Source organism: Psychrobacter sp. CMS30 (assembly GCF_904846565.1).
GTDB classification, from domain to species: domain Bacteria; phylum Pseudomonadota; class Gammaproteobacteria; order Pseudomonadales; family Moraxellaceae; genus Psychrobacter; species Psychrobacter maritimus.
Genome location: NZ_CAJHBF010000001.1, coordinates 57672 through 115342, shown reverse-complemented (window position 1 = coordinate 115342; position 57671 = coordinate 57672). Strand labels below are relative to the sequence as shown.

Below are 57671 nucleotides of genomic sequence, written 5' to 3'. Positions count from 1 at the left end.
CGCCCCACGTGCGGCTGAGATTGACAGCAGCGATGAGTTCCCAATGGATTTGTGGCAAAAGATGGGTGATTTAGGTCTACATGGCATCACGGTTCCTGAAGAGTACGGCGGCTCTAACATGGGCTATGTTGCCCATATGGTCGCGATGGAAGAGATTAGCCGTGCTTCTGCCTCTGTAGCGCTGAGCTATGGTGCGCACTCAAACCTATGTATCAACCAAATCAAACGTAATGGCTCAGAGGAACAAAAGCAAAAATATCTGCCGAAACTCATCAGTGGTGAATTCATTGGTGCGCTGGCGATGAGTGAAACTGGCGCTGGCTCAGATGTGGTCAGTATGAAGCTAAAAGCCGAAGAAAAAGACGGTCATTATGTATTGAATGGTAGCAAAATGTGGATTACCAATGGTCCTGATGCGGACGTGATGATAGTTTATGCTAAGACCAATCCAGAGATGGGTGCGAAAGGCATGACGGCATTTATCGTGGAAAAAGGCATGGAAGGTTTTGGTACGGCACAAAAGCTCGATAAGCTCGGCATGCGCGGTAGTCATACTGGTGAGATGACCTTTAATAATGTTGAAGTCCCTAAAGAGAATATCTTAGGCGGTCTAAACGAAGGCGTCAAAGTACTGATGAGCGGTCTTGATTATGAGCGCGCGGTATTAGCAGCTGGTCCTATCGGCATTATGCAAGCGGTGATGGATAACGTTGTTCCGTACATCCATGATCGTAAGCAATTTGGTCAAGCGATTGGTGAGTTCCAGCTTATCCAAGGTAAAGTCGCGGACATGTATACCATCCTGCAAGCGGGACGTAGCTTCTTATACACCGTTGGTAAAAATCTCGACATGTTAGATCAACGCGGTGCTGGTCATAGTCGAGAAGTACGTAAAGATTGTGCCAGTGTGATTTTATGGTGTGCCGAAAAAGCCACTTGGATGGCAGGTGAAGGCATTCAAATCTTTGGCGGTAATGGCTATACCAATGAGTATCCGCTAGGTCGTTTCTGGCGTGATGCCAAGCTCTATGAAATCGGCGCGGGTACCAGTGAGATTCGCCGTATGTTAGTTGGTCGTGAATTGTTTAACGAGACCAAGTAAAAATTATTGAGGATTCGTTAGATAGTAAATTCGAAATAAAATGGATATAGTCAGTTCAAAATAAAAGCGATACGTTATAGCTATGTGCGACTGGTATAAATTTTCCTTGCTTGCTGTTATCACAGAGGCTACGAAAAATTCATCCCAGTCGCACTGTTTCGATTTTAAAGTAATTCTACTATACATTAATATCCTCGTGCTAATGGGCAAAATTTTTCTTGCGTGCTGTTCGCAGGCGTGACAGAGGCGACGAAAAACTAATCCCTTTAGCACTCTGTATTGGTCTCAAATCTAATAGACATAAAAAAGCAGTACGCTTAAAACGTACTGCTTTTTTTTATTTCTATTTTCTATCTTATAAAATCTTTCAAATTACTATGTCTGTTTACTATGGTCAAAATAGCGTGCCAGACCATTTAATAATAAATCATCGCGCAGGCGTACAGGGCGATTGACATGTTGCGCGATAATGGCTGCATCACCACCCGTCATAATGACTTCAAAGTTTGGATGACGGTTACTGATCTCATTGATCGCACCAACGATGGACAATAATATCCCGCGATGGACAGCATCTTGCGTGGTGGTGCCCTGACTGACACTATCAAAAGTACCGTTAGAGATGGTGATTTGCTTGGTACCAGAGAATAGGGATTCACGTTGCAGATAGATGCTTGGGAAAATATAACCCCCTAAATGCTCAGCGTGATCAATCAAATCAATCGTCACCGCTGTACCGCAGCCAATCACACATTGACGCTTTTTCTTATCAACTGCGCCCAGCATTTGTAGCCAACGATCGCAGCCGAGCTGCTCATCATTGTAGGCGCTACGCATCAATGGGTGTTCAGCATCAACATGGACAAACTCAAACGGAATATCTAGGCGACTTAACGTTTCTGATACTTTTACGTTCAACTCGTCACCCAGTACCGACGAGATACCGATAAAGTCGGGCGCATAACGCTCAAAGCGATCGGTCAGACCCATGAGTAATTCGGCCGGCGCTTGCAAATGCTGCTTGGCATCGTGCGCGACTATTTGCCCGATATCATCGGTGAGCCAGTATTTAAGACGGGTGTTTCCAAGATCTAACCAGAGCATAAAAATCCCTTTATATGGTGCTCGTTAAGTATGTGGTTTAAGCCTCACAAATCACATCAATACGCCCGGTAAAAAGCGCAGAAATCTTACCGTTATCTTCACGCAATTGCAAACAGCCGTTTGTATCAATACTGCAGGCGTCACCAGTGATGACATGCGCTTTATCATCATGGTCTTGGCTGACACGTAATCGCAGACCCGCCAATGCATCCATCGTTGCAAACTCTTGCAAAAAGCTGTCCAGATAATAGGTATGCCCAGTGGGTCTTTCTATATCAAAGTGCTCAAAGCGCGTCATAGCCGCCAGTAATGCTTTACTAATTTGCTGATAAAGCGTTTGTAAGGTTGGTAAATTGTACGCGTTATCTGATTCAAGCATGCCGTAAACATCTTGCAAGCTAATGGCTTGATAGCTCATGCCTTCACAAGTTTGCGCGGTTAGCTTTGGCGTGGCTTGTACATTCAATCCAACGCCCATGACCACGCCGACCAATTTTCCTGCCTTCCATACGGGTTCAATTAAAATACCAGCAAGCTTATTAAATTGGATGATTTGCGTGTCTGGTTCAGCTTTATCTGCTTCAGATGAATTTCTATAAAAGCCCAAATCATTGGCCCATTTTACGCCAATAGGAGTTAAACCTTGCGCGCGTAATTGTTCATTTAACCTTTGGATAATAGGCATTTTTGCCAACTCGACGCCGATAATTAACGATAATAAACCGCTAATGGGCATGTGTACTGGATGATATAACGACAGATAGACATTGCCGCGCGGTGATTGCCATGAACGACCGCGCTGCCCGCGTCCTGCGCTTTGGGTCTCAGCCGTTAATAGATGCAACTCAGTAGCGTCCAGCGTAGCATCTTGCACAGCGTCTATCAGCTCACTATTGGTAGAGGCGCTGCTGGTCACATGACGATGGGTAAGTTCAGGTAAATGGACGGAATAATTGGCTGGTGACGGCATAGATATAGATAACGGCATAAATTTAGTCGCTGTAGTTCATATAAGGTTTAATCGAGTCTTTAAGATAGCATTTGATATACTAAGGCAATTTTAAAAATGACAGCCATCGGCAGAATTGTCACGACTTGAATACTAATGACGCGCAGGCGCTGGTTATTATCATCTAAAAATAACCATTATAAAAGGTAGTACTATGATGTTGTATGTGTGGTTTGTCATTGCAGGGGCGTTTGCTGGCGTCAGCGCAGGTTTGTTTGGCGTCGGCGGCGGCATGATTATTGTCCCAGCATTGGTATGGATTTTTACCGCTTATGATTTTTCACCTGAAGTGGTGACTCATTTGGCGATTGGCACTTCCTTGGCGACCATCGTTGTGACTTCTATTAGCTCATTGACTGCGCATAATAAGCGCGGCGGTGTACGCTGGGAAGTATGGCGAAAAATGGCATTGGGCTTGGTTATCGGTAGTCTGGTTGGGGCAGGCATTGCCGATATGATTGACGGTAAGGTATTGCAAGCGATTATCGGTGTCGGCGCGTTATTGGTCGCTTTAAAGATGCTGTTCTTTTCTAACAAAGAGCAGTTAGGTAAGCCGTTACCGCCTGCTAGTGTACAGTTTGGCGCAGGAGCAGGTATTGGTATGGCATCGTCTATTTTTGGGATTGGTGGTGGCAGTTTGACGGTACCGTTTTTAAACTGGGCAGGGCTACCGATGAAACAATCGGTCGGCACTTCAGCGGCTTGCGGGCTACCGATTGCATTGGCTGGCGCGGCAGGCTTTGCATGGTTTGGTCAAGATGTGGCCAATCTGCCTGAAGGTACAATAGGCTTTGTCCATATCACAGGATTTTTATGCATTTCCGTCGTTAGTTTCGCGATGGCAAAAGTTGGTGCCAAGCTTGCTCATGTATTACCTGCGCTCACGCTTAAGCGTGCTTTTGGCATATTGTTATTATTTGCTGGCGGGCAGTTATTGTTAAGTGGAATTGGGGTAATTTAGGGCGATTTTTATTTCTTATCAATCGCATCAAGCCCTAAACGCATCCACTGTCGTGCCAGCTCGTCACGATCAGTGAGCATATTCCATAGCGCATCTTCGCTAAAGATTGAGTGCTCTTTACCTGAGTGATCAATGGGCAGATCCGCTTCACGATCCGCCATCCATTGCGGATTAAGATAGTAATCTTTCAGCTCGTTTAGCAAGGTTTCAGCTTGCAAAAACTGCTGCTGCGCCTCAAGCTGTTTACGATGTAGCTCACACCATTCTTCATATTTTTGTTGTAGTTCTTGCGGATTATAGTTAGTCATTTTAATTCTCTTAATTCTTAGTGTTTAGATTAATGATATTGATTTTAAGCCATATTATAGCATCTGTCACAAACCCTAAAAATTTAGCACAATTTGAGGTAGAATAGCCGCCTGTTTTTGCTAAGTTTATTGATCCTTCATGCGTCTAAAATCTCTAAAGCTGGCAGGCTTTAAATCCTTTGCCAATCCAACGACTTTTACCTTCCGTCATGGCATCACCGCCATCGTCGGGCCAAATGGCTGCGGCAAATCCAACGTCATCGATGCCATTCGCTGGGTGCTGGGCGAAACCTCTGCCAAGCAGCTACGCGGCGGGGCGATGAGTGATGTTATCTTTGCCGGTACGCAAGATAAAGCGGCCAAAAGTGTCGCCAGCGTCGAGCTGACCTTTGAGCATACGCAAGACGAGCAGACTGGTATTCGCCATGAGTTTAATCTCTATCAAGAGCTGTCCGTCCGCCGTCAGGTGAATTTGGAGGGGCGCTCGGATTATTTTATCAATGGTACGCGCTGTCGTCGCCGTGATGTGGTCGACGTATTCTTGGGAACTGGGCTTGGCGCGCGCAGTTATGCAGTCATCGAGCAGGGTATGATTGGGCGTATTGTTGAGTCTAGCCCCATGCAGCTGCGTGAGTTTATCGAAGAGGCAGCTGGGGTTTCTCGTTATCAAGCGCGCCGCGAAGAGACGCAAAAGAAGCTTGAGAAGACGCAGGATAATTTAGCACGTCTGCACGATATGCAAAGCGAGCTGGTCAGCCAACAAAAACGCTTATCTAAGCAAGCGGCCAGTGCTGAGCGTTATGAAGAGTTAGCGTTAACACTTGCTGATATTAAACAACAACTTGCCATTCAGCAACTGTATCAAGCAAAGCATAATCAGCAGCAGCAAAAAATCGCCCATGAACGTAGCGCTAATGAAGTCGCCACACTACAAGCCAGCTATGAGACTCTAAAAGCTAAGCAAGATAAGCTTGCTGACCATATCAATCAAGAGCAGTGGCTAAAAGACGATGCGCAAATTAGCCATTATCAGCAGCAGCTAAGCTATCAACAAGCTGAGCATGAGCTTAGCGATGCCAAATCACAATTAAACGTTATCGCACAGCAACTTACCAGCTTGGAGCAGCAGCGTGAGCAAGCAGTGGGTGAGATTGAGCGCTTAAAAGCTGAGCAAGTTGAGCAGCAAAACGTGCTAGAAGAATTGCGTCCGCAGCTAATTGAACTGACAAATAAACGTGAAGCGTATAAACGCAATGAGCAACCATTACAGCGCGCCTACCATGATGCGCAAAATAAGCTGTCACGCCTGCAAGATAATGCGCGTACGCTTGAGCAGCAGCAAGCCATTAATAACCAAGCGCAAAAACGTCATCAGCAAAACCATGATAAATGGCAGCGCCGCCAGCAAAACTGGCAGAATCTATGGCAGCAACTACAACAGTCACTAGCACCAGCTGCCAATACTGACAAGGCTGATGGTGATGGGCAAGAGCAGGCTGATGCGAATAATTTACAGCGCACATTAGAGACGCAAGTGACTGAGCTAAATAAACAGTTGCAGCAGATTGAGCGTCAACAAGATAGCGTTGATGAGCGCCTGTCTGAACTACAACCGCAAGTCCATGATTTACAACAACGCTTGAACATGCAGCAACGCGAGTTGAGCGAGGATGAAAAACGTCATGCGGTCTTGGCAGGGGAATACGATACTCTGCATCAAATATTGCATCCTAAACCACTACCAAAATCGCAACAGTCTGCTAATGTAAAAACTAGCAATGTAGTAAAAACTGACTTAGAAAATCAAGTATTAAATAACTATGACCAATTAGCTATCACCACCTTACGTGAGCAGATTGAGTTAAGCGCGAAAGGTCAGCAGCACGCAGAGTTACTCGATAGCGTATTGGCGTTATGGCTCGATAGTCATGTGCTGGTATCTAAACAATTAAGTAATGAAAAAGTTAACGGCGACGTTGAAAAAGAGAATAGCTTATGGCAAGCGCTTGAGCATGACTTAACGAGTTTGTTCACTTATCAGGCTGCAAAAAACGAACAGATTAATAAAAAGGACAATTCTTCAATAGAAACTGGTCATAGCTTGTGGCTATCTGCTAAGCAAAGCGAGATTAAAGACCATTTATTTATTAGCGAATTACCAGATACTTTAATTGATAAAATACTGCCTTTATCACAGCTGATTACCGCACCTAACTTAACGCTTTGGCAGCAATGTTATTTATATATCGCGCAATCTGAAATTAATAATCAGCAGACTCTTGATACGCTTGCCGATATTTTAAAAGCACTGCCATCATCAGCCATTTTACTAACCTCGGACGGTTGGCTTATCAGTCGTCAGGGTACGATTAATCTCAGCAAGTTTGCTGGGGCGCAAAATGGTCAAAACGATAGCAATAGCCAATTCTTAAGCCAGCGTTTACAGCAGCGCAGCCGTTTACAAGCGTTAGAAGATCTGCTTGATGAGTTTGAAACCAAAATACAAGATCAGCAAAAGGCTATTGCCAATGACCAGCGCAACTATGATGCGTTAACAGTTAGCGTAGAGGAAACGCGCGCGCAAGCTGAGCAATTAACCCGCGATAAGCATCAATACCAGCAGCAGCTTACCACTAAGCGCGCCAATGCTGAACGAATACAAGCAGACAGCCAGCGTCTAAATGCTGATAAAGTTGCTCTTGAGCAAGAACAACAAGAATTAGAGCAAGAGCAGCAGACTCTAAATCATGAGCAGCAGCAGATCCAAAGCGAGATAGCAGCGCTGACGCCGCAAATAGCCGACGCTCGTGCATTAAGTCAGCAATTGCAGTCCGAGCGCAGTGAGCTAAATCGTGCGCGCCAAACGGATGATGACGCTTGGCAAGCATTGCAACTTCGTATTCAACAAAGTGAGATGCGACTAGAACATAGCGTTAGTAGTCTTGAACGGGCAACTGCGCAGCATGAAAAATCGCTACAAAGCGAACAAAGTCTAAAAGCGCGTCATGAGCAGCAGCAAAACAAACTGCCAGCCTTGCAAGAAGCGTTACAAATTGCACAGACAGCGCGCGATGACCAGCAAGTAGTATTAACGACACGCGAGGCAGCATTAACGGCGCTTAAAGAGGAATATAGTCAGCAACAGGTCGAGCTAGATACACTGCAAAACGCCTTGCAAACGCAGCAAAGTGAGCTTGCCCGCCTCGCCACCGAGCTCGCCTTAAGCGCGGCGAGGTTAGAGGATGCTAGCAGCCATACGCAAGAAGCGCTAGATGCTTACTATAAAGTCAGCCATAAATATAAAGCGCAATCGGATATAGCGCAGCAGCCCCAGCATCAGCAACAAGTGATGAGTGTCTCAAACTTATTAGCAGATTTTATCGCTCATGATCGCCGTGTGCGTCCAGAAAAAATCGCAGAATTAAATTCTGAGCGCGCAAAGCTTGAGCAGCAGCTCAGTAAAATTGGCGCGGTCAATCTCGCTGCAGTAGCAGAATTGGCAGAAGTTAATGAGCGCTTAGAGCCACTCGCGCAGCAGACAGCAGACATTGCTGCTAGTATGGAGACGTTAACGGAGGCGATTGCCTCGATTGATGAAACCACCAAAATGCTATTTATGCAGACGCTTGAGGCGGTCAATAGCGAGCTTGCCAATTTATTTGCCAAAGTCTTTGGTGGCGGGCAAGCAAGCTTAACCCTCAATACTGACGATATGCCTGCTAATGCGCCAAAGTCAGAGCAGTGGCGGGCAGGGCTGACTTTAATGGCGCAACCAAAGGGCAAACGCAATAGTCGCCTTGCCGTACTTTCCGGTGGTGAGAAAACCTTGACCGCGCTAAGCTTAATTTTTGCGATATTTAAGCAGCATCCGGCCCCGTTTTGTGTGCTTGATGAAGTCGATGCGCCACTTGATGATGCCAACGTTGCTCGCTTTACTAGCCTCATTCATGAGTTAGCAGACGACTTGCAGTTTATTTTTATCAGCCATAATAAGCTGACGATGCAGATTGCCGATGAGCTAAAAGGTGTTACCATGCCAAGCGCAGGCATTTCTACCTTGGTTAGCGTCTCGCTCGATGAAGCCGCGCGTTACCTTTCTGATTAAGAGCAGCCCAGTAATAAAATAATTGATAACTGGCAGCCATTGCTAGTGGTATAGTTAGGGCTAGAATATAAAGTCACGCAAATATTTCGGGCTAATGATAAACGATGACTATATGGTGACGATATTAATCAGCCATGCTAGACTATTGCCATTTATTCACTCTTATATCTTCCCTTTTGTCATATATTAGGATGTATTTCTCATGACCGCTATCCAGTTTATATTAATCGCCATTGCCGCATTTATCGTGCTTGCAGGGCTATTTATGGTCATTCGCAGCTTTAAGCGTCGCAAAACTGCTGAGGCTGCCGCGGTCAATTATGATAAAAACGGTATCCCAATCATACCGCGCCACGAGCGCAATATCGTTGATCAACCAGACTTAGACGATACGGTCGCGGGCGAAACCAGCATCGGCCCTGATCGCAGTTATTTGGATGCGGTCGTTGAAGAAGAACCTTTGACCCAGTCGCATACCCATGTCGATGCACAGCTAACGGCTGGTCGTGGCGAGATAAATGACACTAATAATGACGTTATAGATGACGCCGACTATGCGCGCTGGCAAAATGAGCAGCAGCATGCTGATGATAGCGAGTTTGTATCTACTGCTGAGCAGATGAATATCGAACAAGAGCCAGATGCGTTTTCAAGCTTGGTCTCTGCAACCGACAGCCTGATGCCAGTGATTGATACCGCAGACGAGCCAAGCTTTGATAATAATAGCCCGATACTCGATCAGCATCTCTCAGAGCCGGTTGATGAAGCGCAAAACGGTCCGTTAATCAATGCCAAAGACAACATCAACATTACTATCTTGCCGCACCAATACCGTGACCGCCCCGCTGCGATTATCCGTGGTCGCGATTTACTAGCGTTAATTGATAAATACGGTCTACGCTATGGCGCGATGAATATGTTCCATCGCTATGAGCAAAAAGACGGCACTGGCATGCTGTGGTTTAGTATGATGGGCATTACTGATAGTGGTATCGCGCCTTTTGACCCGCATAGCGTGGCGACCAATACTTATAACGGCGTGGTGGTATTTTTATCCTTGCCGCACCCACAAGCGCTGCGTAGTTTCGATAGTATGATGAGCATCGCCTATATGATGGCCAGTGATTTGGACGCCGTTATGCTCGATGAAGAGAACGAACCAATTACTCCGGAATACAAGCAGCAGTTGCGTAACCAAGTTCGCGATTATGAAGGTTAAAGTCTAAATAGATAAACAGTTAAAATTACTTCTAAAGGCAAATAGCGCTTGATGTTATTTGCCTTTTTTAATTTTCAACTTTTAATTGAAGAGCGTATCATTCGCCCGATTTTCTATCAACTTGGTTTTCTACAGAATCGATTTTCTACAGAATTAGTTTTCTACAAAATCATATCCGAGCATCCTGCAAACTTGTTATCATATCGGCATCTTGAATCGCAAAAAAAAGACGCCGACTATGACTGATCCTATCGCACCGCTTACCTCTAAAGACATGAATAAAGAGATGAATAAAGACAGTAATACTGCACAATCTGCAAGCAATGATGCTGCTATCGCCACCCAAATGCGCACGCTTATTGATAATTTAAAGACGCATAATTATGCTTATTATGTGCTCGACAATCCGATTTTAGAAGACAGCGAATACGATCAGTTGCGTCGCTCTTTACTTGAGCTCGAAGAACAATATCCAGATTTGGTACAGCCTGACAGTCCGATCAATCAGGTTGGCGATATGCCACTGTCAGCCTTTACCCAAGTTACCCATGATATTCCGATGTTGTCACTGGGTAATGTTTTTGATTATGACGAGTTGCATACCTTTATGCGCCGCGTTAATGATCGACTCAATGATGCGCAGAAAAATCCTGAATATGAGATGGAGCTAAAGCTTGATGGCTTGGCGGTGTCACTCAAATACGCTTATGGCAAATTTATCCAAGCAGTGACACGCGGTGATGGGCAAACGGGCGAGGATATCACCCAAAATGCCAAAACCATTCGCAATTTGCCGCTTTGGCTTACTGCTGCAAGCGATATTCCATTACTGGAAGTGCGTGGTGAAGTGCTGATGCCAAAAGCCGGCTTTGAGCGTCTGAATCGCTTAGCGGAAGAAAAAGGCGATAAAACCTTTGCCAATCCACGTAATGCCGCCGCTGGTAGCTTACGTCAGCTTGACCCCGCTATTGCTGCCAGCCGTCCGCTGGCATTTTACTGCTATTCAGTCAATCAAGGTCTACCTGAGACTATCAAAACCCAATCAGCCGCCTTGGCTTGGCTTGGTGACATTGGTTTTAGCGTCAGCGCGGTGAGAGTGGTAAAAAACCCACGCGAAGCCCAATCCTATTATGAGTCGATGATTGAAACGCGTAGTAAACTGCCGTTTGAAATTGATGGCATGGTCATCAAGGTTAATAACTTGGCATTGCAGCAGCAGCTTGGCTTTTTATCGCGTGAGCCGCGCTGGGCAACCGCCTATAAATTCCCTGCCGAAACGGTCATGACGCGTCTAAACGATATCGAATGGCAAGTCGGACGCACCGGACAAATCACCCCAGTTGGTAAGTTAGAGCCAGTCAAAGTCGGCGGCGTTACCGTCAGCAATGTTACCTTGCATAACTTTGGTGAAATTCAGCGCTTGGATGTGCGCGCAGGCGATATGGTCAGCGTCCACCGTGCAGGCGATGTCATCCCCAAAGTCACCCGCGTTTGGACAGATCAGCGTCCAGCAGATTCAGAACCTGTTAAATTGCCATCGACTTGCCCTGTATGCGACTCCCCTGTGGTATTGCCTGAAGGTGAAGCGTTGGCACGTTGTACCGGTGGTTTATTTTGTCCGGCGCAGCAGCAAGAAGCGCTTATTCATTTTGTCTCGCGTCGGGCGATGGATATCGATGGCTTAGGCGCAAGTTGGCTGATTAGCTTTTTTGAGCACGGTTTGGTCAAGACCGTCGCCGATATCTATCAGTTGCATAAACATCAAGACGAGCTGATTACGCTTGAAAAACTAGGGGAAAAATCAGTACAAAATATCCTCAGCGCCATTGAAACCAGTAAACAGACGACACTCGCACGCTTTATCTATGCGCTTGGTATTCGCGGCGTCGGTGAGACCACGGCGCAGAATTTGGCACAGCAATTTGGCGACCTTGATAGCCTGATGGCAGCAGATATCGACAAGCTCCTACAAACGCCTGACGTTGGCGCAATCACCGCTGAGCTTGCTTATAAATTTTTCCGTGCGCCGCACAATATCGAAGTCATCACCGCACTGCGCGAAGCGGGCGTGCATTGGGATAAGGTTGAGCAAGTGGTGGCAGAGGGATTGCCGCTCGATGGGCAAACATGGGTCATCACTGGCGCACTTGATAGCATGGCGCGCGATGAAGCCAAAGCCAAACTGCAAGCGCTTGGTGCCAAAGTATCAGGGAGTATTTCGGCAAAAACCACTGCACTATTGGCAGGTGATAAAGCTGGCTCCAAACTGACCAAAGCAGAAAAATTGGGTGTGAAAGTGGTGGATGAAGAAGAGTTCTTGGTGTTGGTTAGGGAGTAGGGCAAGTCCTTGCCATTAAAAGAGGAAAAAGACAGAAACGGAAAAGCATGGCCTCAGCATCGCTTGCTTTAATAGTGGGCAAATATGCGGGTCATGAGCCGTCTTTCTTTAATGGTTCACTCGGCGCTCGTCCCTCGCGCACAGTTTTCCTGTTGTGTTCGAGCCTCGTATTGACATTTTGTTATTCACTCGCGTAAGATAAAACTTTGGATATAAAAGTGTAGGGTGCGCCCCGCGCACCTTTAAGAAACGGATTTTAAATTTATGTGTATTATTTGAGAAATAGATTAGGCGTAAAATAATCCCGTTAAAGTAGTATGTTCAATTTATTGTTTTTTATGAATTTGTTAGTGCGCTGGGCGCACCCTACCATCACTAAACCAATCTATCCGAGACCATCTGATACGTGGGTAGGCCTATGGGAACCAAATGCTAAATAAAAAAAGTCTAGATGATATTAGGTACATATTAGATGATCCAACCGTAGATATTCTTACAAAAAATAGGGTAGCTTTGTCTGCATCAAAAACTAGAGATAATAGGATTCTAGAAAGTTTGCATAGACTAATTGTTATGGAAAATAATGTTAACTGTAGAGGTACATTTGTTTATTGTCTTTTAGAGTTTCCTGGAGCTCTTTCATTTGACTTAGCCGTTGATTTACTGATTAGCGGTAACTTTGAAGTTGCCCACCATGCTTTTGAAATTATTGATAGTATTGACGAACCTTTAAGTGGCGGAAGAGTTGTAAAAGCTTATAAAAAATTGACAAATTTTATAGCTCATAATCAAGATATTGTAGATTGGAGAAAGTCTCTAATTAATGATGCTGTAGATATGTTTACTTGAGATATTTGAAGCAGAGGTAGGGTGCGCCCAGCTCACCAGATAAAGCAAACTACTCCAATCTATCTGAAAAATTCTCCGTAAAATCCATCGAATTGTTACCCCAATCTTCCATATAAAGACTTTGCTTCACATAACGATGAAAGCTTGAATATGGCCACTCCGACACTTTACCAACCAATCCATGTTTAACAGGATTGAAATGTAGATAATCCATATGTCTTATAAAATCAACTTCATCCTTTATCTGATGCTCATAAAATCGCCGTTGCCAAATACCTCTTTCGTTTCTTTTAACTTTTGAACGGCTTAAATCATCTATTGGTAAATGATATTGCGGACAAGCTTGGGTGGTTAAGCGTTTGATCTGCGACCAACGCATACTATAATTGGCCTCGTCAGTAGGCATTCTCCAAATACAGTGTAGATGATCGGGTAGTTGCACCCATGCAATAATTTCAAAAGGATATTGTTGTTGCACCTGTTTGATACTTTTCTTAAATGCTTGTAAGAAGTCATCTTCGCACAGTATGTTTCTTCGATTGTATGACACCAAAGTAAAAAAGTAAGTAGCGCCTTTCGTGTGTGAGCGGATGTATTGTGACATTTGTATTTGCCGTATGAATTTTGATATTTTATCGGTGCGCAGGGCGCACCCTACAAATTAAACTATTCTTGCACCTCTCCATGCCCCTTCACATCACTTTTCTTACCATCTGGCTTAATTTCAATCGGCAATACTAGCCCTTTCGCAAAGTCATCTGACAGTACATAATCATAGCGACTGGCAGCGACATCAGGCGTGGTATGGATGACAAGCTTCATCTCTTTACTATCAATGATTTCATGTGAGGTATAGCTATCGCTAAGCTGATCGAGCAGCTTTGATAGCGCTTCATTGCTTGCCATACTTATCGTCAGATTGTGCTGCGCGGTGGCATTATCCACATCGAAATATTCCGCATAATCGCGCACATTTTGGCTATCGAGCGCAAACGGATATTTATAATTGGCAGGGTCAACAGCTTTTTCGCCGCTTGCGACCAATGACCAATCAATAGTATTAACTTTTGCCGCCTCAGGTGTTGCTGCGGTTACAGAAGTTTTATCAGAACTATCAACGCTATCAGTGCCATTAGAATTGTCAGCGCTATTATCGCAGCCCGTTAGCGCCAACATACTCGCAATAGCCATTATCATCATACTTAATAAGCGCTTTACCATTGAGTTATCCTCTTTATTTATGAGTCATAAGCTATTTTTATAGATGGGCTATTTTGACAGCTTTCAGCGTGCTTCTCTAGCTAAATGCTGCAAAAGGCTATTTCTTATTATTATCAAACGAGAGACAACTGGGATAAAAAATAACGTATTGGCAAGGATGTTTTTAAGCTTACAGCCATAAAAAAACAGCCACCGTTTGATGACTGTTTAATAATTATTATGCTTTAGTTTTAATATCTATATCAGCTGCTTAAATTTGGCAGTTTACTTGGTATTCTTTACCGTCAGCCCATTTCATCGCAAAGATACCTTTATCGCCTTTCATATGCCATGCATAGACGACTTCAGAGTTTGATTCGTTGACATAGCTTGCGGTATCACCTTGGACGCCACCATTTAGGATAATTGGCTGATTTGCCCAGTTCACTTTAGGTAACGTCGCGTCTAGCATGACTTGTTTTTTATTGATTGACTGTTTTGCCAAGATTTTGCTGCCATCAGTACAAGTATAAGGTGCTGGCGCCATACGGTCATAAGCGACATCGGTCACGCTTTCTGAAGCAGGGGTTTTATTTGGGGTAGTAGGCGCGGTAGTCGCACATGCGCTTAGTAGAGCAAGAGTAGGTAGGGCAACAGCAAATTTAGTTAGGGTGTTCATGGTTGTCTCCAAAATTATATCATTTATAATATATTTATTTTTAACTAGGCGTTTTACCTATACTTTTTTAAACTATGCTTTTTGAACAATGTATTTTTTCACTATGCGTTAAGCATATAGCGCATATGTTATCGAAAAGGCTTTCCGCATAATGTTAGAAATTGTTTGTTACGTGTTCACTAAGTTACTAAAACACTGACTAATGTAACGCTGCACTTAACAGCCTTTGTAAAATAGCTAAGCTTAAATTAGTGAAGCGGCAAATATATCGCTATGGAAATAGGCGAAGAAGTCAGCCGACTTTTATCAAAAATATAAAATATCAAGAATATAAAAAAGCGCCTATCGACTGATGAGTCGATAGGCGCTTTGGTTTGAGCTTAAGTAAATATTTCTAACTTATTTAGCCACAATTACTAATAGCTATTTCACTTACAGCTATTTAATTTATTTGGTCTTACGCGGTGGCAGACCAGTATGCTGCGTTTGAAAGTTACCTTTGCTGACTTTCTTGGTATTCTTACTAGATGTGTTTTTGCCCGAAGTGTTTTTTGCAGCGCTAGGACTATTATTGCTGCGCTTCACTGAGTCATTACCCAAGCGGCTGTTCTTTTTACGCGCCGATTGGTAGCTATCTTGCGCCGCATCGCGACCTTCTAAACTGGCATTAAACGGCGGGATTAAGCAGCCACGGTTTTTACCAATCAAGTCACTGCGTCCCATATCTTGCAGCGCTTTACGCAATAGTACCCAATTTTTTGGATCGTGATAGCGTAAGAAAGCTTTATGTAATTTACGTTGCTTGCCAGATTTGACGATATCCATGTCACCTTCGTCACGGCTGATTTTATGCAGCGGGTCTTTATGGGTATGATACATGGTGGTCGCGGTCGCCATCGGGCTTGGATAAAACGCCTGTACCTGGTCAGCGCGGTAGCCGTGGCTTTTTAGCCACAGCGCAAGGTTCATCATATCTTCATCTTTGGTGCCGGGATGGGCGGCGATAAAGTAAGGAATCAGATATTGCTCTTTGCCTGCTTCTTGGCTGTACTGTTCAAACATGGCTTTGAATTTATCGTAATTGCCCATGCCGGGCTTCATCATTTTTGACAGAACCGCTTCTTCAGAATGCTCAGGGGCAATCTTTAGATAACCACCGACATGATGACTGACCAATTCTTTGACATATTCAGGGTCTTTAATCGCTAAGTCGTAACGCAAACCTGAGGCGATAAGGATTTTTTTCACGCCTTTGATATCACGTGCTTTACGATATAACTGAGTCAAATTACTGTGATCGGTAATCAGGTTTTCGCAAACATCAGGATAGACGCAAGACGGCTTGCGGCAGTTTTTCTCAATGGTCTCATCTTTACAGTTGAGGCGATACATATTGGCTGTTGGACCACCAAGGTCAGATATCACACCGGTAAAGTTTGGCGCAGTATCACGAATCGCTTCGACTTCACGCAAGATAGATTCTTCTGAGCGGTTCTGAATAATACGACCTTCATGCTCGGTAATTGAGCAGAACGTACAACCACCAAAACAGCCGCGCATGATATTGACCGAAAATTTAATCATGTCATAAGCAGGGATGCGCGCATCGCTATAGCTTGGATGCGGTAGGCGTGCATACGGCAAATCAAAGACGTAATCCATCTCTTCGGTTGAAAGCGGAATCGGTGGCGGATTGAGCCAAACGTCAATCGAGGTATGTGAGTTACCGGCACCGCTACTATGACGCTGCACTAGCGCACGCGCGTTACCGGGGTTGGTCTCAAGGTGTAAGATACGGCTGGCATGCGCGTATAAAACAGGGTCAGATTTGACGTGTTCGTAATCCGGCAGACGAATAACGGTTTGTTCACGTGGCGGCATTTTAATTTTATGCTTACGTGCTGTCATCGGTTTATTAAAGCCGCGCATTTGTACCACTTGCGTCTCTTCGTCCACTTGCTCAGCATTCAATACTTTATTGGTCACAGGTTCTGCAACAAAGCCCTGATACTGCGCGGACATGCCTGTCATAGCTTGTCCGACCGGTGAGTCAGATGGCTTTTCTTGTTCAATTTTGCAGCTATCAACGTCTTCGGTCATCACGTATGGATTGATAATTGGATCGACGCGACCGACGGTATCGACATCATTACTGGCAACTTCGGTCATGCCTGCTTGCCAATGGCGACGAGTCGGGGTCAATAAATACGCTGTACCGCGCAGTTTGCTCATTTGCTCAAACGTGTAGCCTTTTGATAGACCATGTACCACATCGACGATGGCACGCTCAGCGTTACCATACAATAAGACATCGGCACGGGCGTCGATCAAAATACTGCGGCGGACTTTATCTGACCAATAGTCATAATGCGCGATACGACGTAGACTGCCTTCGATACCGCCTAAGATAATCGGCACATCAGGATAGGCTTCACGGCAGCGTTGGCTATATACGATGGCGGCGCGGTCAGGACGTTTGTCCGCGACGTTGCCCGGCGAGTAAGCATCATCGCTACGGATCTTACGATCAGCGGTATAACGGTTAATCATGCTGTCCATGTTGCCGGCGGTCACACCATACGCGTAAACCGGTTTACCAAGCTCCATAAAGGCATCTTTGCTCTTCCAATCTGGCTGGGCAATGATACCGACGCGAAAGCCTTGTGCTTCTAATAAGCGGCCGATAATCGCCATGCCAAAGCTTGGATGGTCGACATAGGCATCGCCTGAGATGATGATGACATCACAGGCATCCCAGCCCAAATCGTCCATCTCTTTGCGGCTCATCGGCAAATAAGGCGCAGGCTCGTAGCAGCTCGCCCAATGTTTGTCGTAGTCGTAAAGTGGTTTGGTGCCTTGTTTAAAGGCGGTACGGGCGATGGTATCGGCAGACATGAGCGGACCTGTTAATTAGAAAATGGCACTAAAAAAAGCCGTTATTTATCAGAAATATTAACGGCTAATTTAAAAGCGCTCATTTTAACATGAATTACGCTCAGGATGTGAGTGCTGATTAGTACTAATAAGAAGATAAGTAATTGATAGTAGACAATAAAATTAAACGCGTGGTAAAAACTGCGATATAGTAGACATTAATAATCCTCCTGATGAGGAAACATCATGCTTGCGATGCTGTTATTGGTATTTTTTATGCCGTTAATATCCATTATTCACTTGATAGCAGTGGTTAGCTTTCAAAGAAACAGCTTATATCGAAGTAAATCATTCACAGTCAAACATCTTTTAGTGGCGCTTTTTTTCCCAGTAGCTGGAATGGCGTTAATTACATTTGAGTATTTGATGAATTTGAGTAAAGGCGGTATTGATTTCGGCTCATTCTTATTAATTATATCGCTCTATGGGCTATTGGCTGTTATTTTTGCTGTGCCGTATTTGCTTTATTTAAGAGCGATTAAAAGCTAACCTTACTATTCATTTTTTAATCGCTATCAATCGAGTAAAATCTTCGTCCCACTCTTCGTAAAATTCATCACAAATTGGCTTTTAAAGCTACGTACATTATTCTCGTAAGTCAGCAAATTACGCGTAAATCCATGATAGTCATTCATATTTTTGGCATTGACCATCAACATAAAATCTGCATCACCCGACACTTCATAACAGCTCATCACCCGTGGCTGATCATGCATTAAGCGCTCAAATCGATGCTGCATCGAGGTATTGGAGCGCGACATCTCTATCATTACCACCGCCGTAAGCCCGTAACCCACTTTATTTGGGTCAACGATAGCGACTTGTTTGGTAATTATTCCGTTATCTATCAATGCCTGAATGCGGCGCTGAGCCGTAGCGATAGAGACATGCACGCGTTCTGCCACCGTTTTTAACGGTAAGCTCGCATCGTCCTGTAGCAAATTTAAAATGGCTTTATCGGTATTGTCTAAAATATGGCTCATAGTATTTGGCTCTAAAAATCATAATTATTTAAAATCTATTATAAATATTATCGTTATAAATTATGAATATAAGAAAATAGTCATAATTTAATCATAAAATAGATAGTTTTACTCATAAATATGTCTATATAGAGATAATTTCTCTTTATGCCACCGTAAAATACACCCTATCAATCCAAACCGGCAAGCAAAATAAAAAGCAGTTGGGTTATCTAACGTTTATTTATATTTACGGTGTTTACTATGTCTCACTCAACGCTATCTCATGTTTTTGCTAATACGCTAGAAAATACGGTTTCGCGTCTGCCATTGCCTGCGGTGTGGACAGCTGGCAGCAAACAACAGCGCACGCTAATCATGGGCGTGGCATTGGCGATATTATCAAATCTGTTGTTTGGCGTACTTTATGCTTATAGCAGTTTTTTAGCGCCGTTATCTGGGACGCAAGTATTTATCTGGCGGATGCTGGCAATGTGGGCCGCGCTAATCGGCTATCTTGTGATTAGTGGGCGCTTGGGTTTGCATATTAATAAGTTGAGAGCGCTCCGAACCGTTAAGCAGTGGGTATGGTTACTATTGCCTACACCGATATTTTTAAGTCAGTTTTGGCTGTTTATGTGGGCGCCAGTTAACGGTCAAGGCGTAAAAACGGCAATGGGTTATTTTCTGTTTCCACTGATGATGGTTATATTTGGCTGCGTCTTGTTTGGCGAGAAATTAAGCCGTCTGCAATGGTTGGCGGTTGCTTTTGCCGCTGTCGGTGTGGGCAGTGAGATTGTGCGCACGCAAAGCATATCGTGGGCGACGTTATGGGTTTGCGGCAGCTATCCTATTTATTATATTTTGCGCCGTTTGCAAGGTATCGGTGCGATTACTGGATTGTTGGTTGATTTGACCATCTTTGCGCCGTTTGCGCTAGCCTATTTATTATTCATTGCGCCGAGCAGTTTAGAAATAGTTGGCGGTTCTGGCTTTATTATCATGATGCTGACAGGATTGGGTGTGCTTAGCGTGATTGCGATGAAAACCAATGTCGATGCCAGTCAAATGCTACCCGTCAATGTCTACGGTATGATGAGTTATATAGAGCCCGCTTTATTATTTATCTTGGCCATTACGATATTGGGCAATCCTTTTGAATCAGCGATGATTTATAGCTATGGTCTGATTTGGTTGGGTATAGCTTGCTTAATTGTGCATGGTATCCGTCAATTACGCCGCGCTCATAAGCAGTCGCAGTTTAATAAAACAGCCCAAACGGTTTGAAAATAGATGCACTAAATTGATTGATTTAACTTATTTGCCAAATAAAAAAGGACGATTCAACAGTATGCTGAATCGTCCTTCTTACATTAGATTAAAATGAATCGCTGATAGCGTCTTTTAATCTAAATGCTGTTTAAAGCCGCGCTGCTTATCACGTTCCCAGTCGCGGTCTTTAAGGGTTTTACGTTTATCATGCTGTTTTTTACCTAATGCTAGGGCAATTTGGCATTTCACCAGCGAGTTTTTCCAGTAGCAAGATAACGGCACACAAGCATAGCCTTTTTGATTGACCGCACCCATAAGTTTTTCGATTTCGCGGCGATTGAGCAGCAGCTTACGGGTACGGATGCTATCAGGGCTCACATGCGTTGAGCTTGAGAGCAGCGGCTGAATATGGGCACCAAACAAAAACGCCTCATTATTACGAAAGATAATATAAGCTTCGGTAATGGTCATTTTACCGGCACGAATGGCTTTAACTTCCCAACCTTGTAACGATAGACCTGCCTCAAACGTCTCTTCAATAAAATACTCATGACGAGCTTTTTTATTGGCGCAAATTTGATTGTCAGGTTTTTTTGATTTTTTTGACATAATTTCTCCATAAGGACTTTAATATATTGTTCTCGTATCGCTTCAACATACAGTGTCCCAGTCTAACTATTCCTCATCCTAACCCTTTAATAGGGATTTTTTTTGTCATGCTGGTTTGTCATATCGAGCATGGCAAATCAAGCGTAGCAAAAGGGATGAGTCGAACCGACTATTGTAGCAAAGCAGACGGCGAAAAGGTAAATCGACTGTTAGGACAAATGTAGCAGATAAGTATTAAGTTTGAGTAAAATTTGCTAGCATATGGGGCATTACCATTAACCATATTAGTCCTGTTATGAGCCTTTCTGCTACTTCATCAAAACTGCATACTAAGATTTTATACCCTGGTACCTTCGATCCTATTACCAATGGTCATGTAGACTTGGTTAAACGGGCGACGAAACTGTTCGACGAGGTGGTCATCGCTGTGGCCTCAGGACATCATAAAAAGCCATTATTCGACTTTGAGGAGCGCGTTCATTTGGTCGAAACCGTATTTGCTGATTTACCGCAAGTGTCGGTGATTGGCTTTGAAGGCTTGCTGGTCGACTTTATGCGCGAAAAGAACGCCACGGCGGTATTGCGCGGCTTGCGAGCCATGTCAGACTTTGAATACGAGTTTCAGCTTGCCAATATGAACCGCGAGCTTGATGAAAACTTTGAAGCGGTATTTTTAACGCCATCACAGAACTATTCATTTATCTCATCAACGATGATTCGTGAGATTGCCAAGCTTGGCGGTGATGTGACCAAGTTTGTGCCACCATGCGTCTCAGAAGCCTTTATACAAAAACTCAGTAGTTAGTATTAAGCTGAATATTTACTAAGCTAAGTGCTTACTAAGTTGAGCGTTTACTAAATGAACTTTCGCTAAGTGAGCATTCAATATTGGCTGAATGTCAAATATTGAGTTTAGTAGTAAACAACGAATGTACTCATTTATTATCAGCTGCTAGCAAATAAGGAGCAGTTTATGGCGTTATTAATTACCGATGAATGCATCAATTGTGATGTTTGCGAGCCTGCTTGCCCCAATGAAGCCATCTCAGAGGGCGATGATATTTATGTCATTGACCCCGATTTATGCACCGAATGCGTCGGCCACTTTGATGAGCCACAATGCGTCGTCATCTGTCCGGTTGACTGCATTCCTCATGACCCAAACCACGTCGAAAATGAGAGTGATTTGCTCGCCAAATACAAACGTATTACCGGTCAGTAATGCGTTGCAGATTATGTTATCGATATACGAAAGTGCTAAACACTAGGAATAATATGACGAATACGGATATTCAACTTGCCATACGCTTTTTTGAAAGCAAATGCTTGTCGTTTGCGAGTGTACTATGACTGTCAATACTGCTACCAGCGACTTCGACCAGCAACACCTTTGGCATCCTTATGCCAGCTTGCCGCCCACCTATCCAAATATCGTTATCGACCATGCCGAAGGTATTTATATCGTCACTAAAGAGGGCACACGCCTGATTGACGGTATGTCGTCATGGTGGGCGAGTGTACATGGCTATAATCACCCCAAGTTAAATGCAGCGATGATTGAACAGTTGGGTAAGATGGCGCATGTGATGTTTGGCGGTTTGACCCATCAACCCGCGATAGATTTAGGCAAAAAGCTGCTAGCTATTGTACCTGCTGGACTTGATGCGATATTTTATGCCGATAGCGGTAGCATTGCCGTCGAAGTGGCATTAAAAATGGCGTTGCAATATCAAATTGCTGCTAAGCAGCCGCAAAAGTGTCAGTTTGCTTCGACCCAGTCAGGCTATTATGGTGATACATGGCATGCAATGAGTGTTTGTGACCCGCTTGCTGGCATGCATAGCCTGTATGGTAAGCAATTACCTTTGCAGCATTTCGTGCCTGCACCGCCCTTAGGGTTTGAGCGTGAGCTAACACAAAATGAGCGTGAGGAATTAACGGCATTTTTTGCTAAACATAGCGATCAGCTTGCTGGTTTTATTATTGAGCCTATTATTCAAGGCGCAGGCGGGATGCGCTTTTATAGTCCGGAATATCTGCAACTATTGCGCCAGCTGTGTGATGAGCATAACGTGCTGCTCATTGCTGATGAAATCGCGACAGGCTTCGGTCGTAGTGGCAAGCTGTTTGCTTGCGAACATGCCAATATTAGCCCTGATATTATGACCATTGGTAAAGCGCTTACAGGTGGCTATATGACTTTTGCGGCGACTTTATGTACGCGTAAGGTCGCCGATACCATTCATAACAGTGCTTATCCGGCGCTCATGCATGGTCCGACTTTTATGGGTAATCCGCTGGCCTGTGCCGTTGCTTGTGCATCGATTGATTTAATTTTGTCCTATGATATCGAAGCGTGCACGGCAAATATGCACGCCGTGATGGAACAACAGCTCGCCCCTGCAGAGACATTAGATGGCGTTAAAGAAGTACGTTGTTTGGGCGCCGTTGCTGTGATTGAGCTAGAGACAGCCGTTGAAATGCCAGTTTTCCAATCCTTATTGATTGACAATGGTATTTGGGTGCGACCGTTTGGTAAATTGGTCTATATTATGCCTCCCTTTGTGATTACTGATGATGAACTGGTGACGCTATGTCAGTCACTACTAGCCGTCGTCACTTCGTACTTGAATCAAATTTCTACGACCAATAGAGCTTCGCTATGAGTGTGCTATTTATCTCCGGTATCGATACCGATATTGGTAAAACCTATGCCACAGGCATGATAGCAAAAGCCCTGATACAGCAAGGCATTAACGTCATCACTCAAAAGCTGGTACAAACAGGTGTTAGCGTCAATTGTGATACTGGTGAGATGAATATTGCCGATGATATTGTTACTCATCGTCAATTAATGGATATAGCGCTGCAGCCTTGTGATTTTGACTTTACCACTTGTTCGTATCGTTATGAGAAGCCGGCGTCGCCGCATTTGGCAGTGAAACTTGCCAAGTCCGTTTTAGACCCTGACGTCATCACTAAATCTACGCAGCAATTACAACAAAACTACGATGTGGTGCTATTAGAAGGCGCAGGTGGCTTGCTGGTGCCCATAACCGAGCAGCTATTAACCTTAGATTATATTGCTACTCAAGGTTATCCGGTGATTTTAGTCACATCAGGTCGACTTGGTAGTATCAATCATACCTTGCTGAGTTTAGAGGCGATTAACGCGCGTGGCTTAACGGTACATAGCGTCATTTATAACCATATTCATGACAGTGCTGCCCAGACGGATAAGCAAATAGCTAATAGCACGATTGATTATTTAAAAAACTACTTAGCGCAACATTATCCAAATGCCCATTGGTTACAGCTGTCACGCCAAGCTAAAAATAAGTTTGAAGAAGAAATAAATGGTGATTTAATATTACCGCAGCATTTTATTGAAGCCATTATTTAAATTATTTGGTATAAAATCAAAATAAGCACAAAAGACATCCCCACGCAGCCTTTAGGTTTGCTATACTAGCGCGCTTGGTAGACTAGACGATCGCCGCTGCACACTGGCAACAGATGCGCAGGGGAGGAAAGTCCGGGCTACATAGGGCAGCGTGCCAGCTAACGGCTGGGCAGGGTAACTTGACGACCAGTGCAGCAGAGAGTAGACCGCCTTTAGTGTCTGACACTATCGGTAAGGGTGAAAGGGTGCGGTAAGAGCGCACCGCGTGGCTGGCAACAGTTCACGGCATGGTAAACTCCACGCGTAGCAAGACCAAATAGGCATCGGCATGGCGCGGCCCGCGTTCGATGCGGGTAGGTTGCTTGAGCGTATCAGCGATGATACGCCTAGAGGAATGATCGTCCACGACAGAACCCGGCTTATCGGTCTACCAACTTTTTTATTGTTCGTTTTTATCGTTAGTATTATATATATTTGCCATTAATTTGAATTAAATTCCTATTTTTTGCAAAAAAACGATAATTAGGGGTTGACGATAGTCATCTCTATCGGTATTATACCGAGCCTTAAATGGCGATGTAGCTCAGCTGGTTAGAGCGCATGACTCATAATCGTGAGGTCAAGAGTTCAAGTCTCTTCATCGCCACCATTTATAGTAAGACCAGCAGTATTAAAAATGCCAATCATTCTGTGATTGGTTTTTTTTTGCCTGATTTTTGCCAAGTGGCGTCTAGCTCAGCGGCTTTATCTTACTTCTCAATGAGCAAGTATTTTTGTATTTTAATCATGCTCGATTGCCTTCATGTATCACGCAACATCTTGCTAATAAAATCGCCTTACTTTACAGTGGAAAACTGCTAGAATACCCTCACATGTCTGCGCGTATTAACCACTAACCAATTGAGTTAGTAAGTAATGATAAGCGCCATGAGCTTTTACCTTAGAATCAATAATTTCTTTACTTATTACGGCAGTATTGGCGTATTGGCGTATTGGCTGATACGAAGTATGAGTAAGCATTGTATTGATTCTATCTGACAGCATTTATTTTCGTTATTCAATCCTCCATTATTTAGTAGGCGCTTTGTGACTGCATTAGCCAATATTCGTAACTTTTCTATTATTGCCCACATTGATCATGGCAAGTCGACCCTTGCCGATCGTTTTATTCAGATGTGCGGTGCCTTGCAAGACCGTGAAATGCAGGCGCAGGTCCTCGATTCTATGGACATTGAGCGTGAGCGCGGCATCACTATTAAAGCCCAGTCTGTGACCTTGTTTTATGACCATCCTAACGGTGAGCGTTATCAGCTGAACTTTATTGATACGCCTGGTCACGTCGATTTCTCTTATGAAGTATCACGCTCATTAGCCGCTTGTGAAGGTGCGCTATTGGTCGTTGATGCTGCGCAAGGGGTAGAAGCACAGTCAGTGGCTAACTGCTATACAGCCGTTGATCAAGGCTTAGAGGTGATGGCGGTTCTTAATAAAATTGACTTACCACAAGTTGAGCCCGAACGTGTTATTCAAGAAATTGAAGACATTATTGGGATTGATGCCGTTGATGCGCCGCGCGTATCAGCGAAATCTGGTCTTGGCGTCGATAAGCTGCTAGAAGCCTTGGTCGAGTTTATTCCAGCACCGACTGGCGATCGTGAGGCGCCGCTCCAAGCATTGATTATCGATTCATGGTTTGACAGTTACTTAGGCGTGGTCTCACTCGTACGTGTCCGTGAAGGAACGGTCAAAAAAGGCGATAAGATTTATATCTTATCGACCAAAGAAGCGCATTTGGTTAGCTCGATTGGTGTCTTTACGCCAAAACCTTTAGATACGGGAATTTTAGAAGCCGGTGAAGTTGGCTTTATCATTGCCGGTATTAAAGACATTGCAGGCGCTCCCGTGGGTGATACGATTACCCATTCTAAAACTCCTGACGTTGAGCGTATTCCTGGTTTTAAACAGATTACCCCGCAAGTTTATTCGGGTATGTTCCCAGTTGATTCTAGCGATTTTGAAAAATTCCGCGAAGCGCTGCAAAAACTACAAATTAATGATGCGTCATTATTTTTTGAACCTGATACCTCTGATGCGCTTGGCTTTGGTTTCCGCTGTGGCTTCTTAGGTATGCTGCACATGGAGATTATTCAAGAGCGTTTAGAGCGCGAATATGACTTGGATTTAATCACTACGGCGCCATCGGTTATTTATGAGATTGAAAAGAAGAACGGCGAAATAATCTATGTGGATAATCCATCAAGATTGCCTGAGCCGAATAATATCGAAGAGTTCCGTGAGCCAATTGCGCGCTGTCAGATTTTGGTACCACAAGATTACTTGGGCAACGTCATGACGCTTTGTATCGAGCGCCGCGGTGTACAGGTAGATATGCGTTTTATGGGTCGCCAAGTACAGCTGATTTTTGATATTCCGATGGGCGAGGTGGTCATGGACTTCTTTGACCGTCTGAAGTCAGTATCGCGCGGTTTTGCGTCGCTGGATTACAACTTCGAGCGTTATCAAGTGGATAAATTGGTCAAAGTTGACGTGCTGATCAATGGTGAGAAAGTCGATGCGTTAGCCATGATTGTGCACCAAGACCAAGCACGCTACCGTGGTAATGCATTGGTTGGTAAAATGAAAGAGCTTATTCCACGTCAGATGTTTGATGTAGCGATTCAGGCTGCGATTGGCAGTCAAATTATCGGCCGTAGTACGGTAAAAGCCATGCGTAAAGACGTCTTAGCCAAGTGTTATGGTGGTGACGTTTCGCGTAAGAAAAAGCTGCTCTCAAAACAGAAGGCTGGTAAAAAACGTATGAAGCAAGTGGGTAACGTGGAAATTCCACAAGAAGCCTTCTTAGCCGTTTTGCAAGTTGAATAAATCACCGATAAATGATCAAACGTCATCTGTCTTAATATCTTTTTTAATAGCTCATTTATTAATCATAAAGACTGGCAGATAAGTAGCTCGCTAATAGGCAAATAAGTATGGATTTTGATTTTAATTTGATTTTAGTACCTTTAACCATTGGTTTAGGTATTATTTGGCTATTAGATAAGCTGACGCTCAAACAACGTAAAACACGAGGCCGCGGTCAAGAAAGCTTGCTGGTGCGCTGGGCGTATGACTTTTTCCCTGTGCTAGCGGTGGTGTTGATTGTGCGCTCATTCTTAATTGAGCCGTTTAATATTCCTTCATCATCTATGGTACCGACTTTATACACCGGTGACTTTATCGCGGTCAATAAATACGCTTACGGTGTGCGCCTGCCGCTCACTTATAATAAGGTGCTTGATACAGGCGCGCCTGAACATGGCGATGTGGCGGTCTTCCGCTATCCTGAAAATCCAAGTATTTATTATATTAAGCGCGTCATTGGTCTGCCGGGTGATACCGTCAGTTATAATCAAGGTACGCTAGCGATTAACGACACGCCAGTTCCTACCAAAGCGGTAGATTTTGATGCCGATGCCGAGCTGACCTCACAGTTATATCCAGCAGGGCAAGTTGCACCAGGCCAAGTCTTGACGGAAGACAATGCTATACAAATGGGTCAACAGGAAGAAAATGCAGCGCAGTACTTTGAAGAGATTCAAGGGGATAACAAACACTTGGTTCGCTACTTACCAGATATGAATAGCGCACAATATGCGCCATTTTTACAGCAAGAATCGCCAGAAGTGGTCAGTTCTGAAGGGACAGAATGGCGTATCAAGGTGCCAGAAGGTCATTACTTTGTGATGGGTGATAACCGCGATCGTAGTGCTGATGGGCGTTTTTGGGGCTTTGTGCCTGATGACAATTTAGCGGGTAAAGCGGTCTATATCTGGATGCATAAGCCACCCGGTCTTAACTTACCGACCTTTAAACGTAATGGTAGTATTGATTGATAACAACGATGCGCTAAAGATTGATTTACCGATAATAGTTTGTGCTAATATTATGCCTATCTAATAAACTGCTAACTGACTTAGACATATCGATTTAGAAACTGTGTTATTAAGTATGATTAAAATACAGTTTTTGAAAAGGCAGCGGTTTATCTATAGCAACTTAAGTAATTTACCCTTTGAGAGGTATTATAGTGCATCAATTATCTGGTTTGTCTTCGCAGCGCGGTGCTAGTGTCACTAGTGTTGTTTTTATCATTATCGTTTTGGGTGTGGCTGCAAAATTGATTGTCGCTATCGTACCGGCGCAGATTGGTGATTATCAGCTGACTAAAACGTTAAGCGCGCAGCTTAAAGAATCCAACGCCAATAAAGAAACAGCCAAACAGTTTGTTGAACGTGTCAATAAACAGCTGTCTATTAATGCGAATTATGATACGCAAGCAGAAGAGGTTTTTACCTTTACAGATAAAAAAACAGGGCAGTTGGCTATTCATAAGCAGTATGAAGTCACCAATAAACTTTTTGGTAATGTCGATATTGTTAATCGCTTCGAAGGCGACATTGATGCAACCACAGCTGAATAATGACCATTCTATTTAATAGAAAAGTGAAGGTTATTGCTTGATATTTACTTTTTTAAGAAATTTAATAGATTTTAATGCAGCACCAGTTCGTCATATTTCATATTCATTAATGCAACAAAAGGGATAATCACAAACCACGCATGAAACCAACTTCGCAGTATCCTCAGGCGGTTCCTAATCACCAAAAAAGTAGCATGTCTGATGACACGCTTATTATTAGCTCAGAATTTATTCAACGGTTAGCGATATTAACGCGCAAGTTGGGTTATGTGTTTAATGATTTGAGTCTGCCTAAGCTGGCGCTCACCCATCGCTCGTTTGATAGTAAGAAAAACTATGAGCGTTTAGAGTTTTTGGGTGACGCGCTACTAGGCATGATAGTCGGTGAAGCTTTATATCACCGTTATCCGACGCAAAACGAAGGTCGTCTGACCCGTATGCGCGCAACTTTAGTCAGGCAAGAATCGCTGGTTATTATTGCGCAAAACCTAGAGCTTTCTAATCAATTAATATTGGGAGTCGGTGAGCGTAAAGGTGGCGGGCGTAATCGTGCTTCTATCCTAGCGGATGCCGTCGAGTCATTGATTGGGGCGATTTATTTAGACAGCCAAGATATGGATATTACCCGTGATTGCGTGCTTTCTTGGTATGGTGACCTCATTGACAATGTTAATGATCAAAAAGCGCTCAAAGATGCCAAAAGCCGCTTACAAGAATGGTTGCAATCTAAGCAGTTTGATTTGCCGCATTATGAGCTGATGGAAACCCGTGGCAACGCCCCGCATCAAATTTTTGTGGTGCGCTGTCAGGTAAATATTAATAACTGTCCTGATATTACTGAATCGGGCGAAAGTCGCCGTATCGCTGAGCAAAAAGCGGCAGAGCTGATGATTAATCAATTGCATAAATTGCCAGGTCAGCCTAAAAAACGCTCATAGCTAATTTTTCAAACGTGTTTCAAACAAAATTTTTAAAGTCCATTTTCTCAATGTTCATTTTTCTAAATACTAGGTTTTCGCTTGTTTCAATAAATGATTATTCGAAATACCAAATATTCTCAACATGATCAGATTTATGCCGCTTTAATTCAAACCAGCAATTAAGTGGCGTGACTGATGACAACCTCCATAGGATTAACCCATGAGCAATCACAACGACTTGCCATTAAATAATGAAGATAATGCCAAAAATATGACCGAAAACACCAATACCAGTTCAACCCAAAACCATGCTGAATCAAATAACGCTAGATTAAATGATGCTAAGCTAAATGTTGATAGCACAAAAGATGCTACGTTAGAAAACCATGCATTAGAAAGTAACGCAATAGAAGACAACGCGCTAGAAAATGACACGGCTATCGAAGAGTTCTTTTCACCCAATAACAATGTCCATATGGTTGATGGTTTTAAAACTGGTTACGTCGCCATTGTTGGTCGCCCGAATGTGGGTAAATCAACCTTGATGAACCACTTGTTGGGTCAAAAACTGTCTATCACCTCGCGTAAACCACAAACGACCCGCCATCGTATTCACGGTATTTTGTCTAACGATGAGATGCAAGCGGTGTTTGTTGATACCCCAGGTATTCATCGCAATGAAGTACGTGCTATCAATGAGCGCATGAATAAAGCCGCGGTGTCTGCGTTGGTTGATGTTGACTTGGTCCTATTTGTCGTTGATTCAGATCAATGGCGTGATGATGACTTATTAACACTACAAAAACTTGGCGATACCAATCTGACCGTAGTATTGGTGATTAACAAAGCCGATACTCTAAAAGATAAAGGCAGCGTGTTGCCACTGATTGAAACCTTTAGTGACAGTTTCGATTTTGCTGATATTGTCCCTGTTTCTGCTTTGAAAAATCAAAACTTAGATCGTTTGCAAGAAGTGATCGCCTCACATTTGCCAATCGCTGATCCTATTTATGATACTGAACAGATTACCGATCGCTCAGAGCGCTTTTTAGCCAGTGAAATTATCCGCGAAAAAATCATGCGTAGTGCGGGCGATGAAGTACCATACGATTTAACGGTACAGATTGATGGCTTTAAAGACGAAGCGGCGCATATAGACCCAAAAACTGGTCGTCCACGTAAAGCTTGTACCTTTATCGATGCGACCATTTATGTCGAGCGCAGTGGGCAAAAAGCAATTGTGATTGGTGATAAAGGTCAGCGTATCAAGCAAGTGGGCATGGATGCGCGTAAAGATATGGAACAGCTGTTTGATAAGAAAATCATGTTAACACTGTGGGTAAAAGTGAAGCGTGGTTGGTCTGATGATGAGCGTGCTTTGACCAGTTTAGGATATTAATAACGCTTTAACAGAAATGGCATGGTGTCATATATTTATGCCGCCATGCATTTATATCATTATTGCTGAGGTAATAATCCATGCGTAACGAAGCGTTAATCGGTTATTTATTACATCAGCGTCCTTACCAAGAAAAACGCGCTTTATACTATTTATTTTCTCAGCAACATGGGGTTATCCATGGGATTGGCAAAAAAGGCGCGCCGCTCTTTATGCCACTGCAACTTTTTGCAACTGGTAAACGCGATTTAAAAACATTCAGTCAGATTAATATTGCGCCATTAAGCTCAATTCAAGGTTCTGTAACACAAGATTTTTTAGCGCCAGAAGACAGTCAGGCAAACCTAGCAGAAGCATTGCACCACGAGAGTATTAGTGGGCAACATCAGTATGCTGCCCTTTACTTGAATGAGATATTATGGCGGCTACTACCTACTGAAGATCCTATGCCAGTATTATGGCAACACTATCAAAGCAGCCTATACCAGCTTAAGCAACCTTTAACTGCGGACGAGTTGCGTTTGTGTTTGCGCCAGTTTGAGACCTATTTGTTTAATGAGTTGGGCTTTGCCTTAACGTTAAAACATGACAGTCTAGATCAGCCTATTGAATCCAATGCCATGTACCGCTTCTTGCCTGATGTGGGCTTGGTAGCGATTGTTCATAATGATGATAACGAAAACGCAATAGCGCAAACTGTTTTTAAAGGTAGTGAGGTTCTAGTGATGGTAGAGCAGGGCATATCTGCTGTTACTCTCAATACTTGGTCACGTTTGCATCGACAACTGATTGATCATCTGCTTGACTACCAACCATTACAAAGTCGTTTGCTTTGGCAGCAGCAACAGCGCTATCAATCCCAGGGTTTATAAAGGTTTTATACCCCACTTTTTAGTAAATGATCTGGATATTATTGAAAGGATTTTTTATGATTAACACAACGGTAGTACAGGCAGCTAACTTAACGGAAACCTTGGAGAGCAGCTTAAAAAAACCTCTATTAGGGGTCAATATTGACCATGTAGCGACTTTACGCCAAGCAAGAGGTGTCAGCTATCCAAGTCCGTTGGCAGCCGCCCTTTTGTGTGAGCAAGCAGGGGCAGATGGTATCACGATTCATTTGCGTGAAGACCGTCGTCATATTCAAGATGCCGATGTGTACGAGATTGCTGAGCAGCTGACCACAAGAATGAATTTAGAGATTGCCGCAACGACTGAGATGCTTGAGATTGCTCGCAAGGTCAAGCCATTTTGGGTCTGCTTGGTGCCAGAGAAGCGTGCTGAGTTGACTACCGAAGGAGGTCTTGATGTCGCAGGGCAGATGCCTTGGTTGACGGATTATATCGCCAAGTTACAAGCAGTCGGTATTAAAGTCTCTTTGTTTATCGATCCAGAAGCTAAGCAAATTGCTGCAGCGGTAACCTGCGGTGCCGATGCGATTGAGCTACATACAGGTGCTTATGCTGAGGCAGGTCTAGCCGGTAACTTCGATAAGATGAATGCTGAACTTACGCGGATTAAGCAAGCGGTGCGGACTGCCCAAGATGCTAATAGCAATATGCTGATTAATGCAGGTCATGGTCTCACGCGCGACAATGTTCACGCGATTGCCCAAATTGACGGTATATATGAGCTAAATATCGGCCATGCTCTTATTGCCGATGCCGTCTTTGTTGGATTAGAGCAGGCGGTAATTATGATGAAAAATGCTATGCATCAGAGTGCTTAATTATTTTAACCTTATCGTTTTTTACTTGCCGCAATCAGTAGGGTGGCTCGCATTAGGCTTATAAGTAACACGGCCACCTTGACTGAACGAGATTTGATACATGGTATGATTGTAGGTTGAAGTTGGACAGTATTTAAAATGTCCGAAGTGGCCGCGAGGCTTACCGCTATCGCCCCAGAATTTAGTGTAATGGCGCTTATCTCCCACACGTAGATATAATGTACTGTATTTAGGCTCTAAGGCTTGTTGTTCTAGCAGGTCGTCGACCCCTAAATCAAAATTTTTATTATTGTTTCTATCTAAGAATAATAATAACTGCTTATAACTGTCTCTATCGCAGATAGCACCGTTGTTAGACAGGCAAACCAGCAAGTCTTGTCTTCTTATGTAACTTTCCGCTTTTGCTAATGTCAGTGTATTTCTGATTTGACTTTCAATACGTTTCGCTTCCATACGAGCTAATTGCTCTAGGACATAAGGTGTCGCAATCATTGTTAGGATAGCTAAGACTGCGATTGTGACGATCAGCTCTACTAAAGTAAAACCCTGCTCATTATTTGGCTGAAGGTGCTTTTGTCTGTTGGGTAAGACTTTATATGATTTTATCATGATGAACTGCTACCTATATAAGAGGTATGGCAATATATGAGAGGTCATTGAGCAGGGATTTCTAGTATCAATATTTTTAATATCAATAATAACGTTCAGCTTATACTTAACTATTAACATTCAGCATCATGCATAATCTAGATTATTGATGTATATAATATTTCATTAAGCTTCAAGTGCGCAGATAAATAGTGAAAAAATGTTCATTAGTGCAAATATAAACTAAATATATGTCTACTGTCAAAAAATGTTTCAATTCGTGAATGAGCAGTTTTATCAATAGAGAAAACTAAGGTTTTGTATTAAAATAAACCCAAACAATAGGTATGATTCGTTTCATCACCTATTACGACCTAACATACAAAAGATAAAAAGTGTAAAGTGTGTTAGTTCTCAGTAAGTTAAGCTGGCTAATGTGTTTTAGTTATGACATTATCGTGTAATAATGTGTAGCTGGTTAACGAAAAAAGTTGTAAACTGAATTGATAATCGCTAAGCTACTTCTTAATTGGTTTTGCTTTGTAATTTCAAATTCGTAAATGATGTCTATTTTCAGCCATCTTGAGAAGCGGTTTTGCGTAACGCATTACTAAAATTATCCTTTGGAGGAAGTTCATGAAATTAAATAAAATTGCTTTGGCATTGTTTGCCATCACAGCGGCTCCGCTAGCAGCAAATGCTGGTGTTACTATCAGCCCATTATTACTTGGTTATCATTACAGCGAAGGCGCTGATGATGAGCAACGTGAGCTATTAGAAAACTATAATGGAAGCGGCGAAAACTTTTATAAAGAAAATGGTTTATATACTGGTGCAGCACTCGGTATTGAACTAACGCCTTCTACTCAGTTCCAAGTTGAGTATGGTGTATCTAATACTGATGCTATCAGTAGCTTAGGTAGAACTTTAGATACAGAACAAGAAATGATTTCTGGTAACTTCTTGATTGGTTTTGAAGAATTCAGTGGCTACACTGATAACGCATTTAAACCATATGCATTAGTTGGTGCTGGTCAATCTAAAATCGAAATCGAAGATGCTTCTGGTAACGAAGTTACAAGTACTAAAGATACTATCGGTAACCTAGGTCTAGGTGCTATGTATCGTATCAATGATGCATTAAGCCTACGTGGTGAAGCTCGTGCGATTCATAACTTTGATAACAACTGGTGGGAAGGCATGGCCTTGGCCGGTCTAGAAGTTGTACTAGGTGGTCATTTAGCACCTACAGTAGCTGTTCCACCAATGGAAGAGCCTAACGTAGTAACTCCACCAATCGTTGTTGTTGAGTCTGATCTTGACTCTGACGGTGATGGCGTACCTGATAGCATCGATGCATGCCCAGGCACTCCAATGAACGTAGTGGTTGATGAGCGCGGTTGCCCAGTACCAGTAGATATTACTGATGAACTGAAAATGGAACTACGTGTATTCTTTGATAACGACAAATCAGCTATCAAAAACCAATACAAACCAGAAATCGCTAAAGTAGCAGAGAAGATGCGTGAGTATCCTAACTCTACAGCACGCGTAGAAGGTCATGCTTCTAAAACTGGTCCTTCAGCACGTTATAACCAACGTCTATCTGAAGCCCGTGCTGTTGCAGTGAAGTCTATGTTGACTAACGAATTTGGTATCGCACCAAACCGTCTATCAACAGTTGGTTATGGTTATGACCAACCAATCGCTGACAACAACACTGAAGAAGGTCGCGCTATGAACCGTCGTGTATATGCCATCATCACTGGTGACAAAACCATGACTGTTGAACAAACTAAAGATATGGTTGTTCAATAAGTAATAGCTACTAATTATGTTATAATGTAATTAGTTACAAAAAAAGTCACCCTTTGGGTGGCTTTTTTTTATTTATGTGTTGAGAAAAGTAAGTTATTGCATAAAATCATGATGCAATAATGTTATACTAACGACCCAAACACTTTGTAAATTGACAAAGTGTACATTAGCATAGCTATCTGTACGATGGATTTACCAGCATAGGTCTTTGATTTTAATAATATTAATCGATTGTGCCTATTGCGCAATCATTTAATCATAAAATAATCATGTCTATTTGGTTGGTGGTAACAGTTTATCCAGCGGTGCTAACTGCTACTGCATTTTTTTAAGACGAAACGAGCATTTTATATGGCGAACGATATCAAACACCTGCGTAACATTGCAATTATTGCCCACGTTGACCACGGTAAAACCACTTTGGTTGATAAGCTATTACATCAATCTGGTACTTTTGGCGATCGTGCAAACATTGCTGAACGTGCAATGGATTCAGGTGATATTGAGCAAGAGCGTGGTATTACCATCTTGGCAAAAAATACAGCCATCCGCTGGACAGATGATACTGATGGCACTGAATACCGTATTAACATTGTTGATACCCCAGGTCACGCCGATTTTGGTGGTGAAGTTGAGCGTGTTATGTCAATGGTTGACTGCGTACTATTAGTCGTTGACGGCGTTGATGGCCCGATGCCACAGACACGTTTTGTGACTCAAAAAGCATTCGAGCAAGGTCTAAAACCGATTGTTGTTATTAACAAGATTGACCGTCCAGGTTCACGCCCTGATTGGGTAATGGATCAGATTTTTGATTTGTTTGATAACCTTGGTGCGACGGATGAGCAATTAGATTTTCCAGTTGTTTATGCCTCAGCATTGAATGGTATTGCTGGCTTAGAAGCAGACAACTTAGCGGACGATATGACGCCGCTGTTTAAAACCATCGTTGATGTGGTTCAGCCTCCTCAAGTTGATGCTGAAGCGCCATTCCGTATGCAAATCTCTAGTCTCGATTACAACAGCTTCGTTGGTGTTATCGGTATTGGCCGTATCCAGCGCGGTAAAGTAAAGACCAATACACCAGTAACTGTCATTGATAAAAATGGCGATACTCGTAATGGCCGTATTCTAAAAATTATGGGCTATCATGGTCTTGATCGTATTGATGTAGAAGATGCACAAGCGGGTGATATCGTTTGTATTACTGGTATCGATGCGCTTAATATCTCAGATACAATTTGTGATCCTAGCGCTGTTGAAGCGTTGCCAGCATTGACTGTCGATGAGCCAACCGTATCTATGAATTTCCAAGTAAACAATTCACCGTTTGCTGGTCGTGAAGGTAAGTTTGTGACCTCACGTAATATTCGTGAGCGTCTTGAGCGTGAATTGATTCATAACGTGGCACTACGTGTAGAAGACACTGAGTCTCCTGATAAATTTAAAGTATCAGGTCGTGGTGAGCTTCATCTGTCTGTATTGATTGAAAACATGCGCCGTGAAGGTTTTGAGATGGGTGTTTCAGGCCCAGAAGTTATCGTTAAAGAAGTTGACGGTAAGCTACAGGAGCCGTACGAAAACGTTGTTTTTGATATCGAAGACGCGCATCAAGGTCCTATCATGGAGCAGGTTGGCTTGCGTAAAGGCGAGATGACCAATATGGAGCTTGATGGTAAAGGTCGTATGCGTATCGAAGCGACAATGCCTGCCCGTGGTTTGATTGGTTTCCGTTCTGAGTTCCTAACCTTAACTTCAGGTACAGGTATCATGACCTCAAGCTTCTCACATTACGGCCCACAGAAAGTTGGTGATGTTGGTGCTCGCTCTAATGGTGTCTTGGTTTCTATGGCGAAGGGCGTTTGCCTAGGTTTTGCGCTATTTAACCTACAAAAACGCGGTAAATTGTTCGCTGAGCCACAGCTAGAAGTATACGAAGGTATGATCGTTGGTTTGAACTCGCGTAACGACGACATGGCAGTTAACCCAACGACTGCTAAGCAGTTGACCAACGTCCGTGCCAGTGGTACTGATGAAGCGCTAACCCTAACGCCAGCGGTTAAGTTTACCCTTGAGCAGGCACTTGAATTTATTCAAGATGACGAGCTAGTAGAAGTAACACCGAAGGCCATTCGTCTTCGTAAGCGCTACTTGACTGAGAGTGAGCGTAAGCGTCACGGTCGTAAGAAAGGTGCTTAATTATTGACAAAAAATGATATTAATCATACATTTTGTTAAGAATTGAGAGAAGTATTTGATATTGGTAAAGATATCCTTTATTTATATTAAGTCAGAGTTATAATCAGCAGTATAGAGTGAGTCGAATATGGTTCACTTTATATTGCTTTTTTTATGCCTGTTTTTTATATATAATACTACGGCTAATCAATTGGATGGGTTTGTTTAGAATTGCTTACGTCATTTTTAATACGCTGCCCTTAAAACTTGATTTTTAAGAGGTGATTTTTAAGAGACGGTTTTTAAGAGACGGTCTCTAAATGAGATTAACTATTCGGCTGTTTATCTGAGCATAGGTTTATCTGACCATAGATAAGACTTTTGAGGAGTGACATTATGAGTATGGTATCTGAGTTTAAAGAATTTGCTATAAAAGGTAATGTGATGGACCTAGCGGTCGGTGTCATCATTGGCGGCGCTTTTGCGACCATCACGACCTCTTTAGTTGAAGACATTATTATGCCTATCGTCGCTTTTATTGCTGGCGGCGAAATCAACTTTAAAAATATGTTTTTCATGTTAGGTGACGCACCTGAAGGCGTTGGCATGACTTACGATGCGCTTAAAGAGGCAGGTGTGCCAGTATTGGCCTATGGTAGTTTTATCACTGTATTGATTAACTTCCTGATTTTAGCGTTTATTATCTTTATGATGGTAAAAATGGTGAATAGATTACGCCGTGAAGACGAGGTAGAAGAAGCAATAGAAGAAGCAATAGAAGAGCCGTCAGAAGAGGTGCAATTGCTTCGTGAGATTAGTGCTAAGCTTAGCAATACTCACATTACAAAATAATATCATTTATTTACTATAATAAAAAAGGCTAACGAGAAGTTAGCCTTTTTTATTGTCGATTGATAAGCTCGATGCTTATAACTTATGGCGTAACTACTACATAGTCATTGGTATTAATTAGAATCTCTGAAGGACGATCGACAACAATACGCACGACATTATTGTCAACAACTTGTGATTTATAGTAATTGTCTTCAGCAACCGTACAGCCTAAGCAGCGTCCCATCGCATCCCATGGCTCAACGAATAACTTTTGCTGTGCTTGATCTGCATTGCCTCCCATCAGCGAGAAGGGTAAGCTTACGATATAGGCGGCAGTTCCCGCTACCGCAGCTACCAATTGTAGTGGTTTACCGACAATCGTGTCTACTGCCATGGTCTCGTAAGAAGGGCCAAAATCAGTTTCATCAATTTCTATCGCTGCTAAAGCGGGTTGCATGCTAGCAAAAATTAAGCTTACGCTTGCCATCATGGTCAGTAACTTATATTTAGCGGTGCGTTTCATGTTAGCTGGAGCACTCATAATAATATCCTAAAACTCATAAGTAGTATGATTAATAGCTGCTGCTATTTCCACACAGAGACAAATTCCCTATAGAAATAAGGCGACAACGATAGTTATTCTTAATATTACAGATACATAAACGGTTTGCACTATTTATGTAAATATTAGCACTATTAAAGCAAGATGTAGGCTAATAAGCAACAAAAATGCGCAGGATATCTGTATTAGCAGAGCATTTTTTATGATGAGTCATGCTAAATGAGTATAGGCAGGACTATAAATAAGCGGTTTAAAGTAACTGAGCATTGATATTGCCTTAGAGGTCTATAGGCTTATTAAGCAGGGATTATTTACTATTGATTGGCTGACAGGCGGGGCAAAAAACACTGGCACGTCCATTAAGCTTAATATTTTCTAATAGTGTATCACAGTGTGGACAAGTTTCACCTTGTCTGCCGTAGACATTTAAGGTTTGCTGAAAATAACCTGTTTGGCCGCTAGCAACGGTAAAATCCCGTAAGGTGGAACCGCCAAGAGTTATCGCCTTTTTTAAAATTACTTTGATATGGTCAACCAAAATAACTATTTGCTCATAGGAAACTTGGTGAGCGGGCGTTGCAGGATGAATGCTTGATAAATAAAGACTTTCAGTCGCATAAATATTGCCAACACCGACGACGATTTGTTGCTCCATAATAACGGATTTAATGGCGCGTTTGATTGGTTGCTTGTTAGATGTTTTATTGGCCGTCGCTTTTTTAGGGTTGCTTTGATTATTGCTGCTGTGATTAACGTTACTATCATTAGGGGTTGGATTTGGATTATTTGAGCGTTGAATTAAATGATATAAATAATCAGCGGTAAATTCTGCTGATAATGGCTCAGGACCCAAATGATTTAGTAGCTTAGGGCCATAATCATCAAACCATAACACCGAGCCAAAGCGCCTTGGATCATAATAATGTAGCTGTGTTTGGCTATCATCAGTGCCGCTAAAAGTCACCACCAAATGATCGTGTTTACGCTTATCAGTGCCATAGCTGTGTTGCTGTAAGCTACCTGACATACCCAGATGAATCAACAGTTGCCGCGGGGCTAAGTTCTCAGGTTGGATAGAGGCGCTGGTGTTCGCAGAAATTACGGGTATAAAATTCAGAATTAAATACTTTGCTCGGCGCTCGACGCTATCCAAAGTGTAATCAACCAGTTGAGTCAAATCATCAGGCATCGACCAGCGTAGTTTTGGTTGGAAGACTTTGACATTGGTGACTTGCTGACCTAATAACGGCGTAAGGCTGGTTTTGGTGGTTTCTACTTCGGGTAACTCAGGCATAGTATTTCTTATGAAAACTCTATTATGGATTAAAGGTGTTCTTGGAAAATTGTGCTGCCTTAATAATCAAGCAACCGCACGGCGCGCATGTAAAATACCATGCTGCTGTTCAAGTTTGGCCAGTAGTTTGGATAAATGGGCCAGCCCCGAGACTTCAATATGAAACTTTAAAAAGGCGATATTGTCATCATTGCTTAACGTTTCAACTTGACGAATATTGACGTTTTCTTTATCAATAATTTGGGTCAAATCGCGCAGTAACCCGCGTCTATCATAAGCTTCTACATGAATATCTACCGGTTGATAACGACCCGATTTAACCGTCCAAGCGGCATCAATTTCGCGTTCAGGGTCGCGCTCGATCAAGCGTAGATATTCAGGGCAGCCGCGATTATGGACGCTGACGCCGCGTGACAAAGTAATATAGCCTGCGATAGGTTCACCGTGGACGGGATGACAGCAGCCTGCTAGGTTAATCTCGATATTATCCAAACCATCGATATGAATTTTATAGGCATCGAGTTTCCCTGCATCTCTAGTGTCAATGCTAGGGGTAAAGTCATCTTCCGGCCTTTCCGGCTCTAGATGGAGCTGACGAGAAATATGACTGGTCAGCTGGTTAAGACCAATATCACCGGTCACCAAGCCGACGACAATGTCATCGGTATTATTGACATTAAAATGCTGCGTATAGTCGTTTAAATCGATACTATTTGGATGGACTGATAAACGCTCAAGCTCTTTACTAAGCATTTGACGACCTATCTCAATATTCTTATCGCGGTCTTGCTTATTAAACCATTGACGCAGTTTTGAGCGCGCGCGGTTGGTATGAATATAACCAAGCGAGGCGACCAGCCAATCGCGGTTCGGCTCACGCGAGGCTTTGGTAATAATCTCTACTTGTTCGCCCGTCTTTAACTGATAAGTCAGTGGCACATAACGCTGATTGACACGCGCCGCTTGGGCACGGTTACCAACTTGCGTGTGTACATAATAAGCAAAATCCAGTACCGTCGCGCCTTTTGGCAGCTCAGTGATATCGCCATCACGACTAAAGATATAAATACGCTCGAGCTCGTCAAAATCAACCAATTGCTCTTCTTCGTCAAACTCGATTTCTTCTAATTCTTCGCCGGTTAATAATGCTGAACGCGGCTGATTGCGCGTCTCATTATTGATAGAAAGCAGTTGCCGTAATGAGCTGATTCTTTGGTTAAGGTAATTATCCTTTTTATTTTTCAAGCCTTCTTTGTAGTTGACGTGCGCGCACATGCCAAGCTCGGCTTCAAAATGCATCTCATGCGTACGAATTTGTACTTCAAGCGATTTATTTTCGGCAATGACCGCCGTATGTAGTGAGCGATAACCGTTAGATTTTGGGTTGGTAATATAGTCGTCGAACTGCTCAGGGATATAGCGCCATAAACCATGTACCAATCCCAAAACGTGATAGCAATCCGAAGGATTGGTGACCAAAACGCGCAGCGCCCGAATGTCATAAAGCTGATCAAAGGACAAGCCTTTGAGCTTCATTTTTCGGTAAATAGAGTAGATATGCTTAACGCGTCCTGAAACCTCGGCTTCGATACCGGCTTCTGCTAAGGCTGCATTGAGCTTATCTTGTACACGCTGAATGTAAGACTCACGTTCGCTACGTTTTTCTGATAATAGCCGAGCAATCTCTTTATAGCGCTCAGGAGCAAGATAGCGGAACGCTAAATCTTCAAGCTCCCATTTTAATTGGGCAATACCAAGCCTATGAGCCAATGGCGCATAAATAGTCATGACCTCGCGCGCGACACGGTGTTGCCGCTCTTCACTAGAAAAGGTCAATTCGCGCATGGCAAAGGTCCGCTCAGCCAACTTAATCAGCACGACGCGCACATCATTGGTAACGGAGATAAGCATGCTATAAATATTCGATAGCTGATCACGCTGATTATTAACAAAATGATCTTCTAAGCGCTTATTGCTTTCGATAATCTCGGACAGCTTACCCATCGCCAAGGTATCTTTGACCAAGGTTGAGATATCAGCGCCGAATTTTTTTTCAATTTCAGCTAAGCTGATAATCGATTTACGGGCGCTGCGATAGAGCATCGCTGCAACGAGCGCATCTTCATCTTGATATAGGTAAGTCAAAATATCGGTCATCGCAATACCGGTGACGTAAGCGCCTGAGCGCTCAGATTCACTGGTATTCATGTGACTGCGGATAAACTCGCAAGCAGCGGCAAGATTGGGTACAGACTCTTGACCGATACGCTTGGCGACATTATCAAGCCAAGTGGGGACGTCGATATTTATTTGATCTAAATCAATCGCTTCAAGCTCTTTTTCTGAAAGCGTAGAGCTGTCATCAAGAAGCTGATTTTTCAAATACTCATCTTTAAGATTCGGGTCATGGCTATGATAAGCATACTGAGCAGAGCGATCAAAAGTGGTGTGCAGCTTGTGAGTAGCAAGCTGATGTTTGATATCGAGTGGAATTTGGGCATAGCTATTAGCAGACTGGTGCGAGCGTTGGCTCGCGACCAGTTGAGCTGCCAATGTTGCGCTATCGGCTTGCGTGGTTTGTCCATCTACCAGCGGTAATCCTTCACGAATTTTTACCATAGCCCACTCCTCTTAGCTATTCAAAATTGATTAGTGCTTCATTTACCATGCAGACTTAAATTTTGCGATAGGCAAATAACAGCGATAAATCAATTCAGCCGCTAAAAATCCTTTTCTAGCAGCTATAAAATGATAGAGATAAATAACATATAGAGCCATGAGTACCAAGACTCATGATATCTCGATTAAGAAGGCCTCAATATATTGGTTATTATTATCTCATTTTGCAATGACAAATCAAGCAAGGCTCTGTAATGATCATGTCGGTGTTGATAACATACAGCATTATTAACCTTATCGCTTAATCCGTTTTTGCATAAAGCGATGCGGTTAAAAATGAGCGTTATGTTTCTTAAAATGTCACACTTAAAAAGCCATGCTCGAAAAACCACGCTTAAAGAGCCATGCTCTAAAAGATTAGTCGCTTAAAGCAAGTGCTAAGCTGAAACTTTTTCAAAGCGCGCGATTGACTCAACGTGACCGGTATGACAGAACATATCCATCACGCCTGCATGCGTCAAACGATAGCCTTGCTCTAACAAGGCTTTGGTATCGCGGGCGAGGGTAGCAGGGTTACAAGAGACATAGACAATACGTTCGGCGTTAAATTTCGGCAGATACTGCATAATCTCCCAAGCGCCCGAACGCGGTGGGTCAATGAGTAACGCATCAAAGCCCTGATTGGCCCAAGGTTTATCGGTGCAATCTTGGGTTAAATCTTGGCTATAAAACTCAGTGTTATTAATGCCGTTGCGACGAGCATTGTCAGCAGCACGGGCAGTCATGGCTTCACTGCCTTCAACGCCGACCACCGAGCCTGTTTCGCCGACTAAACGCGCTAGTGGTAAGCTAAAGTTGCCCAAACCACTGAATAAATCTAGCACGCGTTCGCCCGCTTTTAGGTCTAATAAATCACATGCAAGCTTGGTCATTTGACGGTTTACCGATAAATTGACTTGGGTAAAGTCCGTTGGGATAAACTCAAACGTCAAATCATACTCTGGTAATTGATAATATAAGCGCCCAAACTGCTCACTCATATCGTCATTCTCCGTCAAAGCAATACGCTGAATGCTATCGGCACCTTTTGACTGTAAATATAACTGCCAATTGCGCGCTGCGAAAAACGTTTTTAGCTTCTCAATATCAGCATCTGATAATGGCGCTAAATTACGCACGATAAGCGCAACCGGCTGATTGCCATCAGGTAGCTCAGGCATCGCTTCGCCCATAGCCAGTTCAAGCTGGGCAATTTTGTCACGGCTCTCGAGCGTGCTAATAAGTGCTTTTAAATTTTCAATCTCAAAACCAATCCGTGGGTCTAAGATATGACACTCATTTAACTCTGCTAAAAAGTTGCTTGAGCGCTCACGGAAACCAACCAAAGCGGTTTCTTTTTTGGCGACATAACGAACGCCCAATCGCGCTTTGGTACGGTAACCTAAGCGATCACCGACCACAGGCGCTAGCCAATGTTCCGGTTCGACATTGGCTTGATGGATAAGCATCTCAGCAAGCACAGATTGCTTAAAGTTGATTTGACCCTCTGGCTGCCAATGCTGCAGATTACAGCCACCGCAGACGCCAAAATGCGGGCAGGGCGGTACGGCGCGCTCAGGGTTTGGATTGGCAGTAATGCTCACTGCATCACCTTCTTCAAAGCTGGTACGGCTATTGGTAATTTTGACTAAGGCGCTTTCACCCGGTAGCGCAAAGCTGACAAAAATCTTTTTGCCATGCTTATCTTCGATATGACCATCAGCTTCACCAAAGCCATTGCCGTATACCGCAACGCCGCGACCATCATGTGACAAGCCATCGATATTAAAAGGTAGTGGCTCAGCATCTTTTAAACGGCGACGCGTTTTTGATGACGGCTTAGATTTTTTCTTACTTGGCGGAATAGTAATGGTCTGAGTCTCGTTAGGCTGTTGGCTGGTATCTAAGATGGTAGAGTTTTTTGAATCGGTGGGTTGCATAAACCTGCCTTAAATAATAAATAGTAAGTAATAAATAATAAATGATAAATAACGATAAATGAGGGTGAGACGTTAATTGTTAAAACAGCCGTCTTTATAAAGAAGCTTTTATAAATACGTCCGTTATATAAAAATGTCTGCTATGGTGCAGGCGCAGATGACCAATCAGCAATAAACTCATGATGACGTGGGCTGCCATCTGCTTGGGTGTAATTTGCCAAATAATCACGGCTTTGCTGTTGCCACGCATCAAAATCCGGTGAGGATAATTGACCAGTCAAACGTAACCAACGCAGATATATCAGCCAAGTATTCATCACATCGGATTCGCAATATATTGACAACGTTTGCCAATCACCATTGCTGACCAGATCGCCAACCATGCTACCATCGACATCGGTTTTACCAGGTAAGCCATAAAGACTGGCAACGACATCCATGGCTTCGCGGCGGCTGGCACCGTATTGGCTAAATCTGTCCATCAAATCAAGATGGCGAGTATGGAAACGATTAACATAGTTATCAAAGCGCATGTTTTTGATACGCTCGCCTTCTTCAAATAACCACGGCGCTGCCAAGTCATACTGCATCGCGCGATAAATAAGCACCGGGATATCAAAGCCTGAGCCGTTCCAACTAATCAGCTGCGGCAGCTTTTCAAGGTCACTGAATGCACGGAAAAATTTGCTCAGTATGTCTTTTTCGCTAAACTTATCTGCCGTCAAAGAAAACAGGGAAAATTGACCGTCTTTAATATAAAGGGCAGAAATACAGACAATACGCTGCAGCGGCAAACGCATAAAGTCATGTCCCGCTTCTTGGAGTCGCAGCGCCGTCAACGCGCTTAAGGCATCGGCATCGTTTAGCTCGGCCAATTGCGGGTAAATACGGCGGGCAGCCTCGGTATCGGCAACCGTCTCAATATCAAAGACCAAGATAGGTTTGGACGAAAGAGCGTTTGACATAAATAATCCTACCTAACTATTGGCTTTGGTTGATGACTGATAAAATTATCATTGCTGAGCTTATGATTTATGAGCTTATGATTTATGAGCTTATGCTGCTGCATTGTGCGTACATTCTATTTCTAACTTTCTACTGCGTACTTTTTATTTTTCACTATCTACATTGTCTTTCACGTTACTGTCGTCAGCATCGTTGTCGATAACATTATATAAGCCGGTCGATAAATAACGATCGCCGCGATCACAAACGATAAAGGCAATAACCGCGTCTGGATTTTCTTTTGCGACTTCGACGGCTGCCCAAGCGGCTGCGCCTGAAGATACGCCAGCAAAAATGCCTTCGGTTTTGGCCAATTTGCGCATATAGACTTCGGCGATATGCTGATCGACATCCATGATGTCATCAATCAAGTCGGCTTCAAAAATACCCGGCATGTAAGCAGCAGGCCAGCGGCGAATACCGGCGATAGACGCTTCTTCATCAGGCTGCAAACCGATGATTTTAACATCAGGGTTTTGCTCTTTAAGATATTGCGCCACCCCAGTGATGGTGCCGGTGGTGCCCATAGAGCTGATAAAGTGAGTGATTTTACCGTCCGTTTGCGCCCATAGCTCAGGACCGGTGGTGAGATAATGCGCTTGTTTATTATCAGGGTTATTAAATTGGTCTAGGACGATACCCTTACCATCCGCTTGCATCTGCAGCGCCATATCGCGTGCCGCCTCCATACCTTCGTCGACTTCGATTAGCGTCGCGCCGTAAGCGGTCATGGCATCTTTACGCTCTTGGGTCGATTTGGTTGGCATTAATAAGGTCATCGGATAACCGCGCATCGCCGCAACCATCGCTAAAGCTATACCGGTATTGCCGCTGGTGGCTTCAATCAGCATATCGCCCGGCTTAATATCACCGCGCAGCTCAGCCTGATAAATCATATTAAACGCTGGACGGTCTTTTACCGAACCGGCGGGGTTATTACCTTCAAGCTTTGCAAGTACCACGGCCCCATTGGCAATCTGCTCTTGCTCAGGCAGACGATGCAATTTAACCAATGGCGTCTGACCTACGCAATCGGCAAGGTCAGTGATTTGCGTAATAAAATTGGCGTTTGACTGGGCCGTAGCGGACATAAGGTATCCTTATTAATTATTAAGTTTTTAATAGGCGCTGTTTAAATGATAGATACTAAGACATTAACAGGCCAGTACTTCATGACTATCAGGTATTGAGGGTGACGCAATAAAAAGTTGCGTCATTATATCATTTTGTTTTCAGCTGCGCTTAATGCATAAATTTTTATTGAGGATAGCTTATTTGTTTATAACCTTGTGTCTTTACATTAATGTATAAGTTATTAAGCATAAATATTAGGCGCGGCTTGTTGAGCAATAACGCTTGCTTAATAAGCATTGGTTAATGAAGATGAGTCAATGAATGGCTAACCGCCTCTGATAGAATCCTGCTAAGATAATCTCAAGCTATAATTGCTGGCTTGCCGTTAGTGCTTAGCCAATTATTAACACATAATCGCATCGTACAATATCTATCACCAATAATATCTGTCACCAATATCAGTGGAGAGTAAACCCAGCATGGCTTACAAAAAACGTTTTGATACCAGTAGCGCTTATGGTCAGCTGATTATATTGGTGTTTTTGCCGATTTGTTTATTGGCAGCGGTGGGTGGCATTTTGGTGTTTTATGAAACCATGCGCGCCAGTAATTCTGAACAAGAAGTATTGGCAGAGGCGGTGCTGATTCGTTATACGCCGGCGATTGCGGAGCTCGTCCCTGAACTATTAGAGCAAGAAAAGCAGCAAGCAGAAACAGGCGACGGTAAAAGCAAGACCGATACTAAGTCACAAGCAGCGATAGCGACGTTAGAAGGTATTCAAGATAGGCTCGGGCGCATGCAGTCGGAGCAGCATGTCCAACGTATTGCCATTATCAATCAAAACAATGAAGTATTGGCAAGCGTCGGCTATGGTATCGATGAGGCGTGGCCACTGATAGATGCATCAGAGCGCTTTTTATCGCAAAAGCCCACGCCTATTGGCACAGCTTACGGCAGTACTTTGGGTGAGTTTGACGGGCAGCAAGTGTGGCTGATGGTCGATATGGATAACGAGCCGCTTTATATCGCCCGTTATCGTATTGCCATGGCGCTGGCGATTACCGGCTTATTTACCATTTTAATTTTATTGTTAAGCTTAAATATCTATTCAAAACGTTGGATTGCGCCGATTTACGAGCTGCGTTTGCAATTACAACGTACCCATGTAGACAATCTTTATCAGCCTATTCCGGTTGAATCGAATGGTGAGTTGAATTTATTACAGCAAGATTTGGTCAAGACCTTACGCCGTCTACACGCCAGCTTCCAAGATTTGAAAGATCACGCCGAGCAAACTGAGGATGATTTGCGTTTGGCATTTGATGAGATGGAAATGCAAAACATCTCTATCCGTAATGCCCGTGATGCGGCAATCTCAACCAGCCAAGCAAAATCGGCGTTTTTGGCCAATATCAGTCATGAATTACGTACACCCTTAAACAGTATCGATGGTTTTATTAATTTGCTGGCGCGGCACGGCGAGCTCAATCCTGAACAAGATTTGTATGTACAAACCATCCGTAAATCGTCGGCGCATTTATTGGCACTCGTGAATGATGTATTGGATTTCTCCAAGATTGAAGCGGGTAAACTGGTACTTGACCGTCACGAGTTTGACCTTTATGACACCATTTATGATGTAGTCGATATGCTATCGCCGGTTTCTGCAGAAAAAGGGCTGCGCATGGCGGTGTTGTTTTATAACGACGTGCCGATGCGTATCAATGGCGATGCCTTGCGCCTTAAACAAGTACTGACCAATATCGTCGGTAATGCCATTAAATTCACCGATAGCGGCGATGTGGTCGTTCGCGTTAGCTTAGACGATCATCGTGACAATTACTTAATGATTAGCGTGCAAGATAGCGGTAAAGGGATTTCATTATCTGACCAAAAAATGCTCTTTCAAAGCTTTAGCCAAGGCGATCCATCAATTACGCGTCAATATGGCGGTACCGGCTTGGGTCTGGTCATCTCCAAGCAATTAACGCGGCTGATGGGCGGTGATATTGGCTTTTATGACAATGTGCAAGAAAATATCTCTAACCAAGGGGCAACGTTTTGGTTTCGGATGCCAGCCCATGTCGATGTCTTGGAAGCGGCGACTGGGCAAACGATTGAGTTGCCCGTGCTCGCGCCACTTGCCAGCGATACGGACGAGTTTAATGTGCTCGTTTGGATCAATCATACGGCATCGATACAGGTGCTGAAAGCCAGCTTACAACATTTACCGATTACCCTGACCCAAGCCAACTCTTTACCGGGCGTACTTGAATCACTCAAAGAGCGCGGCAACTATTGGGATTGGGTCATCGTGGATGATGATACCCAAGACGATATGATGGCGCTGCTCAAACAGATTCGCCTGCATTATCAGGGTAAGCTGGCAGTATTTGGCTATCAAGTGGCCGCTGACCAAGCACTGCTTAATCGTTATCATGCCAATATTTTGTATGAGCCACTAGATAAAAGGCAGCTCTATGCGATGCTTGATACGCAAAAACGTAGTGCTCCGAGTGGCGTTCAAGAGCCGCGCTGGAAGGGCGTTACCGTCTTAGCCGTCGACGATCATCTGCCAAACTTACTGGTGCTGGATGCGCTATTAAGTGAGCTTGGTATCCATGTGATTACCGCCAGTAGTGGTTTTGATGCGATAGAAATCATCAGTAAACAGCAAACCAAACATATCAAAACCGCTAAAACTGAAAAACAAAGTCTGTCGAAAAAGACCCAAATATCTAAGGCTGAAGCCCGCGATGATGTCAGTAAATCAGCGGTTAATTCATTACATCTTGACGATGCTACGACAGATGATAAAGGCAATACAGCGCACAAAAACAGTATCGATTTGATATTTATGGATATTCAAATGCCGCGTATGTCGGGACATGAAGCAGCGCGGCAAATCCGTAATATCGAAACCCCTGATCATCATATTCCCATTATTGCCTTGACCGCTCATGGCTTAGCTGATGAGCGCGAGAAGCTGATTGCTAGCGGCATGAATGATTATGTTGGTAAGCCTATTAGCCAGCCACAATTATTACAAGTGCTACAAAAATGGCTTGGCCGTACCACTTCAGTGCCGCCAATAGCCGCCCTTACTAATGATGATTTACACGCTGAAAATTCGCCCAGCTTGGATTTACCAAGTTCTAATTTTAACAATACATTAACGCAAGATTCTTTAACGGCGTATACAGGTCTGACAGCGCCGACTTATCCAATGGTTAAAGGGGATGATAGTCATCGCGATGCTGATTCTCATAGAGATGCTGACGCGATCAGTCCAGCAAAAATCACCCGACCTTTATCGCTCAAAAAAATCCGTGACGACTATTTGCGTGACAGTCAGCCGCGTGAAGATTATAGACGCGAAACACCGCGCGAAACCCAACCACGTTACGAGAAGCCACGCTATGAAAAGCCACGCTATGAGAATTTGCGCTATCAAGGGCAGGGGCAAGCACCATTGGTTTATCCGCCCTATCAAATGACAGAGAGTGCTAAAGATGAGCAAAATGTAGAAACAACGCAAGGGCAAAGTAATACGAACTTGGGGATAAATACTCTTGATACCTCGGAGATTTTAAATTGGCAAGATGCGTTGACGCGTTCAGCCAATAAACCCGATTTGGCTGCCAAGCTGATTATTATGATGCTCGATACCATTAATGATGAAAAGCAAGCGTTGATGCAGGCATGGGAGAGTCGCAACCGCAGTGCGCTTGCGCAAATTGCCCATCGTATCTTAGGCGGCAGTCGCTATACGGGCGTGCCGCAGTTACGTCAAGCCAGCCAAGATTTAGAGGATAAATGCTTGTTGAATATTCAACATACCACGCCCGCTCAATTTGCGATGCTTGAGCCTTATTATGAAGCACTATTGACCGCGTTAAATAACTTACAAACACTGGATTTATCTGCTTATCCGCAGCTTAATTATCACCGTCTAAGTGAAAATGATATGACGTGGAAAATGATTTAAGGCAGCTGGTTTTATAGGGCTGAGGCAAAACTGAGCTAGAGTTGAGATAGAACTTGGATGGTCTTGACGATAAACGATACCCTAGCAGTCAGTTATTGATAAGGAAGGGTTGAAGCAAGGCTGTTAATATTAATCTGAGCACCAACCATTACATTTGTTTTATTTATTATTAAGGATGATTATGCACGCTATTGCCACTTACCAGTATGAGACATTACAAGTCAGCGCCAATGACAATATATTAACGGTGACTATTAATCGACCGGAAAAAAAGAACGCCATGAGTTTTAAAGTGGTCGAAGAGTTGATAGCGGTCGCCGGTCGTATCAGTAAAGATAAAAGTATACGCGCAGTGATTCTTAATGGCGCTGAAGGCACGTTTTGTGCCGGTATCGATTTAGGCGATTTAAACCACCCCAAAAACCAAGCCTTTGCGCTATGGGAGCTTATTAAACCTTGGCAAAGCCTATTTCAACGCGTCTGCTTGGTTTGGCGTGATGTGCCCGTGCCAGTGATTGCGGTTTTAGAAGGCTATTGTATTGGTGCAGGCTTACAACTGGCGCTGGCTTGTGATGTGCGTATTAGCCATCCTGAATGCAAATTGTCTATTATGGAAGCCAAGTGGGGGCTCGTACCTGACATGGGTTTGACGCAATCAGGGTTTGGTGTCGTACGCGCTGATATCTTAAAGGAGCTGGCAATGACGGCTCGTACCGTGAATGCCGAGGAAGGCAAAGCGCTTGGTTTGGTCAGCCATTGTAGTGAGACGCCACTTGAGCAGGCGCAAAAGCTTGCCGCTGAGTTTGCTGAGCGCTCACCCGATGCGGTGCTAGCAAGTAAGCGCGTTATCAATGCGATGTTCCAGCAGCCAGCCACGACATTATATAAAGAAAAAGTTTGGCAGTTAAAAATGATGTTTGGTCGCAATCGTAAACTGGCGCTTAGAAAAGCCAAACAAGCCAGTACCGCTTTTGGCAAACGTCAATTCCGTTAGAAAAATTAGCCATGTCTTGATAGATTGTTTTAGTTACACAGGTTTGTTTTATTCACATCAAGCGTCTATTGAATTACAAGCAGATAGTGCAATATAGCATTATCTGTTTTTCTAGACTGCTTGCGTCACTGCCTGTCAGTAGGCATGATTGTTTGTAGAAGTCATTTTTAACAAAGCTTGGTTTAAAATAAAAGCTTATTAAAATTACAAAACAAATCAGGCATCAATAATAAAATAATAATCACTCTATCATATGGTCTAATTATGTCTGCTCCAAAATCCTCCCTGCCTAATAAACCGAATGCTGCTGACCGAGTGCGCTCTGCCGATTTGCCTGTTGCATGGATTATGATGCTTGGGCTTATCGTTGCAGTCGGGCCATTATCGATTGATATGTATTTGCCTGCATTACCATCGATGGCAGAGGATTTTGGTGTCTCGACTGCGTTTATGGCCAACTCCGTTCCAGCTTATTTTGTCGGTTTGGTATTTGGTCAGCTGTTTTATGGTCCATTTAGTGATCGCGTTGGACGCGTCAAACCTTTATATATCGGCATGACTTTATATGTGATTGCCTCGATTATTTGTGCCACCACCGATAATGAATACGTATTGTTTGTTGGTCGTACGTTGCAAGCGCTTGGTGCTTGTGTTGGTGCGGTTGTTACCCGTGCTGCCATTCGTGATCGCCTGACTGCCAAGCAAACAGCGAAAGCCTTTTCTATCATGATATTGGTGATGGGTTTAGCGCCGATATTAGCGCCGTCATTGGGTGCTATATTTTTACAATTCTTTAGTTGGCATTCTATCTTTTGGTTTTTGGCGGCCTTTGGCACGCTAAACTTATTACTCACCAAGTTTTTCTTTTTTGAAACGCTCACCGAAGAAAACCGTAACGTTCGTCCTGCCAAAGAAGTATTGAGCCAATATTGGGATTTATTAAAGGATCCGACTTTTAATTATCCAGCGATTGGTGGCGGACTATTGATGGGGGCGATGTTTGTCTATATTAGTTCTGCTTCTGAATTAATCATGGATACCTACGGCATGTCAGCGACACATTTCGGTTGGTTGTTTGGCATGAATGCGGCAGGGTTTGTGGGTTTAACCCAACTTAATCAATGGCTGACCAATCGTTTCCGCATTTTGAGTATTCTGCGTTTTGGTGCGATGATGCAAGTTATCTCGGCTGGGGCACTGTTTGGGATAGGGCTAATCTTTGGTACCGATGCATGGTTGCCGTTGGTCTTGGCCTGTATTTTCTTCTGTATTGCCGGTTTGGGTTTGACGCAGCCAAACGCATCGGCGATTGCGCTCGCTTTCCAAAAACGCCGCGCTGGTATGGCAAGTGCTCTACAAGGCTCGTTGATGTTTTCGGTTGGTATCTTCGGCGGCTTATTATTAAACTTATTCCCCGTTAATCCGGTATTGAAAATCGGTATCGCGATGTTTGCGCTGATGAGTCTTGGTACTTATTTAATTTGGCAAATAGACCGTAATTTGAATTTGGATAATGCGGAGTAGTTGAGCAACAGCGCGATATAATAATAGTAGAAGTCACTCTCACTTATATGATAAAATACAGCCCAGCTATTTTTTAGCATTTAGTATTATTCTTTACGTTCAAATCATAGCTCATTTTTTAAACCAACCCATCAACCAATGACACACACATCATGGCAAAAAATTGCTGGGTGTTTGGCGACTTGATTAATTTGCCCAAAGTTACTATTGGCTTAATGCGCTATTGATGAGCATTAACAAGGGCAGATGCGTGTCGCTAGATAGGCAGTTTTTGTGATGTGGAGGCATAACCCAACCAACAGGACATTTAACATGGCTACAAAGAATCCAACCAAAATCGAAATGCGCGACTTACTACAAGCCGGCGCTCACTTTGGTCACCAAACACGTTTTTGGAATCCAAAAATGGGTCCATATATTTTTGGTGCCCGTAACAAGATTCACATCATCAACTTAGAGCACACAGTAAAAGCGTTTAACGAAGCATTGACTTACGTAAACGGCCTAGCTGCTAAGAAAAACAAAGTATTGTTCGTGGGTACTAAACGCGCAGCAAGCGGTATCATCGCTGAGCAAGCAGCTCGCGCTGGCATGCCATACGTTGACCATCGCTGGTTAGGTGGTATGTTGACTAACTGGAAAACACTACGCCAGTCAATCAACCGTCTAAAAGAGCTAGAAAAACAAGCAGAAGACGGTACTTTCGCTAAGCTTACTAAGCGTGAAGCGTTAGAGCGTACCCGTGACATGGAAAAACTTGAGCGTTCACTAGGCGGTATCAAAGACATGGGCGGCCTACCTGACGCAATCTTCGTTGTAGACGTAGATCATGAAGCGATTGCTATCAAAGAAGCTAAAAACCTAGGTATTCCAGTTATCGGTATCGTTGATACTAACTCTAACCCAGATAACGTTGATTACATCATCCCAGCTAACGATGATGCTATCCGTGCCGTGACTTTGTACGTAACTTCTATGGCCGATGCGATTATCGCTGGTAAAGAATACGCACAAACTCAAGCTGGTGGCAAAGCTGACCAAGAAGCACCTGCTGCTGCTGCTGAAGAAGCGCCAGTTGAAGCTAAAGCTGAAGAAGCTGCTGCAACTCCAGCAGAATAAATCGCTGACCGCTAAGGTTTAACTTTGTAACGGTGTCTTGATAGTTATCTTATCAGCATTCATATAAGGTTATTAACAGCATATAAGCTCATAAAAGGCATGATGTAGTTTTACTCGTCATGCCTTGCTCTTAATGGTTTATGGTCAAAATTAATAAGCGTGTCATGATTGGGCGAGTATTATCGTCTATACGAGCCACATTGCTTTTTTGATGATATAAATAATCATTAAATATGAGTGGTTTTATTAAGGCTTAAGTCTAATATTAAGAGTAATGTTTACTTAATATTAATCAAGTTATCGAATAGATTTTAAGCATACCCCTACATAACAATATTCATGTATATAATAAAAGGTAACTCTTATGTCAGAAGTAAAAGTATCTGCCAAAATGGTAAAAGAATTGCGCGACCGTACTGGTCTTGGCATGATGGAATGTAAAAAAGCGTTAGAAGAGTCAAATGGTGATGTTGAAACTGCCATTGATAACCTACGTAAATCAGGTCAAGCGAAAGCGGCTAAAAAAGCCGGTAACATCGCAGCTGACGGTGCTATCATTATCGCTCAAGGTGACAACAAAGCATTCTTGTTAGAAGTTAACTGCCAAACTGACTTCGTTGCAAAAGATGAAAACTTTACTGCATTTGCAGAAAAAGTCGCAAACATCGCGCTAGAAAACAATGAGACTGACGTTGCAGCTATCTCTGCATTGCCTTATGGCGGTGGTCAAACAGTTGAAGAAGCACGTGTATCTCTAGTACAAAAAATCGGTGAGAACATCCAAATCCGCCGTGTTGAAGTACTTGAAGGCGCAAACATTGCTGCATATCGTCACGGTCTACGTATCGGTGTGGTTGTATCTTATGAAGGCGGCAGTGCAGACACTGGCAAAAACCTTGCGATGCACATTGCAGCATTCAACCCTGTTGCAGTAGATGATGAAAGCGTAGATGCTGATGTATTAGCACGCGAAAAAGACATCATCGAAGCAAAAGCGAAAGAGTCTGGCAAGCCTGACAACATCGTTGAAAAAATGATCGAAGGTGGCTTACGTAAGTACCTAGACGAAGTAACGTTACTACGTCAACCATACGTGATGGACAATGAGAAAAAAGTTGGTGACGTATTAAAAGCTGAAGGCGTAAAAGTACTTGATTTCAAACGTCTAGAAGTTGGTGAAGGCATCGAGAAGAAGCAAGAAGACTTTGCTGCTGAAGTTGCTGCCGCTCAAGCTGCTAGCAAGTAAGCTTTAAGTAATATAGAACAAGCAGTATAAATCGTAAAAAAGCCCGTTATTGATATAACGGGCTTTTTTGTGTTTGTTTACTTCTGCAAGATTTAAAAGATAAGCTATCTATGCTGAGTATAAATATTAATGATCAGTATTAACGTAGTGCTAAGTAAGCAGAATTGGCGTAACTGGCACTGTTGGTATTACTACTGGTACCATAACTGACATTTTGCATACCACTGCCGTTAGTGGTACTAGTAGCATTATTGGCATTCATGGTTTTGCCTGATAACGCTGAATCATTTTTATATAGGCTATGATAACGACTCATCACACTTTTGACATAATTACGCGTCTCTTTAAACGGTGGAATGCCATTATATTTATCGACGTTACCTTCACCAGCGTTATAACCAGCCACGGCAAATTCAACGTTATTGTTAAAGCGGCGCATCAGCCAAGCGATATATTTCGCTGAGCCTTCGATGTTATCGGCAGGATTCCATGGATTACTGACCTTAAAGCGGCGGGCAGTCGCTGGCATCAGCTGCATCAAACCTTGGGCACCGACAGGTGAGCGAGCATTGGGATTAAAGGCAGATTCGGTATGCATCATAGCTTTCATCAGCGCAGGATCTACGCCATGACGCTCGGCTGAAGCACGAATATAGCTGTCATAGGAGTTGCGGCTGCCGCTACTACTTGCAGTGCTGCTACCGTAATCCGCATTAGTATTGCTACCGGCATTGTAAGCGTTAGAATCTTTATAATAGGTGGTTTTTACTTTTTTGTTAAATTTATCAAAATTACCGCTAGGATTGACGTTGGTAAGGAGTACTTGTCCGCCTTTGTCTTTGTAGATATACATATTGCCTGCTTGAGCGGCGATAGGGAGGCTAGAGAGGGCAATAGCCGTCAGTAAAACGGGAGACAAGCAGCGCGTCATTAAAGGTGCAATATTTATCATAGGGTTATCACTTTTTATCGAGTAATAGCAAATTGCTTTGCCTATAAGCGCGTCAGGTCGCGCGTCAAAGCGGTTATCGCGTCTGTAGGATTTTATAGTAACCAAATATGGCAACTACCTACGAATTCACGTCTAACAAAACCACTTGCAATAGATACAAAAAATAATAGTTGTTTACTATAACACAAAATAAGTTTTTGCCACATCTGAATGCGTGCACGCGCAGTCAAAAGCTATTTTAATTTGTAAAAAAATTTGAATGAAATCAAGATGGTAATAGAAGGGATGCTGCTCAGTAGCTTATAATGGCGAGGTTTTTGCCTTTATATTTGTGGTAAAGACCATCAAGAAATGGCGGTAAAAAATTCCATAAAATATGAATAATTTAGCTAAAAATCAAAGCCCATCAAGGATGATGGGCTTTGTGTTTACATTTAACTTAAATCATTTTAAGACGATAACGCACTAATAAAGATAGGTACCCAAATAGCGGTAACCAAACCATTAACGGCCAAGCCAAAGGCGGCATAACGTCCAGCAGTATGACTGATTTGCCACGCTTCTACGGTGCCAAAGGCATGCGCTGCTAAGCCAAGTGCTAAGCCTTTGGCGCGGTCATCGTCAATACCGCGAAATAAGAAGCGCGCTAGGGTACCACCAATAAGTCCTGACACAATGATAATCAGGTTTGCCATCGCCAGTGGCGCTTTAATCAAATCCGCCACACTGAGACCAATCGGTGTGGTCACTGAACGGGTGGCAAATGCTAAGATGGTCTCGTTACTCAGTGAAAATAGATAGGCCAGCGACATGGGTAGCAAGGCGCCAACCACGCTCGCCAACGCCACAATCATGGTGAGCTTTTTAACCGGCAAGCCTTTAAAGTTCATCGCTGCCAATGGTACGGCCAGTAATACCGTCACATAGCCTAGGAGGTGATCGAATACCGGTTTTGCCACGCTGTAATAATGGTTGTAATCCCATTGCAAAATAAACAAAAATAGCAGCACTAATACCAATGCGGTGATGACCATTGGCAACCATGACAGCTTGCGTGCGAGGACGCGGGCAATAACGTGCGCTACCAAGGTTAATAATATCGCAGCAAGGGTTGCGGTAAACATACTATCAAAACTCATAACATTGCCTCGTCCCTACAGCTTAATGCTGTCCCTTCTGCTTGTTGGTCGTATTCAGATTGTCGTTAAGCGTATTGTCTGTATCGCCGCTGTTATTAAGAGAGCGATTGGCAAGGATAGCCAGTCCCCAAAGCGGGATAAGTGTACTGATAATCATCGTCAGCATCACACCCCA

At 43.4% G+C, this 57671-nt stretch carries 46 protein-coding genes, 1 tRNA gene and 1 other RNA gene (2 of these 48 cut by a window edge); 29 read left to right on the top strand and 19 right to left on the bottom strand.

Features of this window, described 5'->3' with window-relative positions:
* A protein-coding gene (locus tag JMX94_RS00480; RefSeq protein WP_201562277.1) for an isovaleryl-CoA dehydrogenase crosses the window boundary here: on the top strand, positions 1-1102 show its 3' portion. Its footprint begins 86 nt before the window's first position; 1102 of the gene's 1188 nt are visible here — the last part of the coding sequence; its start codon lies off the left edge, out of view; the stop codon is at positions 1100-1102.
* A 375-nt stretch (positions 1103-1477) separates the two neighbouring features.
* Here JMX94_RS00480 and JMX94_RS00475 read toward each other — a convergent pair whose 3' ends face one another.
* Positions 1478-2206 carry a pantothenate kinase gene (locus JMX94_RS00475; RefSeq protein WP_201562275.1) on the bottom strand — a complete coding sequence of 243 codons (729 nt, stop codon included), beginning with the start codon at positions 2204-2206 and terminating at the stop codon, positions 1478-1480.
* Between the two features lie 37 nt (positions 2207-2243).
* A complete protein-coding gene (locus tag JMX94_RS00470) occupies positions 2244-3194 on the bottom strand; it encodes a biotin--[acetyl-CoA-carboxylase] ligase (RefSeq protein WP_201562273.1) in 951 nt (316 codons plus the stop codon).
* A 178-nt stretch (positions 3195-3372) separates the two neighbouring features.
* Between JMX94_RS00470 and JMX94_RS00465 the strand changes: the two genes are divergently transcribed.
* Complete coding sequence (locus JMX94_RS00465) at positions 3373-4176, top strand: sulfite exporter TauE/SafE family protein (RefSeq protein ID WP_201562443.1); 804 nt, start codon at positions 3373-3375, stop codon at positions 4174-4176.
* 8 nt (positions 4177-4184) lie between these two features.
* Here the strand turns inward: JMX94_RS00465 and JMX94_RS00460 are convergent, their stop codons facing one another.
* Positions 4185-4484 (bottom strand): DUF4298 domain-containing protein, encoded by a 300-nt coding sequence (locus JMX94_RS00460; RefSeq protein ID WP_201562271.1) that lies wholly within the window; start codon positions 4482-4484, stop codon positions 4185-4187.
* A gap of 139 nt (positions 4485-4623) precedes the next feature.
* On the opposite strand from JMX94_RS00460, the gene JMX94_RS00455 reads away from it, so the two are divergent.
* The 4 genes from JMX94_RS00455 (at position 4624) to JMX94_RS00440 (ending at position 12995) form a co-directional block, all read left to right on the top strand.
* Positions 4624-8589 (top strand): AAA family ATPase, encoded by a 3966-nt coding sequence (locus tag JMX94_RS00455; protein ID WP_201562269.1) that lies wholly within the window; start codon positions 4624-4626, stop codon positions 8587-8589.
* A 202-nt stretch (positions 8590-8791) separates the two neighbouring features.
* Positions 8792-9808 carry a cell division protein ZipA C-terminal FtsZ-binding domain-containing protein gene (locus JMX94_RS00450; protein WP_201562267.1) on the top strand — a complete coding sequence of 339 codons (1017 nt, stop codon included), beginning with the start codon at positions 8792-8794 and terminating at the stop codon, positions 9806-9808.
* Positions 9809-10046: 238 nt separating this feature from the next.
* Positions 10047-12146: an NAD-dependent DNA ligase LigA gene (gene ligA, locus JMX94_RS00445; protein ID WP_201562265.1), complete on the top strand. Its 2100-nt coding sequence runs from the start codon at positions 10047-10049 to the stop codon at positions 12144-12146.
* Between the two features lie 429 nt (positions 12147-12575).
* Positions 12576-12995, top strand: coding sequence for a hypothetical protein (locus JMX94_RS00440; protein ID WP_201562263.1), 420 nt, complete (start codon positions 12576-12578; stop codon positions 12993-12995).
* A 49-nt stretch (positions 12996-13044) separates the two neighbouring features.
* Here the strand turns inward: JMX94_RS00440 and JMX94_RS00435 are convergent, their stop codons facing one another.
* The 4 genes from JMX94_RS00435 to JMX94_RS00420 form a co-directional block, all read right to left on the bottom strand.
* Positions 13045-13599 (bottom strand): transposase, encoded by a 555-nt coding sequence (locus JMX94_RS00435; RefSeq protein ID WP_201562261.1) that lies wholly within the window; start codon positions 13597-13599, stop codon positions 13045-13047.
* Positions 13600-13661: 62 nt separating this feature from the next.
* On the bottom strand, positions 13662-14216 hold the full coding sequence (locus JMX94_RS00430) for a hypothetical protein (RefSeq protein ID WP_201562259.1): 555 nt from the start codon (positions 14214-14216) through the stop codon (positions 13662-13664).
* A gap of 250 nt (positions 14217-14466) precedes the next feature.
* Complete coding sequence (locus JMX94_RS00425; protein ID WP_201562257.1) at positions 14467-14874, bottom strand: hypothetical protein; 408 nt, start codon at positions 14872-14874, stop codon at positions 14467-14469.
* A gap of 447 nt (positions 14875-15321) precedes the next feature.
* A complete protein-coding gene (locus JMX94_RS00420; protein WP_201562255.1) occupies positions 15322-17769 on the bottom strand; it encodes a YgiQ family radical SAM protein in 2448 nt (815 codons plus the stop codon).
* Positions 17770-17994: 225 nt separating this feature from the next.
* Here JMX94_RS00420 and JMX94_RS00415 point away from each other — a divergent pair, with 225 nt between their 5' ends.
* Complete coding sequence (locus JMX94_RS00415; RefSeq protein WP_201562253.1) at positions 17995-18297, top strand: hypothetical protein; 303 nt, start codon at positions 17995-17997, stop codon at positions 18295-18297.
* A gap of 26 nt (positions 18298-18323) precedes the next feature.
* Here the strand turns inward: JMX94_RS00415 and JMX94_RS00410 are convergent, their stop codons facing one another.
* A complete protein-coding gene (locus JMX94_RS00410; protein ID WP_201562251.1) occupies positions 18324-18791 on the bottom strand; it encodes an Lrp/AsnC family transcriptional regulator in 468 nt (155 codons plus the stop codon).
* A gap of 243 nt (positions 18792-19034) precedes the next feature.
* Between JMX94_RS00410 and rarD the strand changes: the two genes are divergently transcribed.
* Positions 19035-20057: an EamA family transporter RarD gene (gene rarD, locus JMX94_RS00405; RefSeq protein WP_201562249.1), complete on the top strand. Its 1023-nt coding sequence runs from the start codon at positions 19035-19037 to the stop codon at positions 20055-20057.
* A gap of 117 nt (positions 20058-20174) precedes the next feature.
* Here the strand turns inward: rarD and smpB are convergent, their stop codons facing one another.
* Positions 20175-20651, bottom strand: coding sequence for an SsrA-binding protein SmpB (smpB, locus tag JMX94_RS00400; RefSeq protein ID WP_201562247.1), 477 nt, complete (start codon positions 20649-20651; stop codon positions 20175-20177).
* A gap of 295 nt (positions 20652-20946) precedes the next feature.
* Here smpB and coaD point away from each other — a divergent pair, with 295 nt between their 5' ends.
* The 13 genes from coaD to JMX94_RS00335 all read left to right on the top strand — a co-directional run bounded on the left by coaD (position 20947) and on the right by JMX94_RS00335 (position 32582).
* Positions 20947-21456: a pantetheine-phosphate adenylyltransferase gene (coaD, locus tag JMX94_RS00395; protein WP_201562245.1), complete on the top strand. Its 510-nt coding sequence runs from the start codon at positions 20947-20949 to the stop codon at positions 21454-21456.
* A 168-nt stretch (positions 21457-21624) separates the two neighbouring features.
* On the top strand, positions 21625-21873 hold the full coding sequence (locus tag JMX94_RS00390) for a YfhL family 4Fe-4S dicluster ferredoxin (RefSeq protein ID WP_201562243.1): 249 nt from the start codon (positions 21625-21627) through the stop codon (positions 21871-21873).
* A gap of 124 nt (positions 21874-21997) precedes the next feature.
* Positions 21998-23317: an adenosylmethionine--8-amino-7-oxononanoate transaminase gene (bioA, locus tag JMX94_RS00385; protein WP_201562241.1), complete on the top strand. Its 1320-nt coding sequence runs from the start codon at positions 21998-22000 to the stop codon at positions 23315-23317.
* Positions 23314-24054 (top strand): dethiobiotin synthase, encoded by a 741-nt coding sequence (gene bioD / locus JMX94_RS00380; RefSeq protein WP_201562239.1) that lies wholly within the window; start codon positions 23314-23316, stop codon positions 24052-24054. The genes bioA and bioD overlap by 4 nt, the downstream gene beginning before the upstream one ends.
* 74 nt (positions 24055-24128) lie before the next feature.
* Positions 24129-24492: RNase P RNA component class A (gene rnpB / locus JMX94_RS00375), an RNA gene on the top strand.
* 134 nt (positions 24493-24626) lie between these two features.
* A tRNA-Met gene (locus JMX94_RS00370) sits at positions 24627-24703 on the top strand.
* 437 nt (positions 24704-25140) lie between these two features.
* Positions 25141-26937 (top strand): translation elongation factor 4, encoded by a 1797-nt coding sequence (gene lepA / locus JMX94_RS00365; RefSeq protein WP_201562237.1) that lies wholly within the window; start codon positions 25141-25143, stop codon positions 26935-26937.
* A gap of 107 nt (positions 26938-27044) precedes the next feature.
* Positions 27045-27947 carry a signal peptidase I gene (gene lepB / locus JMX94_RS00360; protein ID WP_201562235.1) on the top strand — a complete coding sequence of 301 codons (903 nt, stop codon included), beginning with the start codon at positions 27045-27047 and terminating at the stop codon, positions 27945-27947.
* A 194-nt stretch (positions 27948-28141) separates the two neighbouring features.
* Positions 28142-28534 carry a DUF4845 domain-containing protein gene (locus JMX94_RS00355; protein WP_227673448.1) on the top strand — a complete coding sequence of 131 codons (393 nt, stop codon included), beginning with the start codon at positions 28142-28144 and terminating at the stop codon, positions 28532-28534.
* Between the two features lie 140 nt (positions 28535-28674).
* Positions 28675-29472, top strand: a complete 798-nt coding sequence (gene rnc, locus JMX94_RS00350) for a ribonuclease III (protein ID WP_183619926.1) — start codon at positions 28675-28677, stop codon at positions 29470-29472.
* Positions 29473-29674: 202 nt separating this feature from the next.
* Positions 29675-30853, top strand: a complete 1179-nt coding sequence (gene era / locus JMX94_RS00345; protein ID WP_201562233.1) for a GTPase Era — start codon at positions 29675-29677, stop codon at positions 30851-30853.
* Between the two features lie 80 nt (positions 30854-30933).
* Positions 30934-31725 carry a DNA repair protein RecO gene (locus tag JMX94_RS00340; protein WP_201562231.1) on the top strand — a complete coding sequence of 264 codons (792 nt, stop codon included), beginning with the start codon at positions 30934-30936 and terminating at the stop codon, positions 31723-31725.
* Between the two features lie 56 nt (positions 31726-31781).
* Positions 31782-32582, top strand: a complete 801-nt coding sequence (locus JMX94_RS00335) for a pyridoxine 5'-phosphate synthase (protein WP_201562229.1) — start codon at positions 31782-31784, stop codon at positions 32580-32582.
* A 21-nt stretch (positions 32583-32603) separates the two neighbouring features.
* Here JMX94_RS00335 and JMX94_RS00330 read toward each other — a convergent pair whose 3' ends face one another.
* Entirely contained in the window at positions 32604-33191 is a 588-nt protein-coding gene (locus JMX94_RS00330) for a Tfp pilus assembly protein FimT/FimU (protein ID WP_201562227.1), read from the bottom strand.
* Positions 33192-33806: 615 nt separating this feature from the next.
* Between JMX94_RS00330 and JMX94_RS00325 the strand changes: the two genes are divergently transcribed.
* The 3 genes from JMX94_RS00325 to mscL all read left to right on the top strand — a co-directional run bounded on the left by JMX94_RS00325 (position 33807) and on the right by mscL (position 38018).
* Positions 33807-34988 (top strand): OmpA family protein, encoded by a 1182-nt coding sequence (locus JMX94_RS00325; RefSeq protein WP_201562225.1) that lies wholly within the window; start codon positions 33807-33809, stop codon positions 34986-34988.
* A gap of 351 nt (positions 34989-35339) precedes the next feature.
* Entirely contained in the window at positions 35340-37187 is a 1848-nt protein-coding gene (gene typA, locus JMX94_RS00320) for a translational GTPase TypA (protein WP_201562223.1), read from the top strand.
* Positions 37188-37562: 375 nt separating this feature from the next.
* A complete protein-coding gene (gene mscL, locus JMX94_RS00315) occupies positions 37563-38018 on the top strand; it encodes a large conductance mechanosensitive channel protein MscL (RefSeq protein WP_201562221.1) in 456 nt (151 codons plus the stop codon).
* 82 nt (positions 38019-38100) lie between these two features.
* Here mscL and JMX94_RS00310 read toward each other — a convergent pair whose 3' ends face one another.
* From JMX94_RS00310 to cysM, 6 genes are all read right to left on the bottom strand, one after another.
* The gene (locus JMX94_RS00310; protein ID WP_201562219.1) at positions 38101-38541 is read right to left on the bottom strand and encodes a hypothetical protein; all 441 of its coding nucleotides are present in this window, start codon (positions 38539-38541) and stop codon (positions 38101-38103) included.
* Positions 38542-38869: 328 nt separating this feature from the next.
* Positions 38870-39856: a bifunctional DNA-formamidopyrimidine glycosylase/DNA-(apurinic or apyrimidinic site) lyase gene (gene mutM, locus JMX94_RS00305; RefSeq protein ID WP_201562217.1), complete on the bottom strand. Its 987-nt coding sequence runs from the start codon at positions 39854-39856 to the stop codon at positions 38870-38872.
* Between the two features lie 66 nt (positions 39857-39922).
* The gene (locus JMX94_RS00300) at positions 39923-42475 is read right to left on the bottom strand and encodes a bifunctional (p)ppGpp synthetase/guanosine-3',5'-bis(diphosphate) 3'-pyrophosphohydrolase (RefSeq protein ID WP_201562215.1); all 2553 of its coding nucleotides are present in this window, start codon (positions 42473-42475) and stop codon (positions 39923-39925) included.
* A 437-nt stretch (positions 42476-42912) separates the two neighbouring features.
* Positions 42913-44454, bottom strand: a complete 1542-nt coding sequence (gene rlmD / locus JMX94_RS00295) for a 23S rRNA (uracil(1939)-C(5))-methyltransferase RlmD (protein WP_201562213.1) — start codon at positions 44452-44454, stop codon at positions 42913-42915.
* 140 nt (positions 44455-44594) lie between these two features.
* Positions 44595-45419, bottom strand: coding sequence for a 3'-5' exonuclease (locus tag JMX94_RS00290; protein ID WP_201562211.1), 825 nt, complete (start codon positions 45417-45419; stop codon positions 44595-44597).
* Between the two features lie 144 nt (positions 45420-45563).
* Complete coding sequence (cysM, locus tag JMX94_RS00285; RefSeq protein WP_201562209.1) at positions 45564-46550, bottom strand: cysteine synthase CysM; 987 nt, start codon at positions 46548-46550, stop codon at positions 45564-45566.
* A gap of 462 nt (positions 46551-47012) precedes the next feature.
* Here cysM and JMX94_RS00280 point away from each other — a divergent pair, with 462 nt between their 5' ends.
* From JMX94_RS00280 to tsf, 5 genes are all read left to right on the top strand, one after another.
* Positions 47013-50522, top strand: a complete 3510-nt coding sequence (locus tag JMX94_RS00280; RefSeq protein WP_201562207.1) for an ATP-binding protein — start codon at positions 47013-47015, stop codon at positions 50520-50522.
* Between the two features lie 181 nt (positions 50523-50703).
* Positions 50704-51516, top strand: coding sequence for a crotonase/enoyl-CoA hydratase family protein (locus JMX94_RS00275; protein WP_201562206.1), 813 nt, complete (start codon positions 50704-50706; stop codon positions 51514-51516).
* Positions 51517-51780: 264 nt separating this feature from the next.
* Positions 51781-53040: a multidrug effflux MFS transporter gene (locus JMX94_RS00270; RefSeq protein ID WP_201562204.1), complete on the top strand. Its 1260-nt coding sequence runs from the start codon at positions 51781-51783 to the stop codon at positions 53038-53040.
* Between the two features lie 312 nt (positions 53041-53352).
* Positions 53353-54159: a 30S ribosomal protein S2 gene (rpsB, locus tag JMX94_RS00265; RefSeq protein ID WP_201562203.1), complete on the top strand. Its 807-nt coding sequence runs from the start codon at positions 53353-53355 to the stop codon at positions 54157-54159.
* 364 nt (positions 54160-54523) lie between these two features.
* On the top strand, positions 54524-55405 hold the full coding sequence (tsf, locus tag JMX94_RS00260; RefSeq protein WP_201562201.1) for a translation elongation factor Ts: 882 nt from the start codon (positions 54524-54526) through the stop codon (positions 55403-55405).
* A 139-nt stretch (positions 55406-55544) separates the two neighbouring features.
* Here the strand turns inward: tsf and JMX94_RS00255 are convergent, their stop codons facing one another.
* From JMX94_RS00255 to JMX94_RS00245, 3 genes are all read right to left on the bottom strand, one after another.
* The gene (locus JMX94_RS00255) at positions 55545-56357 is read right to left on the bottom strand and encodes a lytic transglycosylase domain-containing protein (RefSeq protein ID WP_201562199.1); all 813 of its coding nucleotides are present in this window, start codon (positions 56355-56357) and stop codon (positions 55545-55547) included.
* Positions 56358-56806: 449 nt separating this feature from the next.
* The gene (locus tag JMX94_RS00250; RefSeq protein ID WP_201562197.1) at positions 56807-57496 is read right to left on the bottom strand and encodes an LrgB family protein; all 690 of its coding nucleotides are present in this window, start codon (positions 57494-57496) and stop codon (positions 56807-56809) included.
* A 22-nt stretch (positions 57497-57518) separates the two neighbouring features.
* Positions 57519-57671: the end of a CidA/LrgA family protein gene (locus JMX94_RS00245; protein ID WP_201562195.1), read on the bottom strand. The gene runs 300 nt beyond the window's last position; 153 of the gene's 453 nt are visible here — the last part of the coding sequence; its start codon lies beyond the right edge, outside the window; the stop codon is at positions 57519-57521.

Bases quoted from the DNA above. Each gene is read 5' to 3' on its own strand.
- JMX94_RS00435 (WP_201562261.1), bottom strand. From the start codon at position 13,599: ATGTCACAATACATCCGCTCACACACGAAAGGCGCTACTTACTTTTTT.
- mscL (WP_201562221.1), top strand. From the start codon at position 37,563: ATGAGTATGGTATCTGAGTTTAAAGAATTTGCTATAAAAGGTAATGTG.
- JMX94_RS00465 (WP_201562443.1), top strand. From the start codon at position 3,373: ATGTTGTATGTGTGGTTTGTCATTGCAGGGGCGTTTGCTGGCGTCAGC.
- tsf (WP_201562201.1), top strand. From the start codon at position 54,524: ATGTCAGAAGTAAAAGTATCTGCCAAAATGGTAAAAGAATTGCGCGAC.
- JMX94_RS00425 (WP_201562257.1), bottom strand. From the start codon at position 14,874: ATGAACACCCTAACTAAATTTGCTGTTGCCCTACCTACTCTTGCTCTA.
- coaD (WP_201562245.1), top strand. From the start codon at position 20,947: ATGAGCCTTTCTGCTACTTCATCAAAACTGCATACTAAGATTTTATAC.
- JMX94_RS00290 (WP_201562211.1), bottom strand. From the start codon at position 45,419: ATGTCAAACGCTCTTTCGTCCAAACCTATCTTGGTCTTTGATATTGAG.
- JMX94_RS00335 (WP_201562229.1), top strand. From the start codon at position 31,782: ATGATTAACACAACGGTAGTACAGGCAGCTAACTTAACGGAAACCTTG.
- JMX94_RS00390 (WP_201562243.1), top strand. From the start codon at position 21,625: ATGGCGTTATTAATTACCGATGAATGCATCAATTGTGATGTTTGCGAG.
- JMX94_RS00450 (WP_201562267.1), top strand. From the start codon at position 8,792: ATGACCGCTATCCAGTTTATATTAATCGCCATTGCCGCATTTATCGTG.
- rarD (WP_201562249.1), top strand. From the start codon at position 19,035: ATGTCTCACTCAACGCTATCTCATGTTTTTGCTAATACGCTAGAAAAT.
- JMX94_RS00255 (WP_201562199.1), bottom strand. From the start codon at position 56,357: ATGATAAATATTGCACCTTTAATGACGCGCTGCTTGTCTCCCGTTTTA.
- JMX94_RS00250 (WP_201562197.1), bottom strand. From the start codon at position 57,496: ATGAGTTTTGATAGTATGTTTACCGCAACCCTTGCTGCGATATTATTA.
- JMX94_RS00475 (WP_201562275.1), bottom strand. From the start codon at position 2,206: ATGCTCTGGTTAGATCTTGGAAACACCCGTCTTAAATACTGGCTCACC.
- JMX94_RS00455 (WP_201562269.1), top strand. From the start codon at position 4,624: ATGCGTCTAAAATCTCTAAAGCTGGCAGGCTTTAAATCCTTTGCCAAT.
- JMX94_RS00415 (WP_201562253.1), top strand. From the start codon at position 17,995: ATGCTTGCGATGCTGTTATTGGTATTTTTTATGCCGTTAATATCCATT.
- JMX94_RS00280 (WP_201562207.1), top strand. From the start codon at position 47,013: ATGGCTTACAAAAAACGTTTTGATACCAGTAGCGCTTATGGTCAGCTG.
- cysM (WP_201562209.1), bottom strand. From the start codon at position 46,550: ATGTCCGCTACGGCCCAGTCAAACGCCAATTTTATTACGCAAATCACT.
- JMX94_RS00430 (WP_201562259.1), bottom strand. From the start codon at position 14,216: ATGGTAAAGCGCTTATTAAGTATGATGATAATGGCTATTGCGAGTATG.
- JMX94_RS00340 (WP_201562231.1), top strand. From the start codon at position 30,934: ATGCGTAACGAAGCGTTAATCGGTTATTTATTACATCAGCGTCCTTAC.
- JMX94_RS00300 (WP_201562215.1), bottom strand. From the start codon at position 42,475: ATGGTAAAAATTCGTGAAGGATTACCGCTGGTAGATGGACAAACCACG.
- JMX94_RS00470 (WP_201562273.1), bottom strand. From the start codon at position 3,194: ATGCCGTTATCTATATCTATGCCGTCACCAGCCAATTATTCCGTCCAT.
- JMX94_RS00310 (WP_201562219.1), bottom strand. From the start codon at position 38,541: ATGAGTGCTCCAGCTAACATGAAACGCACCGCTAAATATAAGTTACTG.
- bioD (WP_201562239.1), top strand. From the start codon at position 23,314: ATGAGTGTGCTATTTATCTCCGGTATCGATACCGATATTGGTAAAACC.
- lepB (WP_201562235.1), top strand. From the start codon at position 27,045: ATGGATTTTGATTTTAATTTGATTTTAGTACCTTTAACCATTGGTTTA.
- JMX94_RS00270 (WP_201562204.1), top strand. From the start codon at position 51,781: ATGTCTGCTCCAAAATCCTCCCTGCCTAATAAACCGAATGCTGCTGAC.
- rlmD (WP_201562213.1), bottom strand. From the start codon at position 44,454: ATGCAACCCACCGATTCAAAAAACTCTACCATCTTAGATACCAGCCAA.
- smpB (WP_201562247.1), bottom strand. From the start codon at position 20,651: ATGTCAAAAAAATCAAAAAAACCTGACAATCAAATTTGCGCCAATAAA.
- JMX94_RS00410 (WP_201562251.1), bottom strand. From the start codon at position 18,791: ATGAGCCATATTTTAGACAATACCGATAAAGCCATTTTAAATTTGCTA.
- JMX94_RS00330 (WP_201562227.1), bottom strand. From the start codon at position 33,191: ATGATAAAATCATATAAAGTCTTACCCAACAGACAAAAGCACCTTCAG.
- JMX94_RS00460 (WP_201562271.1), bottom strand. From the start codon at position 4,484: ATGACTAACTATAATCCGCAAGAACTACAACAAAAATATGAAGAATGG.
- bioA (WP_201562241.1), top strand. From the start codon at position 21,998: ATGACTGTCAATACTGCTACCAGCGACTTCGACCAGCAACACCTTTGG.
- rpsB (WP_201562203.1), top strand. From the start codon at position 53,353: ATGGCTACAAAGAATCCAACCAAAATCGAAATGCGCGACTTACTACAA.
- rnc (WP_183619926.1), top strand. From the start codon at position 28,675: ATGAAACCAACTTCGCAGTATCCTCAGGCGGTTCCTAATCACCAAAAA.
- JMX94_RS00420 (WP_201562255.1), bottom strand. From the start codon at position 17,769: ATGTCTGCCGATACCATCGCCCGTACCGCCTTTAAACAAGGCACCAAA.
- JMX94_RS00440 (WP_201562263.1), top strand. From the start codon at position 12,576: ATGCTAAATAAAAAAAGTCTAGATGATATTAGGTACATATTAGATGAT.
- mutM (WP_201562217.1), bottom strand. From the start codon at position 39,856: ATGCCTGAGTTACCCGAAGTAGAAACCACCAAAACCAGCCTTACGCCG.
- typA (WP_201562223.1), top strand. From the start codon at position 35,340: ATGGCGAACGATATCAAACACCTGCGTAACATTGCAATTATTGCCCAC.
- JMX94_RS00275 (WP_201562206.1), top strand. From the start codon at position 50,704: ATGCACGCTATTGCCACTTACCAGTATGAGACATTACAAGTCAGCGCC.
- era (WP_201562233.1), top strand. From the start codon at position 29,675: ATGAGCAATCACAACGACTTGCCATTAAATAATGAAGATAATGCCAAA.
- ligA (WP_201562265.1), top strand. From the start codon at position 10,047: ATGACTGATCCTATCGCACCGCTTACCTCTAAAGACATGAATAAAGAG.
- JMX94_RS00325 (WP_201562225.1), top strand. From the start codon at position 33,807: ATGAAATTAAATAAAATTGCTTTGGCATTGTTTGCCATCACAGCGGCT.